Genomic DNA, 57,671 nt, shown 5'->3' with positions numbered 1-57,671 from the left:
GAAAGCACCCATCCCGGCTATGACGAGTACCGCTATTCCGTGGACGAGATCGGCCATAACCCCTATGAGCTGGCGTCCTATCTCTCGGCAAAGTACCATGTGTATTTCCGTGAACAGGTGCAGGACGAGCTGCGGGAGATCTTTGAGGCACAGTATGAGCTGACCTTGACGGAGGAAGTCGAGATACGCTACCGCACCGAAACCAGCACCGACCCGGAGACCGGGGAAACCACCACCGAGGAAGTCCCCTATGAGTATTACATCTTAAATGTGACCCTCACAAACAAAACGCTGCCCGCCGTGATCCTGCCGAGGCTTAACGAACAGCAGCGGGAAATCTACACCGTTATGCAGCAGCTCAAGGGCAACAAACCCTATCTGTGGGAAGGGATTTACAACGGCGGCGAAGATACCGGCCCCAGCTATGAGATACCCGGCGAGGCGCTGGATGACCCGGCTTTTGCGGCGCTCATGGAAGAAGCCACAAAGTACATCGGCTGGCCCTATGTGTGGGGCGGCTCCAGCCCGTCCACCTCCTTTGACTGTTCGGGCTTTGTCTGCTGGGTGTACACGGCCAGCGGCGTCCACAACCTGCCCCGTACCACGGCGCAGGGCATTTACAACCAGTGTGCTATCATTTCTCCCTCCGAGGCAAAGCCGGGCGATATTATCTTTTTCACGGGAACCTATGACAGCCCCGGCCCTGTGTCCCATGTGGGGATTTATGTGGGCGACGGGATGATGCTCCATTGTGGGTCCCCCATCCAATACGCAAATATCAATTCAAGCTACTGGCAGACACATTTCTATGCCTTCGGGCGTCTGTGAGCCAGAGGAAAGGAGTCCTTGCATGAACAAGATCGACAAGCTCGATAAGGAACTGGAAAAAGCCCGGGAGAAGGCTGCCGAGTGGCAGGCCAAAATCCGGGAGCTGGAAAAGCAGAAACAGGAGGAAGAAAACAGCCAGATCGTACAGGCGGTGCGCTCCCTCAAACTGACACCCGCCCAGCTTATGGCTTTTCTGAATGACCCCAAAAACAGCCTTACCGCTTCGGGCCATACTGACCCGAAGCCGGAGGCGCCCGAAAAGGAGGACACAGCCCATGAAGAAAACTAAATACCGCAGGCTGGCGGCGATAACTGCCAGCCTTTTGTGTTGCCTGATCTTTACGGTCCCGGCTTACGCCCAGAGCAATGAGCCGCAGCCCGAGGCCACTCCCGCTCCGGTGGAAACCGAAGCGGAGCCGGAAACCCAGAACCCCTTTACCCCGGACGGGACGGGAACCGTGGTGGACAACGCCACCGACGAGGACGGTAAAGAGTTTTACACCATTACCACAGCAGACGAGAGCGTGTTTTATCTGGTGATCGACAAACAGAAAACCAGCGAGAACGTCTATTTCCTCAATACCGTTACCACAGACGACCTTCTGCCTCTTGCCGAACAGGGTAAGGAACCGCCCAAAGAAGTGACCCCGGAGCCAGAGCCAAAGCCCATCGAACCTGTGGAGGAAGTACCGGAACCCGAGCCGGAGAAAAAGGACAGCCCCCTTCTCTCTATGCTCCTGATCGGCGCGGTGGTGCTGGCCGGCGGTGGAATTGGTTACTATTTCAAGATTTACAAGCCGAAGCATGAAGCCCCGGATTTGGAAGATGATTACTGCGAATATGAGGACGGGGAGCTGGAGGAGATCGCAGAGGAACCCGAGGACGAAGATACCCCGCCGTGGGAGGAAGATACGGAGGAATGAGAATGAATTTTACAAGCAGCCCTTTTGAACGAATGATGAAGGAAGTACCGCACCCCGGCTGGGACAATGACGACCCTTGTAAGGGATGCCGTTATTACAAGGAGTGCAAAGGAAAGAAAAAACAGTGCCGGAAGAAGTTCCGGGCGCTGATCGTGGAGCCCCGCCCTTCGGGCCATCGTGGCCCGAAGTCATAAATGGACGCCCGGGAGCTGACCCGTGACGAGAAGAAGAAAATCCGCACTCTGGTCACGGGGATGTGCGCCAACTATGACCGGGAAAGCGGCCTGTGCCTTCCTCTTGACTGTGCCTGCTATATGCTGCACAAGTGCTGGACAGGGGCGTACTGCCGTTATTTCCGTGAAGCTGTCCTGCCTCTTAACCCGGAGCTTCAAGCGTCGCTGACAACGGAAGGCATCTCCCCGGAGCTGCGGGCCTGTGCGGTCTGCGGAAAGGCGTTTTTGCCCGAGGGGCGTCAAGCCTACTGTTCCGACACCTGCAAGGCCGAAGGGAACCGCCGAAAAAGCCGGGAACGCATGAGGAAAATGCGGGAGAAAAGACCGGGCGGCTGTTACGATTTGCCGCCTCCAAAGGCTTGACATTCCGGGCTTTTTTGAGGGTGTTTCCGGGGTGGGAATATCTTATTACATTCCTCCTCGGTCTGCCCTCTTATTTCGTAACATCCAGCACTTCGGGTCATGTTAGCCTGAGGCACAGAAAGGAGGTATCTCTTGGAGACAGTACAAGGATATGTGATTTTGAAAGCTGCCACCTTTGAAACCGGACACGGCTTTGCGCTGGGGCATAATCCGGGAGCGCCGAGCCCCTTTGTGACCTGGCAGTTTACCGAGGGGGAAAACGACCATCGGGATTACTACTGGGGCCGCTATGGAAACAGTCAGGCGTGGGCGCAGAAGGACTTTGACCGCCGGGTGGACGACTATCAGCAGCTTTACCATGCGGCAGTCAGGCATACCGAACTGGGACCGGAGGGCGTTTACCGCTATTATTCCACCCAGCGGCCCGTGGACATAGGAACTTACCCGAAGTCGCCGGATAACCAGCCTCTTTCCATCGTCAACTACGATGACGACAGGAGGCGTCCTGTGGCAGACGGCAGGCTGATGGCATGGGGCGAACTGACCTACGCAAAGCCGCTGACCGAAAAGCAGATGGAGGATTATGAACTGAAACCAGCACCGGGCAATCCTGACCGGGTGCGCCCATCCATTACCGCCCGGCTCAAAGAAGGAACCAGAGGGCAGGACCCCCCGAAGGAGCCCGGCCAGAAGCGGAGCCATAAAAACCATGAGGAACGATAAAGGAGGATCGCCATGCACGAAAAAGACAACTATCTGAAAACCGCCGAGCTCTCCACAGAGCAGAACTGCAACATGATCGACGGCGTACCCAACAATACGCCCATCCCACCCACGCCCCCGGAGCTGGACGCAAAGCCGCTGGACAAGGTAAAAGAGCCCAAAGAGCGCCGGAAAGGCCGGGAGCTGGAACGCTGATGGAGAACCGCAAGCGGAATGTCCATCTGCACGTCATGGTAACGCCGGACGAGCTGGCAGCCATCCATGAACGGATGGCTGAGGCGGGCATTTCCAACGCCGGGGCTTATGTACGGAAAATGGCTCTGAATGGGTATATCCTGCACATCGACCTTGCGCCCGTAAAAGAGCTGATCTCTCTGCAACGGCGCTGTTCTAACAATCTCAATCAGGTTGCCATACACGCACATACCTATGGCGTATACCCGGAGGAAATCGACGGATTGAAGCGGGACTATGAAAAGCTGTGGGGCGAGGTGTCAAAGGTGCTGCGGGAGCTCTCCGAGCTGGTACAAAAGTAGAATAGGAGGGATAAAAGTCGTACGACTTTTATCCCTCCTATTTTTATAGGTATTTTGTTTTCATCAAATCAATTATATCTTCACTACTGTATCCTTTAAGTGAAAGCTCTCGTATTTCGAGTAAATACTTTTCAAAAGTTAATTTCCCTTCAACCAGTATTCTTTTTGTTGAGGCAAAAACATTAAAAAACTCTGTGTATGACATGGTAAGGGTAGTTACTTTATCGAACATCTTCTCAATCTCGCTGGAGATATTAGGAGTTCTTGGTTGCTTGTTATAGCAGTACGCATAGAAACCGTAGTAAATTTCACAGCAAGAAATAATATCAGTTTGACAAACGCTTTTGATTAACTCGATTACATTGATAGCTTCTTCATATTCGCCGGTAATAACTTGGCGAAAGGCCAAATATCGAATGACTTCACTTTTATCCAATATAGATAGCTGATTGTATTTTGTCGTCGTGTGAGAAATAGCTTTTAGATGTTTGTAGATTCTATCATGGTCTTTGATGTCTAATTTACAAGCAGCTTGGCTTAATATTACTTCTTGCTTTGCCGCTAATCTTATAACAGAAACATAAAACACAATTACAATATATGCTAAATATAAAATGACAAATAAAGTAATATTGGCCTTTTCCCAATCAATTGAGTAAATCGTTAGTACGCCTAATACAAAGCTGAGTGTTGTTTCAGAAAAGCTTTTTGTGCTGACATAAATACCTATCGAAATTAAAAGGATAAGTAATCCTAACAAGTATGTAGTAGAAAATCCTTCTGACAGGTAGCTTCGTATACCTAAATCTACTAAATAAATTAACACCAAAAAAAGGACAGGCATTTTCTTAAATAGCACTTGAACCAAATTTTTTAGTGCCCGAAACGCTTCAAATAAACTTCTGCTTTTTTTCAAGCCTTATCCCCCCTTTTTTGGAAAATTATCCATAAGTATCTTAAACACTTCTGGTCCTGATATACCATATTTGTTTCCAATGTTCCATAACTCTGTTTGAAGCTTTTCAAAGGAAATATCAAATGGTATATCACCTAATTTGTTCATCATAATTTTGCAGTCCATTAAAATCAACTGCTTTTGTGATTCTCGCACATCCATCACCCCTCTCTCGCACACTGATTATACAATATTCTTTCTGATGAAACAATGGCTTTTAACCATGATGGCCCGAGCCTCCGGGACAGGTTTCGCTATTTATTCGCAACATTTATGTCCCTAGGCAGGCATGGTAAAATGAAAATAGAAAAGATAAAGGAGGTTTTGAAGATGAAGATACTGCTGAAAATATTGGTCGCTCCCTTTGCTTTGGCGCTGTCCCTTCTGGCGGCTCTGCTGGTGTTCCTATTTGATATTTGTGCCGTCCTGCTGACGATTGCCTCTGTGATCCTAGCGGTGCTGGGTGTCGCTCTTTTTTTCACGCCGACACCCATAGGCGGGATTGTATTTCTGTTTCTTGCTTTCCTTCTTTCGCCGTATGGATTGCAAGCGGCGGCTGGCTCCCTTCTTTGGGCGCTGGACGGAGGCAAATCCGCTCTGTATCGGTTTCTGGCAAGTTAAACAGCTTCGGGCCATGATGGCCCGAAGTCGGGGCGGTCTGAATGGGTTGCCCTTTTCTCATGGAAAGGAGGGATGATTTCTGGCTACCACAACTTTGTTACAACGCCATGCGGGTGAAGGCGAAACGATTGCCGAGGCCATCCGGGATTGTCTGGACTATGGCAAGGACCCGGAGAAAACAGAAAGCGGAAAGTATATCTCCGCTTATGAATGTGATCCGGCCACCGTGGCGGACGAGTTCCTTTTGGCAAAGGCCAGCTATGCCGCAATGACGGGCCGGGAACAGAAGAAAGAAAATGATGTGCTGTGCTATCAGATACGACAATCCTTCTATCCGGGCGAGATTACCCCGAAGGAGGCAAACCGTATCGGCTATGAGCTGGCTATGCGCTGGACGAAGGGGCGGCACGCTTTTATCGTTACCACACATACCGACAAGCAGCACATCCATTGTCACATTTATTACAACTCCACCACTCTTGACTGCACCCGGAAATTCCGAAATTTTTGGGGCTCCAGCTTTGCCCTCCGTAGGCTCTCTGACAGGCTGTGTCTTGAAAACGGGCTGTCCATTGTGGAGAACCCGAAGCCCCGGAGCAAGGGTAAGTATCGGAATTATGGAGAATGGCAGAAAGAACGAAAAGGGCCGCTTTCCTATCAGGACAGGCTGCGCCTTGCCATTGATACTGCGCTGGCGGAACGCCCCGCTGATCTGGACGAATTTCTCAATCTGATGAAGCGGGCCGGATATGAGGTCAAGACGGTTCGGGGCGGCGGTATCAGTTTCCGGCTGACCGGGCAGGGACAGGAACGCTTTACCCGTCTGCGAGCCTCCACGCTGGGGGACGGCTACGACTTGCAAGATGTTCTGGCCGCCATTGAGGGCAAAGAAAAACGCCCCGGGCGCTCGGAGCGGAAAATCAGTCTGGCGGTGGATATTCAAGCAAAGCTGGCTGCCGGTAAGGGGCCGGGATATGAACGCTGGGCGAAGGTATTTAACATTAAGCAGATGGCCGCCGCTCTTGCCTATATACAAGACAATGGCCTGACCGATTATGAGCAGTTGGCGCAGAAAGCCACCGAGGCGGCAGACCGTTTCCATGCTATTTCCGAACAGGTCAAGCAGACGGAACAGGCCATGAAAACCAATGCCGGGCTAAAGGCCGCAACGGTTCAGTATGCCAAAACCCGCCCAGTCTTTGAGCGGTATAAGGCGACGAAGTACAGCCGGAAATTCCTTGCGGAGCATGAGGCCGACCTTGAACTGTACCGGGCTGCACAAGCGGAAATGCGCTCTCTGCTGGGCGGGGCAAAGCTCCCCAAAATGGATGTGCTGAAGGAAGAAGGCCGTAAGCTCACAGCAAAGAAAAAACAGCTCTATGGAGAATATCAAAAGGCACGACGGGATATGCAGGAGATCGTCACGATCAAGGCGAACATTGATACTCTGCTGGGCTACACCGAGCCGGGCAGAAAGCATGAAAAGGAGCGTTGAGATTATGAAAACAAGGAGCAAAGCGACGCTGACACTTCGGGCCATGTTGGCCCGAAGATACGGGTTTGGGGCGAGCCCCAACAAGCCGCCTTTGTGCCACTTGTGGCCACAGAGGCATTGCTTGCCACTTAGCGGCAGCCCCTAAAATGGCGCAAAAAAACAGAGGCCCTTATTCTGGAACCTCCGTTTCTCTGGCTTTCTTAATGCCCTCGGCTGTGGCTTCTATCACGACAAGCTCTTTTTCATTCATGGAGTTTAGAAGTACATCAATGTGCTTTCTGCAAGAGCTTGACCTTGCCCCTCCATCCGCATGAATAAACTGGTCAACTGAGACGTCAAACATAGTAATGAGTTTAACAAAAAGGTCGAAGCTGGGATACTGCCCCTTGTTCTCAATATTCATAATGGTACGGGAGTCACGGTCTACTAATTCCGCAACATAGGCTTGTGTCCAGCCCTTTTCTTCTCTAGCTCTTTTGAGAGCCGCCCCGAGGCCGTGAAAGTCAAACCTTCTTTCATCTTGGTTCATTCTCATATCACCCTATATCATTCTACATTTCGCGTTAGATTATGAGAATGTAATGAAATTTGATGTTAGGTAGTATTTTGTTTCATGCTCTGAAATTTGAAAGATTTGATGGCTTCAATTATAATTTAGATAGGAACTACACACGAATCACAAAATTTTATGCTACTATACCAATGGAGGTGGTTTTATGCAGCACATTTTAATTGTTGAGGACGATTTAGATATTCAAGATCTTTTAAGAAATTTTTTGCAAGAGGTCGGATATGAAATTACGATTGCAAGTGATGGCATGGAGGCTATTGCACTGTTTTCATCCGCTCATTTTGACTTGATATTATTGGATATAATGTTGCCTAAAATTGATGGATTTACAGTCTGCGAGCTAATCCGTAAGCAATCACAGGTTCCTATCATTATGCTAACTGCTCTAAACGGAGAGGAGGAACAAATCCGAGGCTTAGATTTACAGGTTGACGATTATATTACAAAGCCATTCTCCATGCCGATATTGGTTCGCAAAATCGGCGCTGTTCTCCGCAGAAGTTCTATGATTCCAGAGCAGGAACACCAAACGATTACCTATAAAAATCTCGTTCTGGATATGGACAGTTATACCGCTGTGGTAGACGGTGTTTCTTTTGACCTTACCCAGCGAGAATTTGAGGTGTTAAGGGAGCTTCTGCTAAATCAAGGGCGTGTACTTACGCGGCAAAATCTGCTGGATAAGCTATGGAAATATGACTTTTATGGCGATGAAAGGGTTGTAGATACTCACATTAAAAATCTTCGCAAAAAGTTGGGGATTGACTTCATCCAGACAATCAGAGGGGTGGGATATAAAATTGATAAAGAAAATTAAAGGAAGTCTATTTGCAAAAATATTTGCAATCACTTTTTTGCTGACCAGTATTTGCTGTGTTCTGACATATACCGTCATTTCGTGGCTCGTTCCCAAAACATATAGCACAACACTTGACGCAAGCTTGGAAAATACGGTTTCCTCTTTTATTGCGGAGTTGCAAACCATGTCCCCGTTGGAAAGCGGAACGCTTTTTGATGAGTTTCTTTTGAACAATAACGGGGTATTGCTTCAACTATCCGACGATGACGGTAACGCAATCGAACTGCCCTCACAGGGGGTAAAAGAATTTCCTCGTTTTCTTGATGGAGGAATAGCAACTGAAAATACTGATCCGGCGGCGTATCGGGCAACACATAGCTACCTGTTCTCTTTCGCAGGATCGGACACTGTTTATACATTGACAGTTGCCGGTAGCGCGCATGAGGTTGACCTGCTTAGGAATACTCTGGCAAATGTTTTTATCATTCTATTTTTTGTTATTCTTATTATTGCTACGCTTGCTTCAATGATTTACTCCCGCTATGTTACAAGGCCCGTATTACGACTGAGCGCAGTATCAAAAAATATGTCTGAACTAAACTTTAGCTGGAAGTGTGAAGAAAGTCGGACAGACGAGCTTGGTGTCCTGGCGCATAGCTTGAATGAAATGTCTAAAAAGCTATCTGCCGCTTTGGAAAATCTACAGGCAGCAAATATAAAATTGCAGGCAGACATAGAGCACGAAAAAGAATTAGAACAGGCACAACTTGATTTTTTCTCTGCTGTTTCTCACGAATTAAAAACGCCTATTACAATTATCAAGGGGCAGACAGAGGGGATGATTTTGAATGTGGGCGATTATCAGGATCGCAATAAATATCTATCGCGCTCCCTTGAAATCATCAATACAATGGAGAGCATGGTACAAGAAATACTGACGGTTTCGCGTATGAAATCATCTAAAGTAGGTCTGCGAAAAGAAAAAATGGATTTTTCTGATCTTCTGAAACGGGAATATGCTTTATTTGAGGATCTGATTGTACAAAAGGAAATTGACTGGAACGAGAATATTTCTCCCGCCCTGCAAATCGTCGTAGACAAAATGCTGATACAAAAAGCAATTAACAATATTGTTTCTAATGCCATCTTGTATTCTCCGAGAGGCAGTTCAATCTATATGGACGCATTTTCTAAAAATGGATCGGTAGTTTTCCAGATAGAAAATACTGGTGTGCATATTCCAGAAGCAGAAATTCCAAAATTATTTGATGCTTTCTATAGGATGGAGCAATCACGCAATCGAAAAACAGGGGGTAGCGGCTTAGGACTTTATATCGTCAAAACTATTTTAGAACAGCACAATATAATATATAGCTTGAAAAACACAGACAGAGGGGTATTGTTTTCAATCCGATTTTGAAAAATGCGGGGCGGTCAAATTTGATCGCCCCGTATTTTTAACTACACATAAAAAACATATTCGCCACAATGGTATCCCAAACAGTTCTGCTACTATATATTCAGAAACAGAAAGGAGTGTTTTAGAATATGAAAAAACCAAAAATCACAACTCTTTTACTCACAATGGCACTTTGTGCATCAGCTGTTTTAAGTGGCTGTGCTACAAGCGCGGCAAGCCAGACGGAACCCAACCAGTCAACTACCAGCTCAACACCTTTTGAGGAGGCGAAAGATAGCGGCACTCCCATTTCCTCTGACGAGACTTCCTCGGTGCAAGCCTACGAGAATGATGAAGTCCTTTCCTCTGAGGAACAGGTCAAAGCGGAGCAAGAACGCCGGGCTGAGATTGCTGAAAAGTATTCTATCTATGAACCGTATGGTATGACATACGACACGGAAAATGATCGTTTCTTCTATAACGGGCAAGTCGTGCGTTATTTCAAGGATCAGATCAATTCTAATGAAACGAATGGCTTTTCCTATGATGACGGCGTGATAGACGTTGAACCCATTAGAGATAAAGATGGAACTCTGACAGGTCTAAAGCAATCCTCGGACGCTGACTTTAATGCTCGCACCAAAGAGCAGGAGGCATTGAAAGCCGAATTGGAAAAGGCGGGAATTACGGCCGGAAGTGGTAGCTTTGAACAAGGCGATCTGAATTATCGTGATGACAGTCTGGACGCATACACCGAATTTGGCGTTTCTTATGACAAGACTTTTAATCATTGGATGTACGGCGAAAAGCCTATCTATATCCTTTACGACAAGGAGCATTACACTTTTTGCGACAAAGGGGTGAGTGATGGCGTTAGCTTGAATGTTATTCGTGACAAGGCCGGCAACATTGAAAAGCTGGTTTCTGTGGATAAGGGAGAATTAGAACAGTTTGTGAAATAACTTGTGAATTGCCGGACGACGGCAAAAGAAAAAAAGCCGTCGTACAGCAGACACATTTTCACGCGCCTATGAAGCGGCGGCTTTGATTTTCAGAGCCGCCGTTTCTTTTCGTCTCCCCTAAACCAACGACGACCTAACACCGTGTAAATCCACGGCGGCATATAGGAGGATTGCCGCCGTGTCTATTTTTGCCTCTTTTCATAGTACCCATGACCTACATCAATTAAAAAAAGCATAGCTCCCCCTCCGGGTTATTCCGGCTATGTACGCGAAATTTGTTGGAACCTTAACTATTATGTCATTTCATGCGTCCGTGTGGCTTCGTGCCGCCCGGGCGCTTTTGCGTTCTTGTGGGGTTGCTTCGGGTCATGTTGGCCCGAAGTCATTCCCCGGTGCCGCTCCCCGCCGCCTTCGTTTCGGTCACTCGTCAACCAACAACCGAAATGGAGGTCAATATGACTATTATCAATTTGCGGGACTATTACCCATTCTATACATCAGATTGCTTCATGGAAGTATCGGAAGAAGTTGCAGAAATGTTCAAAGAGTTTGATCGTAAAGAGGCTGCTTATCGGCTGCGTACATACCGCCACAAAGCCTACTATTCCCTTGATCGGGATGACGGGCTGGAGCATGAAGCTGTCTTTGTTGCCTTATCTCCCCATGAACTGTATGAGCGGAAAGTGACCATGCAGGAGCTTCACGCAGCGATTTCCAGTCTGCCGGACAAACAGGCAAAACGGATTTATGCTCATTTCATTCTCGGCATGACCAAACAGGACATTGCCCGGGCAGAGGGCGTCCATGAAAAAGTAGTTCGTGTCGCAATCGAGCGAGGTCTGCGGCGCTTAGAAAAAATTTTGAAAAATTCTCTGTAAGGCGTACCGATTTAGGCCGGAAAATGAAATGGCTTATGAGAGGCAAAACACTTCGGGTCACAATGGCCCGAGGTTCAGACAAGCCTCATGCAGATTGAAAATTGAATAAAAAGACACCCGGATACGAAGGGGAACGCGCTGTGTGACAGACCCGCCATGACCTTGGATTTCAGAGAATACAGTCTTTGTAAAACTGAGCGAGCGAACAGGTTCATGCCATAGGTGGGGAAAGGCTGGCTCCACCGGAACAGGCGCAGAACCCGGATACTTGCGTTTAGTCACAGTCCGAGCGTTGAAGCGGCCTTGCAAGCCGTGAGCCGTCGCAGGCAATGAGAACGCCTTGCCATCAGAATGGGGAGAGTTGAAATACTATGGGGCATGAAGCCTATGTCCGTCCGATGTGTCTGAAATGAAGTGAAAACCTATGGGGAGCCCCCGGCAATGCTGTCTGATGATAGGCCAACCGATCCGGCGTGGCTCCCCATCTTTTCAAAAAAGGAGCACTTTATGGGAAATGCGTTTGGAATGATCCCCGGCTTGGAACCGGACGAATGGAGCAATGACGCCTGCCGTGGTTATGTCATTATGGCAATGGAGGACTGCGGATTTTCAAAGAAGGATATACGGCGTGTTGTGGGGCAGCTTTATGAAGTATTTGACCTCAACAGCGTGGAGGACGCCAAAGAAAAGTACCTTTCCAGTCCTTACTGACCTCGGGCCACATCGACCCGAAGTGGAGAAAGCTCAAAGGGCGGCACCTGCTGGGTGCCGTCTTTTGACATTTCCCCACGGGACAAGTGGGAAAGGCAGGCATATACACGCACTTTCGCAAAGGAGGTTTTCAATGACGCAAGCTGTCACTTATGAACGAGAAACAAAATCTGTCGCATTTCAAGGGAAGATCATTGTGCTGGAAAGCCTCACGCCGGTACTTCCCCCGAAGGAGAAAGCACAGCGTAAAAAAGAAATTGAGCGTTGTCTTTACGAGGTGTTCAGCAAATATGGGGACAGATTTCCCTAATCATTCGCAACATTGTTGTCCGGGGCTGCTGATGGTATAATATAGTTGTAAGGTTGGTAGCTCCATTCCAACAAGGAAAGGAGCCCAATATGGAATTTATCAGAGAAGATTGTATTTACGCAAGACAGTCAGTAGACCGCAAGGACAGTATCAGCATTGAAAGTCAGATCGACTTTTGCAAGTATGAATTGAAAGGTGGAAACTGCCGGGTATTCAAGGACAAAGGCTATTCCGGTAAAAATACGGACAGGCCGGAGTTTCAAAAGCTGCTGGGCGAGATCCGCAAGGGAAAGGTCAGGCGGGTCATCGTATACAAGCTAGACCGTATAAGCCGCTCTATTCTGGATTTTGCAACGATGATGGAGCTGTTTCAAGAGTATGATGTAGAGTTTGTATCCTCCACAGAAAAGTTTGATACTTCGACCCCGATGGGCCGAGCCATGCTGAATATCTGTATTGTATTCGCCCAGCTTGAACGAGAGACAATTCAGAAGCGTGTCACAGACGCCTACTATTCCCGGTGCCTGAAAGGTTTTCACATGAGCGGACAAGCACCATACGGTTATCAGTTAGAGCCTACTGTGGTAGAGGGTATCCGCACAAAGAAAATGGTTGCCGACCCCGTAGCCGCCGACCATGTTCGGCTGATGTTTGAAATGTACGCTGAACCGGAAACCTCCTTCGGAGATATTACCCGATACTTCGAGGAACATGATATAAAAATTTATGGCAAATCCATGTTCCGTACATTTCTTTCCCAGCTTTTAAGAAACCCGGTTTACGCACAGGCCGATTTGGAGCTGTACGAATTTTTCAAGAGCCAGGGCGCAGCGATTGTCAATGACGCTTCTGACTTTGCCGGAACAAACGGCTGCTATCTCTATCAGGGGCGGGATGTGAAGGAGGACAAGGACAGGTGCTTAAAAGACCAGATACTTGTTATCGCTCCCCATGAAGCACTCATTTCCTCTGACACATGGCTGAAATGTCGGAAAAAACTTATGGCAAATACCACCTTCCAGCAGGGACGGAAACCGAAGAACACTTGGCTGGCCGGAAAAATCAAATGCGGGCATTGCGGGTATGCTTTGAAAGCCACCCATGTACCAAACAACACCGGATATTTCCGCTGTACCAAACGGACGGAAAACAAAGGCTGTCCGGGCTGCGGGAAAATCCACAAAGAAGCATTTGAGCAATTCATTTTCTCGGCCATGCAGGAGAAGTTCAAAGACTTTCAGATACTCCACGGCAGGGAGGAAAAAGTCAATCCGAAGCTGACCGCCTATCAAGTGGAGCTGGCGCAGGTGGAGGCAGAAATTGAAAAGCTGCTGGATACGCTGACCGGAGCCAATGCGACCTTGCTTGCCTACGCCAACAAAAAAATTGAAGAACTGGACACCCGACGCCAGACCATTTCAAAGGCAATCGCCGAATTGAGTGTTGAAACCATATCTCCCCAGCAGATAAAGAAGTTATCCTATTATCTCGACAACTGGGACAGCATAGATTTTGACGACAAAAGAAAAGCCGCTGATGGCTTGATCTCTACAATCAAGGCCACTAGCGACCATGTTCAGATAGAGTGGAAAATCTGACATTTCCGCTCTATCGCCCCTCATTTCTATTTTATCTTGTTTGTACCCCTTGTACACCGATGTTTTACTCCTTTTTTTATAAAATTTCAACAAATAATTTATACATATTTTATAAATTTGCATACGTTTTTTTGTGCAGATTTCAATTTCAAAAATAAAAGGCATCTATTTCTCGCAGAATTTTTCTCTTTACTTTTCCTGAAAAAAATCTGCTATAATAATCCTCGCGCAAATTGAATATGGATTTTTCTGACACTAAATATCGCTTTGGCTGATGTCTGATGGCCGGGGCATATTTGGTGTCTTTTTTTGTGCTGAAATCCTATACAAAGATCCCGGTTGATCCCGATTTCCCTTTTACCAAAGCTCTCCGGTATCACTGCCTCATCCAGGTTCAGCCGCACCAGATTTACATTCTTATTCTCCCGCACCATTTTTTCAAATGGAAAACGGATAATGGATGGGATGTTAAAACCAACTCCAAGCTCCTTGCTTTAGGTCAAGGATTTTTTGGCCCGATCACGAAAAAGCAATAAAAATGCGGCATATATGTAAAACAGATCCATACTCCACTTTATGATCCGTTTTCCGTCACATACGCCGCATTACCCATTATTCAGAAAATGTATATCTTACCATGTATCCTTTTCCATCACCGGTCACGATCACAACCCCGCCGTCGGGATTCTCAATCTTATCAATGATTGGAAATCTTCCTTTTTCTTTGACATAAGCTTCCGGGCTCTCAATCTTTGCTTCAACGATCTCTTGCTGAGAATGGCGATCACCACCACAGGGATTAATAGTTTCAATAATGATCTCGTATTCCTTCATACCCTTCACCTCTTTCATAATGCAGTTTTCCGGTTCCTATACTTATATTTTATCGCAAAAATCCCGGCTCTGCAAAATGTATTCTGCACAAAATATCAGAAGATTTATTGGTGTCTTTCACTATATTCAGGCTTCTTCCGCATCCATCTCTTTTTGGATCTCATCTTCGCTTTCTGCCATAGCCTGAAGTGTCATAGTAAGAAGTTTCGCAAGATCCCAGCCCAGCTGATCTGCGCCTCGCTGGATCACTTCTCTGGAACAGCCTGCCGCGAAACCTTTGCTTTTATATTTCTTTTTCAGGGATTTCAGCTCCATATCCTTGGTACTCTTGGACGGACGCATCAGCGCCGCTGCCCAGATCAAACCGGTGAGCTCATCCGCTGCAAAAAGGACTTTTTCCATCTCATGCTCCGGCGCAGTCTCAATGGTAGCTCCACAGCCAACAGTAATTCCATATCCATGAGAAACCACCGCATGAATGATATCTTCTCCCACACCTGCCTCACGGAGAAGTTCCGGTGCTTTCAGGCAGTGTTCTTCCGGGTAAAGTTCAAAATCAATATCATGGAGCAGACCTACAATGCCCCAGTATTCTGCGTCATCGCCATAGCCCAGCTCTTTTGCATACCATTTCATCACTGCCTCCACAGTCAGTGCATGCTGGATGTGAAAAGGATCTTTGTTGTATTTTTTTAATAATGCAAATGCTTCGTCTCTTGCTATATGTTCCATTTTTCTGTCCTCGATTCTGTTCTACTATCTATCACATCTGTCTTGCTGTACCAGAAAACCATATGTTCTGCCATTCTTCATTGTATTCTGACACAGCCCGATGCATACATTATTCTACAAAGTGGATCCTGCTCTCGTCAAAACGATCCTGCTGCTTCCTGCTCTCTGCCGGATATCCCAGGGCAAAGAGGGAAAAAACTTCCACATTCTCCGGAAGTTTCAGAATGTCATGGACCAGATCCATGCGATCCCGCATCGGCGCAATTCCGATCCAAACGCCGCCAAGTCCCAGTGCATCCGTTTCCAGCCAGATATTTTCCTGGGCGATAGACATGTCGATCTGTGCCATATCCTGCACAACCAGTCCCTCTTTCCGATATACCGGAACGATCACAACCGGCGCACCTGCCGCACATCCGGAATAAGGAGTCGCTTTGGAAAGTTCCCTGATCTTCTCCTTATCTGTCACAACATAAAACTCCCACGGCTGCTGATTACATGCACTTGGCGCCTGCATACCGGCTTTCAGGATCTGAAGGATTTTCTCTTTCTCCACGGGTTTATCTTCATATTTACGGATACTTACTCTGTGAAAAATATTCTCCATGATATTTCCTCCTCGTCTTTATGATCTACATTACTTTTCTGGTTTTATTTTGTCAGTGGGACTTCCACATTCTGTCTCTTTAATCATATCCTTCTCTGACAAAATCCTCTTTGCTCATTTTAACACAGTTTTTTGCAGACGGACAGACCACATTCCTGAAAACGTTTACACGGTATCCTACACCCGTTTTTTCTTTCTCAGATACAACATACATCCAAGACACAGCACCAGCTGCAACACGGATGAAAACGGTGTTGCCAGCCCGATATCAAACAGCGTCGCACCGGCTCTGCGGCTCATAAACCATGACACCGGAACTCGCACACAGAAAGCACCGATGATTCCCTGGATCATTACAAACTTCGTCATGCCGATTCCATTATAAAATCCGATATAGCAGAAAAAGATTGCCGTAAACAGACAGTCAATGGCATAAGCTTTCAGGTAATCTGCCGCTGCCTCGATGACCATTGCATCGGAGGAAAAAATTCCCGCCAGCACATTTCCATGGAAAAATGACAGGAAAAACATTCCAACACCAATGGCAAAAGAAACCGCCACACCATAATGCAGAGCTTTTTTTGCCCGGTCCATGCGTCCCGCTCCGTAATTCTGCGCCACAAAAGCAGAAATGGACTGCATAAACGCAGATGAGATCAGCATGATAAACGCACAGACTTTTTCTGCAACGCCGACGCCTGCAGATGCCGTTACTCCCATGGAATTCACAATGGCCAGAATGATCAGAAAAGAAATACTTACCAGAAGATCCTGTAATGCGATAGGCGCACCAAGCCCCACCATTTTCCGGAGAGTCCGGCCATGGACCCCAATATCCGTTTTATGCATTTCAAAAGGCAGCTCTTTTTTGCGGATAACGCCAAAGGAAACGATCACACTGATGATCTGTGCAAATACAGTTGCAAAAGCAGCTCCTGACGTTCCCATCTTAAATCCCGCACAGAGGATCAGATCCCCTGCAATATTGAATACACATGCAACGGCAACCGTAAACAGCGGCGTTCTGGAATCTCCGATCCCCCTGAAAATACAGCCGATCAGATTGTACGCCACGATCACCAGCATACCGCCGCCACAGATCCGCACATAAACAACTGTTTTGTCAAAAGCTTCCTCCGGCGCATTCATAATGCTGCTTACCTGTGGTGCAAAAATCACAAGCACCGCAGTCATGACCAGCGCGATCACCGTAAACATCACAATAGCAGTTCCAACTGTCCGACCTCCCTGTTTCCGCTCCCCACAGCCGATCTGCTGTCCCAGGAGCACAGTGGTTCCCATGGCAAAACTGCTCACAAGATTAGTAAGCGTCATCATGATCTGCGATCCCGTGGAAACCGCCGAAACATCCGCAGAAGAAGCAAATTTTCCCACGATCAGAAGATCCACCGCGCCATACATCGCCTGCAGAAAAAGCGCCAGCAGGACAGGAAGCGCAAATAAGATCAGCGGTTTCAGGATCCTACCCTGTGTAAAGGTGTTGTTTTTTTCCATTCTTATCCTCCTTTTTATAAACGTTAAAAAAGCCGGATAAGCAACAGGCATCTCAGCCTGTCATCTTATCCAGCCATTGTTTCCGTCGAACAATCAACCCTCCGATGAACATTCACAGTATACTATATGCAATTTTTTACGTCAACCTTGATCTTACGCAATTCAGTTTCAAAAATGTAATCTCTTCTGTCTGCAGCTGCACATTACGTATCTCATTTATTTTTATATACACCCAGCACATTTTCGATATAATCCGCCATCTCCCGCGCCATCTCAAACTGCTCCGGAATACGGGGATGCCCCGGTGTAGCCACACCATTTCTGCTGAACAGAAAATGTGAGATCTTCTCATCTTTCATGGAATCTACAACCCGGTCAATAGCATCATCCCAGCTCTTATCATGCTGTAAAACCGTCGTACAGCAGACGATCCACGCCTCCGGATAAACACCACGGAGCTTTTTCAGGAAATCTTTATAGTGATTGCGCCATTTATCAGCCATCTCACAACAATATGAATAACCATTCTCCACCTGCGTCACCTGATCTGATTCTTGTTCGTAAACACAGACACCTTGCGCTTTCTTCTCAGCCTCCACTTTCATATAATCCACCGGATAATTATCATTCTGCCCAAGAGCCACGATCACCACCTGAGGAACAAATTTCGAAAAATCCCACTCCGTCATCTCCCCAAACACAGAATTATAATGTACCTTATCCCACGCAGTCTCCATCCCCGTCTGCACCGGCCTGTGAAACCACCCCTGACCATCCATCAGCGCGATCCCACCCTGAGCAATATCATGAAGCTCCGCTCCCAACATCCGGGCCGTCAGCCAAGGAAAAGAAAACCAGCAATTAGAAAAACCCCCTTCATGCTCCATATCCGTTTTACCAGTAAAATCAATCGCCTCCACCGACTCCCCGGCAGAAACCGAATCCCCATAAACCTCAATCCTCCGCCCCGAAACCGGAGGCAGATAAATCAACCTCTCCCCATCCCCGATCTCAAACCCCAGGATCTTCAACTCATGACACCCATCCTGCCGCTTAAAAAACAAAACATGATGCACCCCTGACTCATTCTCCGGCACCTTAACCTCAATAACCGTCTCACCGAACTTTTTCAAATAAAACGCCGACTGCACCTGATCCAGAATACACCCCAGATAATTCTGCCAGTACTCATTAAAATTCTCCACATGAATCCTCAGCACCTCCCCCGAAAACCAAAACTCCGCCGAAGACCCCGGAAACACCCAAACCGGCTCCCCTTCCACACTCCAGTCAATCCTCCCCGTATATCGAATCCTCTCATCATTGGCAGAAATCCACATAAAATATCCCCTTAATTTTGGTTTATAGCTAACACATCACTTCTTACAGATTATACTCACCATACAGCTTCTGACGCCATTTTACATCCGTCACCACACGCTGTACTTCATCTGACCGTCCTTCCAGAAACAGTCGATTGATCAGTGCACTCAATCTCGCTTCACCCTCTGCTTTTCCTTCCGCTTTTCCAATCGCCATTCCTTCCTCGCGAAGCCTCTCAGATTCCAACTGCAAAACTTTTCCACCCATAACCTCGCCAACTCCTTTCCGAACTTTTTCTTTATTCCTGAAAACATAATCCGATATTCTGATAATCAGCCTATTCAGATCTGTATATAATTCTGCCCTCCCAGAAATCGAAATTTCTTTCCCCAGTTTATTACGTATATCTTCATATTCACTTAATAATCTCTGAAGTTTTTCCGAATCTTTCTCTATTATATCCGCAACCTTCTCATACCTCATAATATAAAATGGAAGCAGCATCAGAAGCTTTTTCTCAAAAATACTATCTTTTGTATAATTCTCCACTTTCACCGTCGGAACCCGATATACACACATCTGAGAATCTGGAAGGATTAACTCTACCTCCAGAAAATCCGGTGTTCTTTTTCCATTTCTCAAATATAGTACGCAAGATCTGGGAAATTCTACACAATATCTCCCATCAACTTTTTTTCTGTGTTCCAATGCAATCGCAAAGTCATACTCAACCATTCTGACCGCCATTGTTTCATCATCCAAGCTCTGGCATTCAATATGGTACAACATATCGCCAATCCTTAGACAGGAATCGGTAATAATCTCCCCATCTTCCAACTGATGTTCATTACGAAGTTGAACAATCTTAACATCCTCCGGATATGCGGTATGGAACACCTCATTAATAAGCGGAACCACCAGATAAGTCATCTTCTCCACCATTGTCCGGAAAACATCATCGAATATAGTATTGTTGGTCATTAACACTCCTACTGGTATATAAAATTATACCACATCACCCAAAACTATTCCAAAAATTATCCCATAATCCGACATCCTCCCCCCACACACAAAAAAAACACAAGGAAACTCAGCCTTTTCCCCCAGCCGTCCAGCGCAGCGCTGACGGCTCATCCAACTCCCGAGCAGCCACCCTATCCCTCCCGCCCTGAATAGCCAGCCGTGGAGTGTGCATCGGTTCTGGCTGACTCTGCAGGAGGGGAGCTGATTCTTGGCTGGCGGAAATCTGCGTTGTTTTACAAAAGTTCGCTGTTTGAGCGAAGCGAGTTCGGACTTTTGTAAAACGCTTTTAGCAGAATTCCGGCAGCCTAGAAGCCAGCCCCCGACGAAGCCCCAGCCAGAACCGATGCACACTCCACGGCGTCCTATACTTGCATCCCACCCCCATTTATCATAAAATAAAAACAAAAACCCAAAGGAGGACCCCCAATGTACACCATCGGCCAAGTATCCGAAATGTTCCATCTCCCCGTCTCCACCCTGCGCTACTACGACAAAGAAGGCCTCTTCCCCAACCTCAAACGCGAATCCGGCATCCGCAAATTCAACGACCACGAACTGGAAGCCCTCCGCATGATCGAATGCCTCAAAGCCTCCGGCCTGGAAATCAAAGACATCAAACAATTCTTTGAATGGTGCAATCAGGGAAGCAGCACCTACCAGAACCGCAAAGAACTCTTCGAGACAAGAAAAAAAGCCGTAGAACAGGAAATCCTACGACTCAATAAAACCCTCGATATGCTCAAATACAAATGCTGGTACTACGACCAGGCCATGAAAGAAGGAAACGAAGACAAGATCCGCCAGATGCTCCCGGACAACCTCCCGAAAGACATCCAGCAGCTATACGACAACGGCCATAAATAACAGGCATGGCCGCCTCACCACGTCCGCCGCATATAAACAATCCCCGTAACATCCGCCATCACCCAGCCGATGGGAATCGCCACCCAGATTCCCACCTCACCAATCACAGCAGAAAGAACATAAGCCAGCAGAACACGGAGCCCCAGCGAGATCACCGTCAGCACAACCGACATCTCCGCTCGCTTGATCGCCCGGTAATAACCATACAGCAGAAACAGACAGCCAATACCAAGATAAAACGCACCTTCGATCCGGAGATACTTCACCCCCGCAGCGATCACAGCCACCTCTTTTCCACTGACAAAAATCTTCATCAGAGGCCCTGCAAACAGACACACCAGCACTGAGATCATCACACTGAACCCGATACTCATGGCAAAAGCCACCCGGGTACCCTTGCGGATACGCTCCTGATTCCCGGCGCCGTAATTCTGCGCCACAAAGGTAGAAAAGGCATTTCCAAAATCCTGCACCGGAAGATAGGCAAAGGTATCAATCTTCACAGCAGCCGCAAAAGCAGCCATTACTGTAGCCCCGAAGCTGTTCACCAGCCCCTGGACCATCAGAATTCCAAAATTCATCACCGACTGCTGCAGACAGGTCAGAGAAGAAAGATTCACGATCTCACCAAGAATCCCCCGGTCAAAACAAAGCTCCTCTTTTCCAGGCAGAAGATCTTTACAGGAATGCAGCACATAAATGGTGATCCCGACGCCTGACACATACTGAGCGATCACCGTAGCAAAAGCCGCACCTGCGATTCCCCAGGGAAGAACCGCCACAAACAAAAGATCCAGTCCAATATTCAGGACAGCGGAAACCGCCAGAAAAACAAGAGGCACCGTGGAATTACCAAGAGCCCTTAAAAGACAGGAAAAAAAGTTATAAAGGGATGTTGCCACAAGCCCTGCAAAGATCACAAGCAGATATGTTTTCATCCCATCGTACACTTCTTCCGGCACCCGCAGGAACCAGAGGATCGGGTCCGTAAAAAGGTACACCAGCACATTTAACAGCACCGTTACACCCATGATCAGTCCAAAAGCATGGACAACAGAAAGCCGCAGCTCCCGGTCACTGCCCTTTCCCTTATAAATCGAAAAAAGAGCACCAGAACCCATACTCAGTCCCAGAAAAACAGATGTCAAAAACGTCATCAAAGTATAGGCAGAACCAACGGCTGCCAGCGCATTTTTTCCAAGCACACGTCCTACGATCAGGGTATCCGCAATATTATAAAACTGCTGCAAAAGATTACCTGCGATCATAGGCAGCGCAAACCGGATCAGACATTTGCCGATCCTGCCTTTTGTCAGATCATAATACATTTCATTTCACTCCATCATCCTCATACGCCAAAAAGGCGTAATCCTCACATGGAATCTATGATAAATCTTTCCGAATGATTATGCAACCTTCTTTCTCTCATACGGCTCTGAGATTTTTTCCCGGAAATCCTCTTTCCGCCTTCTGTTACTGCCAGCAAGATCACCACAAAATATAACACCATCTGAAGCCCGCTCACATGTCCGGAAAAATCCATATACGGATTATACCAGTCCAGGATTTTTGCTGTTATGGAAACCAGACTGCATACAACACAGACATGCAGGAGAATTTTTCTTATTGTACTTAATATCTTCATAAAGATCCCTCCGTAATAAAAATCCCATCTTCGATCTCGTGCTCCGGTTTATACGGATCATTGACCACTTTTCCGTTCATTTCCATAAAAGAACAATGGCCGCCGTCAAGATTATAAGCCACCTTGCAGCCAAGATCCTCAAACACCTTCGCCATCTCATCCAGGAACATTCCCCTGGAGCTCTGCTGTCTCCCGTCCACAAGAAGCAGGCAGTAATGTCCCGGTTCAAAATACCCGATGGCAGTCCGCGGATGAGACCGGCGGATGTAAGTCCAGGTCCAGAATTTATCATTCGCCTTTCCATTTGCGTCCAGCAGACTTGGCCCAAAGATCCAGCTCTGATAAGCACCTCTGCCGATGAGTTTCTGCTCATCCAGCTGCCCCGGCTGATAAATATCCATGGTTCCGTCCCAGTTGAGAACACAGGTTTCCTCCCCGGACTGCTGGCTGCGGTAGATCACACCGTTTCGTATGATCGTACCATTCTCTCTGTGACGATTGTTGCTATAGGAATCTCCGTTGACCGACAGTATGGATTTCATTCTTGCAGACATATCTGTAAGCTTTTCCGTATAGCCAATTCCATAGGTATCCTGTGCAAACGCAGTCTGGAAGCAGGTGATATCGCCAATGTAAATATCCGCCAGCACATAGGAAATTTTGCTTCCGTATTTTGCATAACTGCCACCATGTGTGTTATCCACAGTTCCGGAATCATACTGGTGATGAGAAATCTGAATGGACAGGTTGGGACTTGTGTATGATGTATCTGTAGAAACCACTGTATCGGTAAATTTGTCCGCAAATTTCTCATGCCAGTCCTGGGTACTCAGAACTTTTCGGGTTTGTTTAAGTTCTGTACCGTTCATCCCGTTTCCTGTATCTGAACTGCTTCCAGTCCCACCGGAATTCTGCAAACCGGAACTTCCGGAATCATTTCCGGCCGTGTCCTCCTCCGCCATATTCACCGCCCTGACCCCCTTCTGGGGAATCTTAAAATTAATGACCCACACCCCCAGAAGGATCAGCGCAGCCACTGCCACATCCAGCAGGATCCATAATATTCGTTTTACCATGTTCTACTCCGGCCTCCTGACATCAGACGGTTCCCGGGATCACGGGCAAAGATCAGAAAATTCTGTACCAGCCAGCTTATCAGAAACAGGGTACACTCTGTCAGGATCTTTGCCGGATACACAGGCATATGAATGATCTGCGTCAGCGCCTCCAGAATGATATTGTTCATGACCAGGATAAAAGCAGCCAGTTCAAAATACTGCATCGCCGTCTGGATCTTTTTTTCCTTATGAAAAACGAAATAACAGTTCATACAGTAGTTATAAAAAGCACTGACCAATCTTGCCAGGATATTGGCTCCCAGCACAAACATGGCTGTGTGTGGCAGACAAAACATAAAAAACGCAAACAACAGATAATCCAGAACAAAGCTGGAAAATGAAGACAGTGTAAACTTCAGCAGATCTTTGTAGATCCGTATGGAATCCCACACCGCCCGGAAATGAGAGGTAGAATTTTCTCTGTCCTGATAAATGGTGTTGATCGGAACCTCATCAATATCGATTCCTTCCTTTGCCAGAAACAGCAGCACATTCATCTCATATTCATACCTCTCGCCCTCCACAGTCAGGAGCTTTTTTACCAGATCTGAGGTAAACACCCGCATTCCTGTCTGTGTGTCCGAGATGCTGACTCCGCTTAAAAGCTTAAACACTTTTCTCGTGATGGTATTCCCAAGTCTCGATTTCAGCGGCATGTCTTTTCCCACATTCCGCACACCCAGGATCATAAGCCTCTCACTGTTTTCCCCATGGACAAATAATTTCAGCAGATCCTCCGGAAGATGCTGCCCGTCACAGTCCATCACACCGATCAGTGTGCTTCCCCAGATCTCACGGTTTACATAATCAAGCGCAGTCTTAATGGCAGCACCTTTTCCTCTGTTTTCCTCATGGCGGAGAAGAATGCAGACATCGTTGATTCTGTTAAAAATATCCAGATAATCTTCCCCGCTTCCATCATCCACAACAACAATCCGGAATCCATATGTCCACAGCTGATCTACGATCCCGACCAGCCTTTCATCCGGTTTATACGCCGGTATGATCACAACTGACATGTTTTCACCTCATCTCCTGTAAAAAATCTCTGCCTGTTTTCTCTTATCTTCTTTCTTTCATCAACTGCATTCCCAGCACAAGTGCCAGTCCCACAAGTGCTGCCAGAATCTGGAAATTACCAAATCTCATCACCGGCTGTGGAACTTTCAGTGTGGCAGGTCCCTGCATGATCGCATAAAACGATCCGATCATCATTCCAAGAATGGCATATACCGACTGGGTACGGAATTTTTCCAGACAAAACTGAATTCCTTTTACTACCGTAACCGCTCCTGTCAGAACACCAAGTCCAAAGAAGATCAGAAGTGGCAGATAGGAAAAATCCATTCCCAGAAGCCCGCGTACTGCTGTGATCACCGGAATATATGCACCAAAGATCAGAAGCAGTGTGGAACCGGAAATTCCCGGAAGAAACATGGCGGAAATGGCGATCATGCCGATAAAAAACAGCCGGATCCCGGTTCCGATGTGAAACTGTCCAAGGTCCATGGAAGCCACACCGGTTTTTCCATTAAGCCATGCAATTCCTGCTACCACCAGGATTCCCGCAATGCAGAACCCGATTCCCTTCAGGATGTTCCGGGAACCGCCAAAGCTTTCTTTTTCCTCCCGGATGATCAGCGGAATGGAACCTGCGATAAATCCCATAAACAGGGAACTGACGGTATAAATATAACTTTCAAACAGCGATGACAGAAGAAGAACTGCCAGCACCATGCCCGTCATCCAGCCAATTCCAAGCTTCACCAGATAAGAAAAAGAAGTTTTCTTTTTTTCCATATTTCCAAATACAAAATCATTGATAGAACCGATAAACCGGTCATAAAATCCAAGGATAAACGCTACCGTTCCTCCTGAAACTCCAGGCACGCTGTCCGCAAGTGCCATACAGAATCCGTTCATTCCTTCCCTTAACATATAAAAACCTCCTGTCTGTTTTCTGTGATCATCATAAACAACGATCTTAAACAGACAGAAGGTATCTTTCTAAATAATATCTAAACTCTTGTTATCCCGGACATACCGTTCCACGCCCGGAGGTCAGGCGGATAAAAGCATTCCGCATTCCTTACAGAACCGCCATCATAATGGTTCCCGCAAGAATACACAGTAATCCAAATGCCGCTTTCTTCGTAAGTTTCTCCTTAAATACCACCCAGGAAAATGCAATGGTAACCAGAATGCTCAGCTTGTCGATAGGCACCACCACACTTGCCGGGCCGTCCTGCAGGGCACGGTAATAGCACAGCCAGGATGCTCCTGTGGCAAGTCCTGACAGAGCAATAAATCTCAGTTCTTTTTTCTCAATCCTATGAAGTTCTTTCTGTTTTCCCTTGAGAAAAACCATCAGCCAGGCCATCACGATCACAACTGTAGTACGGATGGCAGTTCCCAGGTTGGAATCGATCCCTGCAATTCCGATCTTTCCAAGAATGGCAGTAAGACTGGCAAATACTGCGGAAAGCACGGCATAGATCAGCCATTCCTTACCGTTTTTTTCCTCTGCGTCTCCGGTTCCTTCTTTTCTTGTGATCATCAGCATGGTACCTGCACCGATCAGCACTACGGAAACGATCTTGACCGGCGTCAGACCTTCATGCAGAAAGATCAGCGCAAGAAGGATCGTCAGGATCGTACTGGACTTGTCAATGGGAACAACCTTGTTGACATCCCCTTTCTGCAAGGCATGAAAATAACATAGCCAGGATGCTCCTGTGGCAAGTCCTGACAGAACCAGGAACAACAATGTTTTTCCATCCACATTTCTGATCCCGGACCAGGTTCCTGTGACCAGAACCATCAGCCAGGAAAACAGAAGCACCACCACCGTACGGATAGCTGTCGCCACATCTGAATCCGTCTTTCTGATCCCGCATTTTGCAAGGATCGCCGTGATTCCCGCAAAAAACGAAGAACCAACTGCAAAAAGTACCCACATTTTCCCCCATCTCCCTCGTATGTTTTATTTATTGAGGCGGTACCCCGCCCCCCATACCGTTTCCAGGATCTTGGGATTTTTGGGATCATCCTCGATTTTTTCCCGGATACGGTTGATGTGCACCATAACCGTGGCGCTGTCGCCCACGTAATCATATCCCCATATTTTTTCGAACAGTTTTTCCCTGGAAAAAACAATGTTGGGATTCATTGCCAGAAATTTCAGAAGCTCAAATTCTCGGTTTGGAAAACGTATCTCAGTATCTCCCTTAAAAACTTTCCAGCTGTTGACCAGGATCCGAAGATCCTGCACCTGGATCTCCTCGGAAGCATCCGGCCCTTTGTCGGAAAATTTCTCCACCATCCGCTGATACTGGCGCAGGTTTGCGTTCACTCTCGCCACCAGTTCCGCCGGATCAAAAGGCTTGGAAATATAATCATCCGCTCCCAGTCCAAGGCCACGCACCTTATCCACGGATTCTGTACGGGCAGTTACCATAAGAATGGGAATATCCACTTTATCACGGATCTCCCGGCAGACCTGGTAGCCACTTTTTCCGGGAAGCATCAGATCCAGAAGCACAAGGTCAAACTGCTCCTCCTCTGCGATCTGCGCCGCGTCCATTCCATCTGAGAGTATCTTCGTCTCAAAACCGGAAGCCTGAAGATAGGCTTCTTCGATCATACTGATATCCGGATCATCTTCTATGATAAGGATTTTTTTATTGTCCGCCATTTTTTTCTCCCTTCTGCACATCCACCAGAGTTTCTGCTGCCGGAAGCTCCATGCGTACCACGAAACCGTCCGCATTTTCACCGCGGACATTTCCTCCCATTGCTTCCACGAGATATTTCACAATATACAGTCCAAGACCATTTCCTTCTTTTTTGTTTCTGGACTCATCGCCTCTGTAAAACTCATCAAATACATAGGGCAGTTTTTCCTCCGGAACACCAACACCATTGTCACGGAAAGAAATCTCCACGCCGCCTCCCGTTCTTTTCAGGGAAAGTTCTGTTTTCAGCACATCACGTTCTGCATACTTACGGCTGTTTTCCAGAAGATTATCAAAAATACGCTGCAGCTGTTCCGGATCTGCATTAATATCCAGATGAATATTTCCCGTTTCTGCCTGCATCTGCTCTTTTTCCTTATCCAGAAGTTCCTGCTTTCCTTTTACATAATTCCGGATAAAATCCCCAATCTCTATTTTCTGAACAGAAAGAGGCATATTTCCGGTTTCAATCTTGGAAACATAGAACAGCTGGTTCAGAAGGCCGTCCATATCTCCGGTCCGGCGGTAAGCAGCCTGCAAAAATTTCTCCTGCATTTCCGGAGTTGCCGCAATGCCGTCCATAAGTCCTTTGATCGTTCCCCGGATGGCAGTCAGCGGCGTACGCAGGTCATGGGAGATTCCGGCGATCATATCCGTTCTGGCTTTCTCATATTTCCGGTTCTTCTCCTGCTCGCGCAAAATGTGCTCCTGCATATGGTTAAATGTGATACACACATCCTCAAATTCCGCATCTCCCACATACCGGATCTCTGTAGTCAGATCGTTGTGCCGGATGCGGTCTGCCCCCTGTGCCAGAAGATCCAGAGGCTCCATGATATGTTTCTCCAGATTCCTTGTAAAAATCTGACTCATCAGCAAAAGTACAAGGATACAGATAATTCCATCTGCCCCAAATAAAAGAATAAACTCATTTCTGTGGATTGTCCAGCTTTCCAGAAAATCATCCAGATCTCCGAGAAGTTCCTGGCCATCCTCATGTTGATATTTTACATTATCAGAATCCGAAAAATTCGATGTGCCGCTTCCCCCAATAAGGTCTTCTATAGATGTCTTCAGTTCTTTTTCCACGGATTCCGCGTAAATTTTCACAACCACCAGATTAATGGCCAGAAAGATCAGAAGTGTCACCAGCACCATCAGTGCATTTGAAAGAAAAATCCTTCTTTTTACTGTTCCCTTTTCCATGTTTTCACCCTCCTGCAGATATATTTAAGCAAAGCGCTTTTGTTCATCTTTCTTATACAGCGTTTTTCTAAACAACAACAGCGGAAAAAACTAAACAGTTTCTAAACTTATTTTTTATCTGCACTCGACGTTCTTTATGCTTTTTTCCATCATAACACAAACTCTTTTTTCTGTCGTCCTGTGGAGCAAAATGTTTTTGATTTTAAAACTCTGCTCATTACATAACAAAAAACTCCCGACGTAGTCAATAACTGACAACATCCGGGAGTTCTTATTATTTTTGATTACAAACCGTTATTTCTCCTGCACATTGATGATAACCTTCATGGTTGTCTCACGGTTCTCATCAATATACTGATAAGCCTTCAGATAATCTGCGAACTTAAATGTCTTTGAGATCAGCGGCTTTAAATGAACCTTTCCCGCATTTACAAGATCAATGGCATCTACATAATCATCATGACGGTACATCATAGTACTCTTGATATCCAGCTCGTGGTCATTGGCAACAGCAAGGTCAACGGTTGCCATATCCGCAAATACCGCTACCAGTACGATCACGCTACCTTTTCTCGCATACTGGATGGCCTGTCCCATGGTGATGTTATTTCCGGCACAGTCATAGATCACATCTGCCTTATCCGGACCAAACGCCTCTACCAGTGCCTCTCCGAAATTTTTCTCCTTTGTGTTTACACAGATATCAATGCCGCACTCTTTTGCTTTTGCAAGACGAAGGTCACTGACATCCGTGATCATAACCCTGGCTGCCCCCATTCCTTTGGCTGTCTGCGCGACAAGGTTTCCGATGGGACCTGCACCGATCACTGTGATGTTCATCCCTTTTACATCGCCCATCTGCTTCACGGCATGGACTGCAACTGCCAGCGGCTCGATCATTGCACCTTCCTCGTAAGACATCTCCTCCGGGATCGGTGTTACCTTAGATGCATCTACTGCAAAGAATTCAGAAGCTGTTCCTGTTGTCTGGAAGCCCATAACCTTCAGTTCCTCGCAGAGATTATATTTTCCATGGCGGCATGGATAACAGTGTCCGCAGTATACCTGAGGCTCGATGGTTACTTTCTGGCCAACCTTAAAGCCTGTCACATTCTTTCCAAGTCCCGTGATCTCACCGGATACTTCGTGTCCCTGCGTTACCGGATATTTTGTAAAAGGATGCTTGCCGTGATATACGTGGATATCTGATCCGCAGATACCAATGTTCATGATCTTAACCAGAACCTGGTCATCTCCCACTTCCGGAACTGGAACCTCTCTGAAAATAATCTCTCCTGGATTTGTCATTACCTGCTGAAGCATCTTATTCTCCTCCTTTAATTTCTTTCTATTGCATATCATCTTTTATTAATTATTTTATTAAAGTAATTACATTATTATTCTTTTCTCCTGATCTGTCAAGATAGTTTTCTATGATTCTGCTTATTGAACAAGTTTGCAGCTTTGTTTTTATGCACATTCCATAATTATCGGTAAACGGAATAGTCAAGCGAATATTCGCAATACGCTTCGCTACTTGCTCATGACCGAATAACTCCTTCGCGGTTTATCGGTTAAAAAACAAAGCCTGCGGATTCAGCATTTCTGTAATCATATGCTGAATCCACAGGCTCCTTATACGCTTTAATAAATAATTTTATAGAAGTATGATATTCCTTTCCGGCAGGTTTGTAAAGGCTTTTATCAATACCAGCGTGTCATCGGCAGATCATTATTCACACCCTTGGTCATAAGAATCTGGTGAAGATCGATAATTCCGTTGTGGAAGGTTGCCGCACATGCTGACAGGTACAGATCCCACATACGCAGGAACTCTTCGTCAAACATAGTCTTTTCTTTTTCAATATTGTCCCGGAAATTCTTTTCCCAGTGAAGCAATGTCTTATTGTAATGCAGACGGAGATTTTCGATATCCAGGGTATGGAAATTGTCCTCTGCCATATGGTTCAGGATCTCACGTAAGCTCGGAACAGTTCCGCCCGGGAAAATATATTTCTTGACCCACGGATCACCCGGATGCTCCTTCAGAGCACTGATAAAGTGAAGCAGGAACAGTCCGCCCGGCTTCAGAACCTTTTCCACACAATCAAGAAACAGCTGATAATTATCACGTCCAACATGCTCCAGCATACCGACACTGACAACACGATCAAACTGATACTCCTTCTTCGGCAGATCACGGTAATCCATCAGCTCTACCGTAAGATAATCTTCCAGACCCTGATCCTTGATCCGTCTCTGAAATTCTGCATACTGTTCATGACTTAAGGTGATACCGGTACCATGAACCTTATATTTCTTAGCTGCCTCGATCAGCAGAAAGCCCCAGCCACAGCCGATATCCAGAAGACTCATACCCTCTTCCAGATGTAATTTCTTAAGGATATAATCAACTTTATTTACCTGTGCCTGATACAACGTATCATCCTCATGGATAAAATACCCACAGGAATAACTCATAGTCTCATCCAGCCAAAGTTTATAAAAATCATTTCCAATATCATAATGGCTGGTTACTTCCTTTTCCTGATTCTTCTTTGATGTTGAACTGAACATGATCTTTTTCAGAGCAGATTCATTGGTAGAAAATTTCCCCATCTGTCCCAGAAAATGGTCCAGCGCTTCATAAAGATTTCCCTCGATATCCAGATCCCCACGCATATACGCCTCACCCAGTGCAAGGGATGTGCTCTTCATCAGATCCGCCAGAGGAATCGCTTTCTTAAAATTCACCGTAAATGTAGGTTCACCCTCTCCGATGTGATACTCGGAATTCTTGAACTTTACCAGAAATGGATAATCTGTAAAGCGTTCAAGGAACTGTACCATTGCTTTCTCTTCCGTCTTCTCCTGTAATGTCTCAAACATAATAGTCTACCTCCTTTAACACAGCACTATGATACACCCGGAGGAAGGCTTTATGTCAAGGGAGATATACAACAAAATTTTATCAATAAAATGGCGATATTTGGTAAAACTCTTACTTATACTTATTCAAATTAACTAGATGTTTACAATCCATTTTTAAACAAGCTGCCGAAAACACTGATATTATCAAAACGCACTCGTTAATTATATATCATTTTTCAATAATTATCTTTGTATTTTACGCATTTTTTATTGCTTTATATACAATTCAGACTTATAATAAAAGATACAAAAAAAGAGCGAAAACCATATAAAAATCCAACACTGGAGGGAACCTTATGAACGAAGAACTTTTTAATGAAGCATCAAAATCCAACATCCTGTCAAAACAGCTGGTCGATCAACTTCAGGAAAGCATGACCTACAGCAGCATCTCCTTCATCAATTGGACCATCGAAGTCCTCAAGCTCCTGAAAGCCCGCATCGAACGCGGCGACAAGATCAAAGATGAGACCACCGGCGTGATCTACGATCTCTACACCTTCCGCCAATTTGTAGAAACCAACTTCTCCACCTACATCACCGGCCAGGTCTTCAACACCTCCATCCGGTCCCAGAAAATCTACTTCACCCTGGAAGCCTGCCCAGGCGGCTACAACCTCCTCATGGCAGACTCCGGCAACGAAAAAACCTACCGCTGGATCTCCAGCTTAAGCAAACGCTTCTCCCTGGTAGAAATGATCGCCACCGGAATCGTCTACGTCAAAGACAACCGTACCGACACCTACCAGCCATTTATCTCCGAAAACGGCAAATACTGCAAATACAACAAAGACCTAGGAAAACTCACAGAGCTCTGACCAAAACGGGGAATCCACAACCGCAGATTCCCCGTTTTTCTCATCCATCCAGCGCAGCGCCAATGACCCATTCCCCTCTTCAAGCCACAGGGAATCTCAGCCTTTCCTCCCAGCCATCCAGCGCAGCGCCGATGGCTCATCCAACTCCCGTCATACCACCCCACTAGCAACACTCCCCACGAGATTTAACACGTCTCACGGCCAACGCACAGCCAGTGAGGGGCTTCTTTCCAGACTGACTCTGCAGGAGGGGAGCTGCTTCTTAGGTGGCGGAAATCTGCGTTGCTTCAAAAAATCTCGCTGTTTGAGCGGCTTCAGACGCGAGTTCGAGATTTTTTGAAGCGCTTTTAGCAGAATTCCGGCACCTTAGAAGCCAGCCCCCGACGAAGCCCCAGCCTGGAAAGAAGCCCCTCACTGGCGTCCCCTTCCGCCATATAACTACCTCCGTTTAAATCTCCCCAAGAAATCCAAACACCTCCTCATCCTCAAGAAAATGCATCAGCATATAAGCACACATGATCGCAACCCTCTCCTCCTTCAGGATCCTCCTGACCTCATCCCGGTCCGCGATCACAACCTCGATCTCCTCACTATCCTCCTGCGCAGCCTTACTAACCTCACCACTGGCATACCCATAAACCGTAGCACAGGATTCATCCGTCATCCCGATCGTCGTAAAATAAGGCTTCTCAAAAGCCTCCGCAACCTTGATCGGCTCCAGCTTCAACCCGGTCTCCTCAAACATCTCCCGCACAGCACCCTCATGGAAATCCTCCCCAGGCTCCACAAGCCCCGCCGGAAACTCATAAATATACCCGCCGATCGTATACCGATACTGACGGATCAGCACAACCTTATCCCGCTTCTCTCCATAAACACTGTAAATGATCACCCCATCCGGATGATTCTCCCCTGTAGAAAGCTTCATATCCTCCACACTCTTCGCCCTGGAGGCCACAAAATAAGAAACCGGCGTATCATGTACACTGGTCGCATCCACTCCATAAAGATTCACGAACTTATTATCTGTAAGTTTTTTCACACTATTGATCTTACCCATCTGAAAAACTCCTTCCCGAAAATTTTTTCTAAAAACATTTTATCCCATCCAAAACCAAAGGTCAATTTTTTATACTTGCACTCCCTTCACAATAGTGCTATAATAAATACCCTGCTATAAAATTTAAATTTACTTATTACATTACCAAACAGCTACTGTAGACAAGAAAGAAGGAAAAAACATTGAAAAACCAGACCAATGCTGCCCAGGCCGAAAACCCTCTGGGAACCGCCCCTGTAGGCAGCCTGATCGCCAAATTCGCCATTCCCGCCATCATCAGCATGCTGGTCAGCGCTCTGTACAATATCGTTGACCAGATCTTTATCGGCCAGGGCGTAGGAATGCTTGGAAACGCCGCCACAAACATCGCATTTCCCGTAACCATTATCTCTACTGCTGCTGCATTGCTCCTGGGAATCGGCAGCGCCTCCAATTACAACCTGGAAATGGGCGCAGGAAACGAAAAAAAAGCCAGCTCCATTGCAGGAACCGGACTCTCCGCGCTGATAATCTCCGGTACGATACTCTCTGTCATCGTCCTTCTGTTCCTGAAGCCACTGCTTCATTTTTTCGGCGGAACACCGGACGTCATGCCCTATGCCATTGATTACATGGGGATCACCGCCATTGGACTTCCCTTTTATGTTTTAAGCACAGGCGGCAACCACCTGATCCGAGCAGACAGGAGTCCTACCTATTCCATGACCTGCATCCTGGCCGGTGCCGCCATCAACACCATCCTGGACCCGCTTTTCATCTTTGGATTCGGCTGGGGCATCAAAGGTGCAGCCTGGGCAACCGTGATCGGCCAGATCGTATCCGGACTTCTGATCATCTTTTATTTTTCCAGACTCCGAAAAATGTACCTGGACCACTCCATGCTGATTCCTAAGGCACGCAATCTGTCTGCCATTTTTTCTCTGGGAATGGCATCCTGTATCAATCAGGTTGCCATTGCTGCAGTGCAGATCGTCATGAACAATACACTTCGCCATTACGGAGCACTCTCCGCTTACGGAAGTGATATTCCAATCGCCTGTGCAGGGATCATTTCCAAAGTCAATCAGGTATTTATGGCCATCTGCATCGGAATCTCCCAGGGCTCCCAGCCCATCTGGGGATTTAACTACGGCGCCAAAAAATACAGCCGTGTACGCCAGACATACCGCTATTCCGTAACCTTATGTACTGTGATCGCAACCATATTTTTTATCTGCTTCCAGTTCTTCCCGCATCAGATCGTAGGCATCTTCGGAAACGGCAGCGACCTGTACTTTCATTTTGCAGAAAAATATCTCCGCATCTTCATGCTGATGACCTTTGCCAACGGGATCCAGCCTATGTCCGCCGGCTTTTTTACCTCCATTGGAAAAGCCAGGCTTGGTGTGATCATGTCCCTCACAAGGCAGGTGCTCTTCCTGCTGCCGCTGATCGTCATCTTCCCGGTCTTCTTCGGAATCGATGGCGTCATGTACGCAGGACCAATTGCAGATACCTCTGCATTTGTGCTGGCCGTTGTTTTTGCCAGACGTGAGCTTGGAGTCATGAAAGCTGCAGAACAAAACGCCTGACATAAAAAATGCCATGTAATTTACTGCCCATCGGCAATATATTACATGGCATTTCTCACATTCTCAGATATTTATCTGAAACCACCAATTTCTGATCTTTTCTTCATCCTCCGGCAGCTGCTTATGATCAGTCACCCTTCAGTACAACACGGATCTTCTTATAAATTACAAATACGATCAGAGATGTCAGTGCATATTTAAAGATATTAAACGGAGCAATGATCAGCAGTGCAAAGGTAAGCAGTCCGTTTACGGAGCCGTGTACTGCGCTTCCCATCTGGATAAAGGTCTCGATTGGCATTCCAAACGCCTTACCGTAAGCTGGAAGCAGCACAAAGGCATTGACAAAGCATGCAAGGATCGCTGTCAGAACTGTTCCCACTGCCATACCTGCAACTGCATGTACTCTGCTCTTTTTGTGACGGAAACGATAGATCAGACCGGCCGGTACCACATAGGCACATCCAAACAGGAAGTTGGCAACATCACCAACACCGGCAGTCATGGTTCCCTTCGTCACAAGATGTACGAGAATCTTCACAAGTTCGATCAGGATACCTGCCACAGGTCCCATAGCGAAGGTTCCTACCATAACCGGTACCTCGGAAAAATCAAGCTGATAAAAAGACGGTGCAAGAAACGGGATCGGAAACTCAAGATTCATTAATACTCCTGCCACAGCACCAAGCATGGCTACCTGCGCGATGGTCCTTGTTCTGCTTCTTTCCACGGCATTTCCTCTCTGTAATATCTGTTCACTCATAACTCTCTCTCCTTCTTCAGAAATATTCAAAGAAAATTTCCACAAGAAATCTTTATGCGTAAAAAAATTCTTCACATAAAAAGCCCCGGGAGCTTCTTCCCGGGGCACTGAGCACGTTCTTTAAATACTGCGCGTTCTTCTCTCATCCAGACTTTACTGTCGGTTCCGGAATTTCACCAGATCAGCCGCCAAAGCGGGTCGCGGACTATACCGCCGGTAGGGAATCACACCCTGCCCCGAAGAAATTTTCTTTTTTATGAGTTCATTATAACGCGCTCTTTTTATAATTACAAGGCTTAATTCTGTCACAGAAGCATTCTGCTCCATTTATATAAATCTAAGATCCACTCCTTTATGATCAAACCCAGATTTTCTTTACCGTACTCCAGCTACTGTAAAGAACCTTTTTTCCGACTCTTTTATATGACCGGATGCGGACATAATAGGTCTTTTTGTTTTTCAGTCCTGATATCTTATATCTGGTCGCAGACTGTTTTCCAACTGTGACCGTTTTTCTTTCTTTTGTAAATCTGCTGTCTGCTGCAAACTGGATCTGATAGCCGATTGCCTGTATATTTTTTTTCCAGCTTGCGGTAAAGGATCTGTTTGCTTTTTTCAGTCCTGTCAGCAGAGTTTTTGGAGGCAGGATCTTAAAGGTAAGCGTTTTGTTGATACGACTGTATTTTCCGATTCCTCTGACCTGCACAGTTCCAATTCCGGAATTTTTATTATTTTTGTAATACAGCTTATAAGCATTCGCACCGATCTTCTTTCCATTTACAGTTACGGTTACTGATGGCCGGATGGATTTTCCCGTATAAGTGTAAGAGGTTCTGTTTAGCTTAACATTGCTGACAAACTTTTCTGTCTTTTTTATGATCTTGAAATGAATGGTTGCGGTACCTTTATAATAACCGGTACCATAAATGGTTACCGTTGCAACACCCGGATACTGATTATCCTCGTAGTACATATAATAATCTTCGCCGGCTTTCAATCCCGGAATCACGATGGCAGGTGTGAGTTCTTTTCCTGTATATGTCTGATCAGCTATTGGATCCACAGCCGGTAGTTTTCCGTAAATAGTAAAATATAATGTTTCCGATCCTTTATAATTGCCGATTCCCGTGAGCTCTGCACGAGCTTCACCAGGCTTTTCATTATTAACATAGGTTACCGTATAATCTTTTCCCTGTACCAGTCCGTCAATTACCACTTCCGGTTCCACTTTTTTTCCTTTAAAGGTGGTTTCCAGGTATGTTTCATTATTTTCCGCAAAATAGCACACATACATTCCATTTTCATCTGGCGTAATCTTGAAACTCCGCTCTACTGTACCGCAGAAAATATCTTTTCCCGTGATCTTTACAGTCGCAGTTCCTGCATTGATGTTATTTTCATAAGTTACTTCATAATCGGAGCCCTGCTCAAGTTCCGGTGCGGATTCACTGGATTCTATTTCGGGTTCATGGATTTTTCCATTATATTCATAGTCTGAAGTGATCTGTTCAAACCATTCATTCTGAAGCGGTATCCGGTTGTCTGCTGACAGCTCCACAAACGTGTAGCCACGGTCCTCTGCGTATTTCTGAAGTGTGGAATCCTTTTTTCCCGCGATCAGTGCTGAATCCCTGAACGCATCATCCGCCCAGACAGTATCTGTGCTCAGTACTCTTATCCTGCACCCGGAAGACAGACGAAGTCCATTTTTCCCAACTGATTTTACAGATGCGGGAATTATAATATCACAGATCCCTGAACTGCTCTGGAATGCATATTCACCGATTTCTTCCAAGCCTTCGTTTAGGACAGCTTTCGTAAGCGACGAACAGTTTCCGAATGCACCTTCTCCAAGGCTTCTGACACTTCCCGGGACTGTTATGGAAGAAACATTTACACAGTAATAAAAAGCATAGTCTCCCACGCTTACAGTTCCATCCGGAATCTGGTAATCTCCGGAACGTCCGGACGGAAACACGATCAGTTTTGTGCCATCCTTGCTGAATACCACTCCGTCTTTTTCAGAAAAATACGGATTTTCCGGATCTACTTTAATTTCTGTCAGACTGGACTCAGACAAGCCCTCCACAAAAGCAGCCAGCCCTATAGATGACACGTTTTGGGGAATCGTAACAGATTTCAATTTCTCACAGTTGTAAAAAGCATTCTTTTCGATGGTTGTAAGCGAATCCGGCAAAGTAACAGACTCTATATCAGAAGCCTGGGTGCAATACTGGAAGGTACTGTTTCCAAGAACCGTTACTTTTCTTCCGTCAATGGTATCCGGAACTACGATATTTGTATCCGTTCCTTCATACTGATACAGCCTGAGTGTTCCATCATTCAGAATCTTATAAGAATAGTCATAGTCCATTTTGGACAATTCATAATGTCTGGGGGCATTTCCCGTATATCCGCAGTCAACCAGATATCTTTCTCCGTCAATGATGACTACGGAGTTCCTGTGACCGCTTCCCGCCCCCGGATCATTTGCCGCATACCTTGCATACACGGTCAGTCCCAGTTTTTCGCACATATAGTTCACTGCGCTGGTATTGGCCCAGCAGTCTCCGCCGCCATCCAGCATCAGGCCTGTATAGCCGGAATGATACTGACTGTAATTGAAGTTGTTGGCAAGCCATCTGGCGATCGTCTCAACCTTTTTATAATCGGACATTTCCGCAGTAATATTTTCTTTGAGGAATGTATCCATTTTTTGTTCTGCGTAATACTCCGCATAATCTTTAAGTATGAATTTATAATAAACGGTACTGTTTCCATCCTGTACAGAGATCAGGGTCTCTCCAAACATGTATTCCCACTGGCTCTTTACGTCATTTCCGTTTTTGTCTACATAGGTTACATACTGCATTTTAGGAGTAACAAGACCAGTTTTGCTGACTTTCGCAGTATAACCAGAAACAACCGTATATACCGGATTTTTGCCGGATGTCTGGATCTGATAAGATGTCTGCATGGTATCCGGCATGGAGATCACACTGCTGTAAGTATCATTCATCGCATACAGATATATTTCTGTGCTCTCCACATCTGTTTCTTTTTCGGAAGTGCCTGCTGCCGGAATATCATCTGTGAATATATCTTCCTGCTGCTCCTGGTTTTCTCCGTCACCAAAAATTTCTTCCGGTGCCGCAGCCTCCTCTGTTCCTTCTGCTTTTCTGATGACCGCCGAAGGTTCTTCCAGAGTTGATTCTCCTTCAGAATCCTGTTGTATTTCCTCACTCTCTGAGCTTTCAGCTTCATCCGTTTCCGTTCCGATATCTGATCCCGGAAACTCTTCTTCTGTAATCTGATCTGTGCTCACGGCAGTATCTTCTTCCGTGATCTGATCTGTGTTTACGGTATTTTCTGATTCCTCAGAATTCCCGTCATCTGTAAAAGTATCAATGGTGTCTGTCATATCCGTCTGTGCATCTGTAAAATCTTCGGCCGCCACCGGTCCACATGGAACAATAGACAGACATAATGACAGACCAAATGCTATCAATTTTTTCGGAAATTTCATTTCGTACCTTCCCTTCCGTTTTTATGTAAACCGTTTATATGTAAGTTCTGTTTTTATTATAACGCAGCCCCGTTTTTTCGCAAACTGCAATAATGTCCCCAACTCTGCAAAAAACCGCTGTGATCTTCATTTTAGATCACAGCGGTTTATGTTTGATTATCGGAACATCAGACTTTCCACAATTTCAGCATTACTGTTCTTTCCATATCCGCATTCGATCAACCAGTTTTCTGGCTGGATACTGCCAACACCACGTTCTACTGTGATGCTGCATGCTCATATGCATTCTGTATTCTTACAGAATATCGATATGCTCTCCTGCAAGTGCCTTGTTCATGCTTCGTACTGCGCAGAATTTACCACACATGGAGCAGGTATCATCATGCTCCGGTTTGCGCTCGTTCCAGATACGTTTTGCTGTTTCCGGATCCATGGCGCATTCCCACTGTGCCTCCCAGTCAAGCTTTCTTCTGGCATCTGCCATCTTGTCATCGATCTCACGGGCACCGCGGACACCTTTGGCAATGTCTGCTGCATGAGCTGCGATCTTGGATGCCATGATTCCCTGTTTTACGTCCTCAAGATTCGGAAGTGCAAGGTGCTCGGCCGGTGTTACATAGCAGAGGAATGCTGCTCCGGACATAGCAGCTACTGCTCCGCCGATCGCGGATGTGATGTGGTCATATCCCGGTGCAACGTCAGTTACGATAGGTCCTAATACATAGAACGGTGCACCCTGACAGATGGACTGCTGTACTTTCATATTTGCCTCAACCTGATCAAGCGGCACATGTCCCGGTCCCTCAACCATAACCTGAACGTCCTTTTCCCATGCACGTTTGGTCAGCTCGCCAAGACGTACAAGCTCCTCGATCTGGCATACGTCTGTTGCGTCAGCCAGACATCCCGGACGGCAGGCATCTCCAAGGGAGATGGTCACATCATACTCGCGGCAGATATCCAGGATTTCGTCGTAGTATTCATAGAACGGATTCTCCTCACCGGTCATGCACATCCATGCAAATACAAGAGATCCTCCTCTGGAAACGATATTCATTTTTCTCTTGTGATTACGGATCTGATCGATGGTCTTTCTTGTGATTCCACAGTGAAGAGTTACAAAGTCAACACCATCCTGTGCATGGAGTCTGACTACATCGATAAAATCTTTAGCTGTCAGCGTATCAAGATCTCTCTGATAGTGGATAACGGAATCATAAACCGGAACGGTTCCGATCATGGCCGGACACTCGGATGTCAGCTTGCGTCGGAACGGAATGGTATTTCCGTGGGAAGAAAGATCCATGATAGCATGGGCGCCCATGTTTACAGCTTCCATTACTTTCTGCATCTCTACATCGTAGTCCTTGCAGTCTCTGGATACACCAAGGTTTACATTGATCTTGGTGCGGAGCATGGAACCTACGCCCTCCGGATCGATACATTTGTGATTTTTATTTGCACAGATCGCCACCTTACCGGAGGCTACCAGCGGAAGCAGTTCCTCTGTTGTCATGCGTTCCTTCTTAGCTACGATCTCAAGCTCAGGTGTGATGATGCCTTTACGGGCTGCCTCCATCTGTGTACTGTAATTTCTCATGTAAAAAAAATCTCCTTCCATAAATTCTTTGTGTTTATACAACAAAAAACCGGCTGCTGCAACGCATACGCATCACGGCAACCGGCTCTTAATCTTACGTACTTAATGAAAATCTTCTGTACTTCTGATCTCTTCTGTACTCTCTGATCTTCTGTGTCTTTAAGAATCCTTCGTGCATATGTCCCTACGTTGGCATTATCCAAATCAGGTTATGGGTCAAGACATTTACAGTCTACTCTCAGCTCGCTTCAGCGGGCCCCCCGGTTTTCATATGTTGGGGACGTTTGTTCGTCCATGTGGCTATTATAGTATACCGGCTAAAATTTGTAAACCACAATTCTGCATTTTATGACTTTTTCTTTCGACATAATCTGCCATTTTATCTCTCAAACTCCCCGGGATCTTTCTTTACAGACATTCTTCCACAGCTTTGCTGTTCCCCGTCAGGAGGATATCCGCAATCCGCATTCACTGCTTATTGCTTTTCGCAATTACAGCAGTCGATTTCCCTGATCCGGTCAATCTCTGCAAGGTTTTCTGCACCTGCACGGCGGATCCCCGCAAAAATGGAACCCGCAATATTGTGCCATACACTGAAGATCGCGCCCGGAAGTGTTGCAAGCGGATTGGCTGCAAAATTAGCTGCTGCCAGTGAGACAGCAAGGCCACTGTTCTGCATGCCTACCTCTATAGCTATAGCTGTTGTTCTGGAATACTCCACATGGAAGATTTTTGCAGCCAGAAATCCCAGCATCATACCACAGAAATTGTGGATCGCCACTACTCCAAGCACCAGAACTCCACAGCTTACGATCTTCTCTGCATTTACAGCCACAATTCCTCCGATGATCATAACAATAGCTACAACCGACACCAGCGGCATAACATCGGATACCTTATCCACATGCTCTCCCGCAAGGCTCCGAAGAAAAACTCCCAGGAGAACCGGGATCAGAATTACCTTTACCACAGAAAGCACCATGGCCCAGAAGGATACTTCCACCCAGGCTCCTGCCAGAACATATACAAGAAACGGTGTCATCAACGGTGCTGCCAATGTGGAAACTATGGTCATTCCCACAGAAAGCGCCACATCGCCACCTGCGATATAGGTGATCACATTGCTGGCTGTTCCGCCCGGACAGCATCCCACCAGGATCACTCCCAGCGCCAGATCTGCCGGAAGGTTCATCACTTTACACAGAAGCCAAGCGATCACCGGCATAATGGTATACTGAGCCACTGCACCGATCACCACTTCTTTGGGTCTGGAAAAAATTGCCCGGAAGTCATCCAGCTTTATGGTCAGGCCCATACCAAACATGATCACTCCCAGAAATACTGACGTATAGTTCGTCATCCAGGAAAATCCGTCACGCCAGAAAAAAGCCAGGCAGGAAAAAGCGATGATAATGATCCCGATATATCTGGATGCAAGGCTGCTGATAATTCCGATTTTCTTTAAAACTTTCCCCATACATTATACCTCGTAGCTGAAGTTGTCGATCAATCTTGTTTTTCCGATGTAAACAGCCATTGCTACAAGAACGCTGCGGTCAGCTTTTTCCACCGGCTGCATGGTAAGTGCATCTACCATGGATACATAATCAATCTTTGCCAGAGGCTCTGCTTCGATCACTGCTCGCATTTTTCCGAGAAGCTCTTCTGCCGGGATTCCTGCGTGAATGGCTTCCTGTCCGGCTTTTACTGCCTTTGACAGGCAAAGAGCTGCTTTTCTCTCTTCAGGGCTTAAGTATGTATTTCTGGAGGATTTTGCAAGTCCGTCCTCCTCACGGATGATCGGACAGCCTACGATCTCAATATCGAAGTTCAGATCACGCACCATCTTGCGGATGATGGCCAGCTGCTGTGCGTCTTTCTGTCCGAAATATGCTCTGTCCGGTGCCACAATGTGGAACAGCTTGGTCACAACGGTACACACACCTTTGAAATGGATCGGACGTGTTTTTCCGCAAAGTGTCTCTGACAGAGTATCTATACTTACAAATGCGTGGGGATCATGATACATCTCGGAAGGCTCCGGGCAGAAGATCAGGTCTGCTCCCAGGCTTTCGCAGAGTTTGCTGTCACGCTCAAAGTCTCTCGGGTAGGCTTCCAGATCCTCGGTAGGACCGAACTGTGTAGGATTGACGAAATCGGATACCACTACGATATCATTCTGCTCTCTGCATTTTTTGATCAGGCTTGCGTGTCCCTCATGGAGAAATCCCATGGTTGGCACAAGGCCTACTGTTTTTCCTTCTTTTTTCCACGCTTTAATCTGTTTTCTTGTTTCTTCTACTGTTTTTGTTACCTGCATTGTGCTCTCCTCTTTTCCGGTTCCGAAACCGGTTTTCTTAATAGATTCGAGATAGCCTCTTTTCTGAATTCACCTTCGTCTTATTATCTTCCTGATCTGCGTCAGGCCATATCCTTCAGCAGTCCGTGTTTCTCATAATTGGTCACTCTGCTGATCCTGTTCTCTTCATCTACAAATACAACTGCAGGCTTGTGAGTACGGGCTTCTTCCTGCTCGTACTGTGCGTAAGCCATGATGATGATCTTGTCACCGGTGCTTACACATCTTGCTGCTGCTCCGTTCAGGCAGATCATACCGCTTCCGCGTTCTCCACAAATGGTGTATGTCTCGAAACGGCTGCCGTTGTTCACATCTACGATCTGGACCTTCTCATATTCCAGTATCCCGGCAGCTTCCAGCAGTTCCTCATCCACAGTGATACTTCCTACATAATCCAGTTCCGCCTGGACAACGGTTGCTCTGTGGATCTTTCCTTTTAACATCTCTATTGTCATCTTATATAAGTCCTTTCCTGCAGGGAATAACTTTCAAGTGGATAAAAACATCCGCTTCCGTATTTAATAAAAAAACGTCTCGGGGTACACTTCGACCCTGAAACGCTTCTGATTGATTCCCTGTATATTGAGTCCTGTTTTTTATACACGAAAAGCATGCTCTTCAACAGTTGCTCAAAATTCCCATAACTGTTGTAACGCCTTCGTTATCATCGATACAGGCTCGTATCTTTTATAATTTTCATATATCCGTCCGTTCCCGATCCCGGGTTCCGGCTGGCTATTTTTATATAAGATTCCAGTGATTTCAGCCAGAGTATAGTTTTGAGTCCAAATACTATCTCTGTGGGGTATTATTGCACCCCGACACTGGTTTGTCAATAATTTTCATATTCTCTATTATCGTGAATGGCAGTAATAATCTCAAAACCAGTTACTTTCACCAAAAAAGCCCTCCCACACAGCAATTTCTCTGCCATGTGAAAGGGCTTTAGCTTTCTTCCTTTATGCACATTATTTATGGATATGCACATCCAGCTGATTATAAGGAATCTCAATTCCATAATAATCAAAATCTTCCTTGATCCTCTGGTTCAATCTCCATCTGGCTGCCCAGTAGCGGTCGGTATCTACCCAGACACGAAAGCCCATGATCACAGAGCTTTCTGCCAGCTCGTCTACGAATACCACCATCTCTTCGTCTTCTCTTGTATCCGGATCCTCGGTGAGGATATCTTCCAGGATATCCTTGGCCTTCTGGATATCTGCATTGTAAGAGATCCCCACTTTGATCTCCAGCCTTCGCTGATCCCTTGCTGTTACGTTGGTGATGGTCACATTGGAAAGAGTACCGTTCGGGATCACGATGTGCTTGTTATCAATGGATAACAGCGTTGTATAACAGATCTCGACCTTGGCTACCGTTCCCTCGCTTCCGTCCTGTCCGTTAACGATGATGTAATCCCCTACCTGGAAAGGCTTGAACAGAAGAAGCATCATACCTCCTGCCAGGTTGGCAAGTCCGCCCTGGAGGGCAAGACCCATAGTAACACCTGCAGTTCCGAGAAGTGCTGCCAGAGATGATTCCTTTACTCCAAAACTTGTGGATATGTTAAAGATCAGGAGTATGTAAAGTATGATCTTGACCAGTGAGGACATGAACTGTGCCACTCCTGTATCCAGCCTGGATTTTGTCAGTGATTTCCTCACAAACTTTACGATCCATTTAATTACCGTGCTTCCTACCCAGAAAGCAACAATAGCCAGAACAACCTTGATTCCGAATTTCGTGATGTCCGGCAGATAATTTTCAAACATCTGCCTGTACTGGCTTACCTGATTTCCGACCTCCTGCACGGTCTGTACAGTACTATCCAAATATAATCCCTGCTACTAAAAACATATACATATGTGTATATGCTAGATGATTTACTACAATCTCACGATTTGTAGTTACTGCTTCAACGTATATGCTTTTGATGATATAAATATCAATCTACTCACAAGTTCTTGTACACTCCACAGTCGTAAATTCCCGACTAAGCCATCGGTACATATCTGTATAGTCTTGTATATGACATTATACAGACTTCATCTAAATAGCTTTTCCTTTCTTAATATTTGTTTTTCTTTGCTACTTGGTTTTCGTAGACTTATACCATTACTCAATTACAACCATCAAGGTTCTACCCTATAGTTAGCAAGGCTGTTTCAACTTGCACTGGTTCATTTCCTGTAATTCCAGTAGTTTTAAGTTACCAACTAGTGTTTTGGATTTTAAACACCTTTGAGTGTATTTACTCACATTTGTTGACATTTCTGATTACATATGTATCCCTCTTGTCTGATCGATCATTCGATATACATATGCGGATCGATCTATGTATTCCTGATGTAAACATTCCCTATAATCCGCATCTGGTAATATAATAATACAGCAGTGGTTTTTCCCTGTAAACCTGATTTCTCCGGTTCTATAAAGTATAGGGTATAAACCACTGCTGTATTTCTGTTATAGCTTTATTGTATATCTGTCCGGTAATCCGCCGCAGAATGCTGCTGAATATACATTACTGTTCACTCTGTTCTCAGTAACACGCCTGGCGATGCACAGAATTTATGCTGATCGCATAAATTCGCGCGGTATGTCTCGGATTTTCTCTTTATTTACTGATTCCCTTCATGGAAAGGCTGATACGTTTTTTCTTCATATCAACCCCAAGAACACGGACATCCACGATATCTCCCACACTGACTGCTTCCAGCGGATGTTTGATGAATTTCTCGCTCATCTCGGAAATATGGACCAGGCCATCCTGATGCACACCGATATCCACAAAAGCACCGAAGTCAATAACATTGCGGACAGTTCCCTTGAGGACCATGCCTTCTTTCAGGTCCTTCATATCCAGGACATCGGTACGGAGGATCGGTTTCGGCATCTCGTCACGTGGATCTCTGGCAGGTTTTTCCAGTTCCTTTACGATATCACGTAAGGTTGGCTCTCCGATCTCCAGCTCCTTTGCCAGTTTTCCGTAATCGCGGATCTGTCTGGAAATACCGGTAAGCTTACGCTCTGCCACATCTTCCGGTGTGTAGCCCAGCTTTTCCAGGAGTTTTTTTGCTGCGTCATAGCTTTCCGGATGGACACTGGTTGCGTCCAGAGGATTTTTGCCTCCTGTGATCCGTGTGAAACCTGCACACTGCTCAAAGGCTTTCGGACCAAGCTTGGCAACCTTAAGAAGCTCTCTTCTTGTCTGGAAACGGCCGTTTTCCTCACGGTAGGCTACGATATTCTTTGCGATGGCCTTGCTGATTCCGGAAATATACTCCAGAAGGGATGCAGATGCAGTATTCAGATCCACTCCGACCTTGTTTACACAATCTTCCACAACGCCGTTAAGGGCTTCTCCCAGCTTTTTCTGGTTCATATCATGCTGATACTGACCGACACCGATGGATTTCGGATCGATCTTTACAAGCTCTGCAAGCGGATCCTGTACACGTCTTGCGATGGATGCGGCGCTTCTCTGTCCAACATCGAAATTCGGGAATTCTTCCGTAGCAAGCTTGCTTGCGGAATATACAGAAGCACCTGCCTCGTTGGTGATAACATACTGGACCTTTTCAGGGATTTCCTTAAGAAGCTCCACGATGATCTGCTCGGATTCTCTGGATGCCGTTCCGTTTCCTACAGAGATCAGTGTCACATGATATTTGCTGATAAGATTTTTCAGGGTTTCCTTTGCGGCACGGATCTTGGTCTCATTGGTTGGTGCTGTGGGATAAATAACTGTGGTATCCAGAACCTTTCCGGTAGGATCTACCACTGCCAGCTTGCATCCGGTACGGAAGGCAGGGTCCCAGCCAAGAACTACCTGTCCTGCAATTGGAGGCTGCATGAGAAGCTGCTCCAGATTTTTGCCAAAGACATGGATGGCACCGTCCTCTGCTGCCTCTGTAAGGGCGCTTCGGATCTCACGCTCAATAGCCGGTCCGATGAGACGTTTATAGCTGTCCTCAATGGCTTCTTTCAGAACCGGTGTAGTGTATGGATTATCGCGGACGATCACCTGTTTTTCAAGATAACGGATGATCTCTTCCTCAGGTGCAAGGATCTTCACAGTAAGAAATTTCTCTTTCTCACCACGGTTCAGAGCAAGGACACGATGACCTGCAAGCTTTTTCACCGGCTCCTCAAAGTCATAATACATCTCGTATACAGACTGCTCCTTCTCATCTCTTGCGGTGGAACATATAGTTCCCTTATCCATTGTTCTCTTACGGATACTGATACGATAATCTGCTTCATCAGAAATATGTTCTGCAATGATATCTCTGGCACCGCTGATGGCCTCTTCCACAGTTTTGACTTCTTTTTCCTCAGAAAGAAATGCTTTTGCCTCTTCTTCAAGAGGTTTCTTCGTCATCTGGAGAAGGATGATGTCGGCCAGAGGTCCCAGACCTTTTTCCCTGGCGATGATGGCACGTGTACGGCGCTTCGGGCGGTACGGACGGTAAAGATCCTCTACCACAACGAGTGTCTGCGCTGCCTCGATCTGTTTCTTCAGCTCCGGAGTCAGCTTGCCCTGCTCCTCGATGCTGCCCAGAACCTGAGCCTTTTTATCCTCAAGATTTCTTAAATAAGTAAGTCTCTCATTAAGATTACGAAGCTGTTCATCGTTCAGTGTACCGGTTGCTTCCTTACGGTATCTGGAAATAAAAGGAATGGTGCAGCCTTCATCGATCAGCTTAACCGCTGCCTCGACCTGCCATTTCTCAACGTTCAATTCTCTGGTAATTACCTGAATAATATCCATTTTTATCTTTCTCCCGTTGTTTCAAATTTGCCTGAGGCTGCTTTTTCCTCTTTACACAGCTTCTGACATTTATCAAAGATCAATCTGTGCGATCACGTCCTTCAGAGCATTGGCGCTTGCATGAAGCTTCTCTGTCTCCTCCTCGGTCAGCGGAACACGAACGATACGTTTTACACCTTCCGGTCCGATAGAAGCCATGGTACTAAGACATACGTCTTCAACACCGTACTCTCCGTGAAGCATGGTTGATACACTGACTATTGTATCAGATGCTGCAAGAAGAAGCGAGCAAAGTCTGCAAACAGATACGGCTACCGCATAAAATGTAGCACCCTTCTTGGCGATCACAGTTGATCCTGAAGTATGAACATACTCCAGAACCTCTTCTCTGTCAAGTGGTTGCAGATCTTTCTGATCCTCATGAACGATCTTGTCAAACTCATCAAGGGTCGCACCTGCAACAAAGGCTCTGGACCACGGTACAAAGGAAGTATCTCCATGCTCTCCGAATACATAGGCGTGGATGTTTTTCTCAGATACACCGTAGTGCTGAGAAAGTCTGCAGCGGAGACGGGCCGTATCCAGGGCGGTTCCGGAACCAAGGATCTGATTTTCCGGCAGTCCGGAAAGCTTTGCAAATGCATAAGTCATAATATCACATGGATTACTTACGATAATATAAAGCGCTTTGGGAGCCACCTTTACGATCTCCGGAGTAATACTCTTCATAATGTTGACGTTGGTCTGTGTCAGCTCGATGCGAGTCTGTCCCGGTTTTCTGGCAATACCGGAAGTGATGATCACAATGTCAGAATCTACAGCATCCGGGTAATCTCCTGCCACGATGGAGATCGGCTCACGGAAACTGGTTCCCTGCTCAATATCCATAACCTCACCTTCAGCCTTATCTTTGTTAATATCGATCAGAACAATCTCTGATGCAATACTCCTCTGTGATAAGGTATAAGCGATAGTTGCTCCTACACTTCCTGCTCCGATGATCGTAATTTTACTGCTCATATTTGTTCTCCTTTCAGCGTTGTTTGTCATTTTAATAACAACTTTAATTACACACATTCAAACATAACATAAAACATTGCCCTGTGCAATAAAAATTTTATTGTATTTCTCAGGTTAATTCCCGCTAATTTGTATTTCAAATTATTTAAACCGATTATATTTTCTGATATTTTCCCTATTATTCTGTATACATTCCTGTTATTTTTTTATCGATTTATAGAAGCAATTTCAGAAACCTAGCAAAAAACCTCTGAACTTCAAAAAAAATCAAGAAGTCCAGAGGTTTCTTTCACCTCTTATTATTGGCTTAGATTCAGATGTTTATAGCTGCTCCAACGTTCACCCGGTTAATTCTTTGCCTGGGTAAGGGCTTTTTGTGCAGCGTCCAGGATCCCTTCGGAAGAATATGTGGCTCCGCTGACAGTATCGATTCCATCCGCCGACTGGTTTGCCATGATCTGAGAATAGATCGTGCTCCATGCAGGATCAAAAAATTCCGGTGTATCCTGATTTGTCTGCTCAATGGATACGATCTGGCCTCCTGAGATCGTAATTATCAGATATGTTTTTCCTCCATATCCAAAAGCCGAGCCTGTATACGTTCCATCTCTGTACATTCCCACCGGTTCCGGTGCTTCCGTTGGCTCCGGTGTTGCATCCGGCTCATCTGTCCCTGGTGTTGGAGTTACATTGGGTTTTTCAGGAACCGGCGTCACATCCGGGTCGTCCGGCTCCGGCGTCGGGGTTGCTGCCGGCGTCTCTGTTGGCTTCGGTGTGGCTGTTGGTTTCGGCGTTGCCGTAGGTTTCGGTGTGGCTGTTGGCTTTGGTGTCGGTTTCTTTGTCGGAGTTGGTGTCGGTTTCTTTCCATACTCCGGATTGATCGCTTCTTTAAGAGCTTTTTTTACAGCGTTGAGAATTCCGTTGGAGGAATAGGTTGCTCCGCTGACTGCATCAATATCATCTACAGAATCCGTACCAATGATCTGTTCCTCCAGCACGCTCCATGCTTTTTCAAAAAACTGCTCCGTGTCCGTATTTTCCTGTTTCAGAGCTTGGATCACTCCATCCTTGATGGTCACAATTACTTTCACGTCTCCATTGAAGCCCTTTGCCGAAGCTGTATATTTACCATCCAGATATTTTTGGGGACTGTCCGGATCTTCCGGTTTCTTTGTAGGAGATGGTTTTTTTGTAGGTGACGGAGCTGATGTCGGAGTTGGTAAAGCAGTTGCTGCAGGTGTAGGGGTGACCTGCTGGCTGTTTCCATCTGCCGCTGCCTGGGAGAGGGCATTCTGAACTGCCTGGATGATTCCGTTGGAGGAATAGGTTGCTCCACTTACTGCATCTACATTCGGTGTATTTCCGGCGATCATCCTGCTGATCACACCCTGAGCTGACGCAAAATACGACGCGGTTTCTCCAGATGCCTCCAGAATATCTATAGCCGCAATCTTTCCACCGCTGATTGTTACTCTCACGCGAATCGTCCCGCCAAATCCGGTTCCGCTTCCTTCATACGTACCGTCCTTATATCCATCTGCCGGAACGCTTGCTACCGGTGTCTGCGTGGTTCCCTGTCCTGCGGCGCCGGAATTGCTTTTTGCAGATTCGGAAACCGTTCTTGTACCTGAGCTTTTTTTCGCTGCTGTTTTTTTTGCACTTTTTTTCGATGAGCTTTTCTTTTTTGTTGTACTGTTTTTCTCAGCTGTGGCAGTTGTGCTGTCAAAAACAGTATTTTCTTTTTCATACCCGAGATATTTTTCCAGCTCTGAAGCAGACATTACGGTCGTCTCTGCTTGCCCGACTGCTTCTGTCTCTCCATCAGAGCCCTTCGCCTTTATGCCTGAAAACACAAGCGCCGCAATCACAGCAGCTGCAGGGACCAGCTTGGTCCAGGGTATCTTCGGAGTATTTTTTTCCTCCTGCTTTTTATCTTTCAGATCTTTTTCCATGCTTCCTTACTCTCTCCTCTTTTCTTGCGGCCTCTGTCAGACATTGTTCTTCAGAAATCAGCAGACCTCTGCCGCAGACATTGCTCTATGTCTACGGCAGAGGCTCCCGGATATCTGTGCTCACATTCGGTTCAACAGTGAAATTATTTAACTGTTACCACAAATTTCTTTGTAATTCCGTTGCATTTCACTATGATCGTTGCTTTACCTTTTTTGATTCCCTTTACAACACCCTTGCTGTTTACAGCTGCAACTTTTTTATTGCTGCTTGTATATGTAACCTTGCCTGCAGGTGTTGCTTTGGATCTGATGGTTGTTGTTTTACCTTTTTTGATCGTTGCAGAAGATTTTACAAGACTGAATGCAGGATTCTTGACAACTACTTTGCAGGTTGTCTTCAGGGCTCCTGCCTTTGCTGTAATCGTAACGGTTCCTGCTTTGATTCCTTTTACAACACCTGTTTTACTGTTTACGGTTGCAACCTTTGTGTTGCTGCTTGTGTATTTTACAGTTGCAGATGGTGTTGCAGTTGCTTTTACAGTTGCTGTTTTTCCTTTGTAGATCGTTACGGAAGCCTTTGCAAATTTAATTGTAGAAGCTTTTATTGTTACCTTGCAGGTTGCTGTGGCATTTCCGACCTTTGCTGTGATAACTGCTGTTCCGGCTTTTACGCCTTTAACAACACCCTTGCTGCTTACTGTTGCAACCTTTGTGTTGCCGGACTTAAATGTCACTGTTGCATCGCTGTCATTTGTTGTTGCCTTAAGAGTCGTTGTTTTTCCTGTATATACAGCTGCTGCTGTCTTATCAAGTGTAACTGTTACCTTCTGAAGCTCTTTCTCTGCTCCCTGAAGATGTTCAAGTGCTTCATTTACCTCAGCCTGACTTGCATCTGTTTTTGCAAGAATGTCTTCTGCTTCCTGAAGCTCACCGGCAAAGGACTTCCAGGTTGCAATTGTGTAATCTGCCTCTGCCAGAGCCTTTGCAGCTTCCACTTCTGTTTTAAGACTTGTAAAATCAGTCGGCTCCATTGTAGGATTTACGATATTCTCTGCAGTTGCCTGGAAGCTGTAGGTATAGTCATTATATCCAAGAGCATACACTGTCAGTTTCCAGTATCCTGTTCCGTCTGTTCCTCCCGGAAGCTTGCAGCGTGCAGATTTTGTAAGTCCAAGCTGGATTCCCATTGCTTTATGCATCCAGTTATCTGCGGCAAACTTGGTTCCATAAGAAGCGAGGCATTTCGTATATGTGGAATCATCTCCATAATAATCCCAGCGTACAGCCTGCATATTTGCACCAAGATCGCCATAATTTCCATTGAGATCCACACGGAGAAATTCGCCGTAGCTTCCGCTTGCTGCTTTTACACTCGGCTTGATCTCTGTTGCTGTTTTTAACGCCTGATCCTTGATACCGGAAGCTGTTCCGTCTGATTTTCTTGCTGTAAATGTAAAGCCGTCACCATTTTTCTCCGCATATTTCAGACCATTTGTCTGTGCATTTACGTCTGCCACAAGGCCTTTATAATACTGGAGATTGTTTTCACTGTATCCTCCGGAGAGCACAGCTCCATCCTGTACAACATTATACTTTTTGCAGAAATCTGCAAAATCTGCGGTCTTAACTGCTACCGGGACATATTTCAGACCATATATCTCATAATGATCCATCGTATAGGTTTTTCCATCTTCTGTTGTTATACTGCCTCTGTTCCATTTTACCTTGGAACCGTCTGTAAGATAAAGTGTGCTTCCTTTATCCTCCCAGTAGGATACGTCGAATCTGGTTCCGTCTTCAGCAATGATCGTAGCTTCTGTCTGATAGCTTCCTCTGTGGAGTCCATGATTTGCAGTCGCTCTTGTTACTGTATCAAAAGCTCCTGTATCAAACTCACTATGTGAATCCTTCTCTTCTGAAGAGCTTGTATCTCCAGCTGCATATACGCCTTCTGCTGCCCAGTACTCACCCCAGGTAAGTCCTGCATATACGTACTGATACTCGCCTGTCAGCTGGTCAGAATCGGAAAATGCTTCCGCCACTTCATCGCCTTCTGTGAAATCCTCTTCCCCTGTAGAGAACGGGTCTGCTTCCTCTGCTGTCTCATCCAGAGTCTCGACAGCTTCTGTATCTTCCTGCTGGATATCCTCTGTCTCGTCTGCAGCAGCTTCTGGTACTGCTACATCCTCTGCTGCTTCTTCTGTTATGTCTGCAGCATCCTCTATAGCTTCTTCTGCTACAGCTTCAGTATCCTCTGCCGTTTCCTCTGTGCTAAAATTCTCCGTATCTCCTGCCTCTGCCTCGGAAACCACGGCTGCATCAAGATCAGATGCCATTACAGCGGTCGGAAAGGTTGTTGCTGCCACTGCAAGACTTAAAATGCATGGAGCTGTTTTTTTCAATAGATTCCACTTCTGCATTGCTTATTCCTCCTAAAAATATGATATATTTATAGAACCCTTTCCAGGTTTACTATCGCAAGTACTGCGGATATGAGCATTCCCCTCTGCCAAACAGTCATAAACCGGATCGCCGGGAGATCAGCTTCACTCTGCAATATCCTCCACACTATAGGAATCCGCAAGCAGGCTGAACCGCTCCTTCATCCCCTCAGTGAGATACACATGATGGTCTTCATCCACAAAAAGTCCGTCTGCACCGTAAGCTTTCAACAGCTGTGTCCCTTTTTCCACCCCCAGCACAAAACATGCTGTGGAAAGCGCATCTGCCTCCAGACCTGAGTCACAGACTACCGTTACCCCGGTCACTCCGCTTTCTGCCGGATAGCCGGTAGACGGGTCCATAATGTGGTGATACCTTACAGCATTTTCGATAAAATATTTCTCATAATCTCCGGATGTGGAAAGAAATTCTGTACCATTTAAGGCAACCACACCAAGATAGTCATCCTCATTTTCAGCTCTGGGATCTGTCACCGCCACATTCCAGGAAGAACCATCCGGCTTGCTTCCGTAGGTCATGACACTGCTTCCTCCCAGATTCATAAGTGCTGCTGTTACATCCTTCTTTGTTTCCAGTTCTTTAAGGATCAGGTCACAGCCAATACCCTTTCCCGCTGCTCCAAGATCCAGAGAACAGCCCTCCTCCATGTGGACCGTATTTCCGTCAAGAAAAATCTTCTGATATCCGGAATCCTTCAGAACATTCTTAATTTCTGCTTCTTCCGGAATTTTCTGGTTTTCCCCTCCAATATCCCACAGGCGGATCAGCTTCCCGATGGTTGGGTCAAAGGCTCCGTCAGAATCCTCTGCGATCTTCAGAAGACGTTTCAGGTATCCGGAAAGCTCGTCGGAAATCTCCGTATCTTTTCCGCTGTCTGCATTCACCTTATAGATCTGGGACTTCTCATTGGTCCAGGAAAGAAGGTTCGTCTCCACATCTGTCAGCACAGCTGTCAGCTTACTGTTTATATCGTCACCTGTGGTATAGAGTGTTTCTGATACCACAGTATCCATTGCAAAATCTGTATCGGTATATGTCTGTACATCATTTTCCGAAGCGGCCATGCACAGCACAGGAAACAACACCGCAATTCCTGTAAATGTAACTGCTGCCAGAAAAGTTTTCTTTTTCAGAGCCTGATATCTCATAGATCATTTTTCCTCAATTGTTCCAATATGAATATTTTTTCTCGGGCAGGCTGCGGCACATGCGTGACAGCAAAGACATTCGCCGGATCTGCCTGTGTCGCCGTCGATATCCAGATGAGCCGGACATCTTTTTTTACAGAGACCACATTTCGGCGGACATTTCTCACGGTTTCTCCGAAACAGTGCGCCCGGAAGGATTGGCATTAATGCAAAAACCGCTCCCATGGGACAGAGAAACTGGCAGAAAAACCTTTCCTGTGTACACATTCCCACAATGATCAGCACCAGGAGCACAATTCCCACCAGATATTTGCTGTTCGGGAGCCGTCCTGCCGTGAGCATGGAAAAAACATCCCACGGGCTGGTTCCCGTAAGCTTTCCGTATACACCTGTAAGGCAGGAAAGCAGGATCAGTGCCAGTACGATATATTTAACTTTCTGAAACCCGTGAACCATTTTTTCGGAAAGAGCCGGTTTCTTTTTTTTGTGAAAGCATTTCATCCGGATCCAGGAAAAGCCTTCATATACGGCATCTCCGAAAGATCCGAATGCACACGCATATCCGCAGAAATGTCTTCCGAAAAAGCAGGTAAAGATCAGAAGCACTGCCGTTACAGTCAGAAAGGAATTCCACTCCACCGGCTGACCGGCCGCAATGGCAAGAAAGATCGATTTGATTCCTGCAAAGGCTGTAGAAAACAGAGACGGGGCGGCAATAAAAAATGCCAGCTGTATTCCCGCACGCATCAGCCTTACCTCCCGCTGTCTTTTTTTCATGAGTTTTCCGCCTTTCCAAGTGCCGCATCCACTGCGTTCAGGATTCCTGTGGAGCTGAACGTTGCTCCGGATACGGTATCCACATCTGTACTCTGAGCACTCAGGATGGAATCGATCACGCTCTCTGCCTGTGAAAGATATGCACTGTCCTCACCTGGGGCGCTGACTACGTTGATGGATGTGATCTCATCACCGGCAAGTGTCACTTCCACCTGAATGGTCCCGCCGTATCCCTCAGCTTCTCCTGTGTAGGTTCCATCTTTATATACATTATCGGAATCTGCGGTTGCTGTGTCCTCTGCGTCTGCATCGGATACATTGCCGTCTGAAGTGTCTGTTGTTTTGTCATCACTGCTGCCTGATTCTGCAGATGCTGCCTGATTCTGCATACGATTTACATAACTCGTCTCCAGCGCACTGAGAAGTTCATTCTGCTGCTCCTGAAGTGTATCTACCTTATCTGTCAGAGCCGCGATCTCTTTTTCATTTGCCTGGGCTTTCATGCTGCTGTTATAAAAAAGTACAGCCAGGATCACCAGCAGTAAGGAGATCACTCTCATATAAAAATTCAGATTTTTCATCTCTTTTCTCCCTTGTATTTTTAACAATTCTGTAAATTGCTGCATCAGACTCACGCTATGCGAACATATATTGCTACGTCAGATGCTCTCGATCCAGTCCTGTAATCTGCGTATAACTGTCTTTTGGATAAATTATATAGTTTTTATCCATATACATAAATTAGTTTTGATTAATCTTTTTTATAAAATTAGACGATGCTAACTTACAGTTAGGTATTATATCACCTGTTTTTTTTCTTGTCTACACTTTTGTTAGTAGTTTATAACTTTTTCCAATATGAATTTTTCTGTTTTATGTCTTTTATAAAAGAAAAATCATCGCCACTCCTCCCTTTCCGTTGGGAACAGCTGTATGAATTATGGTTAGATATCATTAACTTATGTTTGCCTTTTAATTTCGATTATGATATGATTTTTCTGAATCTGTAACAGAAATGGAGATTTGTTTTGAAGAAAAAAGAATTGATTTTTATTGCCGGGATCCTGATTCTGGCGGGGGTTCTCTGGCTTGGTTTTCAGATTGCGGGGAAACGTTCCCATAATACGATCCGTATTACCGTTGACGGAAAAGAATTCGGAACCTATTCGCTTTCCCAGGACCAGATCATCCACATCGGAGACACCAATGTCTGCGAGATCAAAGATGGAAAAGTTACAATGATCGAAGCAACCTGCCCGGATCATTACTGTATGAAACAGAAGGCTGTGGACGAGCACGGCGGTTCCATCATCTGCCTTCCTAATAAGGTTGTGATAGAAGGGGAAAATACTGCAGAGGATTCGGATTCGGATAGTTCGCCTAAAATTGATGCGGTGACATAAAATTTCCGGAGAATATGCGCAATGCGTGTTCTCCGTAGAGTTTTTTCTGACAGACGGTATTCTGTCTGTGCTATTTCTGCAACGATATTCCTGCAACAAATGAAAGGATTTATTTATGAAACGAAAAACAGCTTATCTCGGATTATTTGCCGCAGTAGCGATCATTTTTGGATATGTGGAGTCTCTGGTCCCTGTATTTACAGGGATTCCGGGTATCAAGCTCGGGCTTGCAAACCTGGCGGTACTTTTTATACTGGACCGATATTCTGTAAAAGAAGCGGCTCTCGTGTCCGTTGTCAGAATCCTGGTGATCGGATTTATGTTTGGAAATCTGTTCAGTATTTTGTATAGTCTGGCTGGCGCTGCGCTTAGCCTGACTGTGATGGATCTTTTGAAAAAACATTCCGGCTTCAGTCTGATCGGAATCAGTGTGGCCGGTGGTGTCACACATAATATCGGGCAGCTGATCGTTGCCATGATCGTGGTGAGCAATACGAGTTTGATGGTTTATGCACCGGCACTGCTGGTGGCAGGAGTCCTGGCGGGGATTCTCATAGGTGGGTTGACAAAGGAGGTTGTGGGACGACTTCCTTTGAATCTATAATGAATGTGGGGGCCTTTTTTTATTATGATTTTTTTACTTTTTGAAAGTGAGGGAAATTTTGGGTGATTTGATTTTTTTGGATTATGATTTTCACTTTTTTAAGTGAGGGAAATTTGGGGTGGTTTGCTTTTTTGGGATTATAGTTTTCACTTTTTGAAAGTGGGAAATTTTGGGTGATTTGATTTTTTTGGATTATGATTTTCACTTTTTAAGTGAGGGAAATTTGGGGTGGTTTGCTTTTTTTGGATTATAGTTTTCACTTTTTGAAAGTGGGTAATTTGCGAGAAGGGGAAGCACTCATAGTTGCGAAGGCCGTCTCCAATGCCATTTAGATAGAACATTTTGTAGATGATTCTTTATGTTACATTCTGTAATGTTTTGATATTTGGAGTGCTT

General features: G+C 46.0%; 56 protein-coding genes and 2 riboswitches (1 of these 58 running past the window's edge). Of the genes, 22 read left to right on the top strand and 34 right to left on the bottom strand.

Annotation, left to right across the window (positions count from 1 at the left end):
• The 8 genes from ABCM67_RS11185 to mobC all read left to right on the top strand — a co-directional run.
• Positions 1-828: the 3' portion of a C40 family peptidase gene (locus tag ABCM67_RS11185; RefSeq protein ID WP_009901643.1), read on the top strand. 840 nt of this gene lie to the left of the window's left edge; 828 of the gene's 1,668 nt are visible here — the last part of the coding sequence; its start codon lies beyond the left edge, outside the window; the stop codon is at positions 826-828.
• A gap of 22 nt (positions 829-850) precedes the next feature.
• Entirely contained in the window at positions 851-1,117 is a 267-nt protein-coding gene (locus ABCM67_RS11180; protein ID WP_005927622.1) for a DUF4315 family protein, read from the top strand.
• Positions 1,104-1,751: a DUF4366 domain-containing protein gene (locus ABCM67_RS11175; RefSeq protein ID WP_342992869.1), complete on the top strand. Its 648-nt coding sequence runs from the start codon at positions 1,104-1,106 to the stop codon at positions 1,749-1,751. Before ABCM67_RS11180 ends, ABCM67_RS11175 begins: the two co-directional genes overlap by 14 nt.
• On the top strand, positions 1,748-1,945 hold the full coding sequence (locus ABCM67_RS11170; protein ID WP_005927616.1) for a hypothetical protein: 198 nt from the start codon (positions 1,748-1,750) through the stop codon (positions 1,943-1,945). The genes ABCM67_RS11175 and ABCM67_RS11170 overlap by 4 nt, the downstream gene beginning before the upstream one ends.
• Positions 1,946-2,347 (top strand): cysteine-rich VLP protein, encoded by a 402-nt coding sequence (locus tag ABCM67_RS11165; protein WP_074048887.1) that lies wholly within the window; start codon positions 1,946-1,948, stop codon positions 2,345-2,347.
• Between the two features lie 132 nt (positions 2,348-2,479).
• Positions 2,480-3,070 (top strand): hypothetical protein, encoded by a 591-nt coding sequence (locus tag ABCM67_RS11160; RefSeq protein ID WP_009901650.1) that lies wholly within the window; start codon positions 2,480-2,482, stop codon positions 3,068-3,070.
• A gap of 12 nt (positions 3,071-3,082) precedes the next feature.
• Complete coding sequence (locus ABCM67_RS11155) at positions 3,083-3,265, top strand: DUF4316 domain-containing protein (RefSeq protein WP_003500078.1); 183 nt, start codon at positions 3,083-3,085, stop codon at positions 3,263-3,265.
• Complete coding sequence (mobC, locus tag ABCM67_RS11150; RefSeq protein WP_009901652.1) at positions 3,265-3,606, top strand: plasmid mobilization relaxosome protein MobC; 342 nt, start codon at positions 3,265-3,267, stop codon at positions 3,604-3,606. Before ABCM67_RS11155 ends, mobC begins: the two co-directional genes overlap by 1 nt.
• A 43-nt stretch (positions 3,607-3,649) precedes the next feature.
• On the opposite strand, the gene ABCM67_RS11145 is transcribed toward mobC, so the two are convergent.
• Both ABCM67_RS11145 and ABCM67_RS11140 read right to left on the bottom strand, forming a co-directional pair.
• Positions 3,650-4,522: a hypothetical protein gene (locus tag ABCM67_RS11145; RefSeq protein WP_009901654.1), complete on the bottom strand. Its 873-nt coding sequence runs from the start codon at positions 4,520-4,522 to the stop codon at positions 3,650-3,652.
• A 3-nt stretch (positions 4,523-4,525) separates the two neighbouring features.
• Entirely contained in the window at positions 4,526-4,672 is a 147-nt protein-coding gene (locus ABCM67_RS11140) for a hypothetical protein (protein WP_155245099.1), read from the bottom strand.
• A 219-nt stretch (positions 4,673-4,891) separates the two neighbouring features.
• On the opposite strand from ABCM67_RS11140, the gene ABCM67_RS11135 reads away from it, so the two are divergent.
• The gene (locus ABCM67_RS11135; protein WP_009901657.1) at positions 4,892-5,182 is read left to right on the top strand and encodes a CD1845 family protein; all 291 of its coding nucleotides are present in this window, start codon (positions 4,892-4,894) and stop codon (positions 5,180-5,182) included.
• A 79-nt stretch (positions 5,183-5,261) separates the two neighbouring features.
• Positions 5,262-6,677, top strand: coding sequence for a relaxase/mobilization nuclease domain-containing protein (locus ABCM67_RS11130; RefSeq protein ID WP_027643550.1), 1,416 nt, complete (start codon positions 5,262-5,264; stop codon positions 6,675-6,677).
• A gap of 169 nt (positions 6,678-6,846) precedes the next feature.
• Here ABCM67_RS11130 and ABCM67_RS11125 read toward each other — a convergent pair whose 3' ends face one another.
• Positions 6,847-7,212 carry a helix-turn-helix transcriptional regulator gene (locus ABCM67_RS11125; RefSeq protein WP_004064252.1) on the bottom strand — a complete coding sequence of 122 codons (366 nt, stop codon included), beginning with the start codon at positions 7,210-7,212 and terminating at the stop codon, positions 6,847-6,849.
• Positions 7,213-7,393: 181 nt separating this feature from the next.
• Here ABCM67_RS11125 and ABCM67_RS11120 point away from each other — a divergent pair, with 181 nt between their 5' ends.
• The 7 genes from ABCM67_RS11120 to ABCM67_RS11090 all read left to right on the top strand — a co-directional run bounded on the left by ABCM67_RS11120 (position 7,394) and on the right by ABCM67_RS11090 (position 13,905).
• Positions 7,394-8,065 carry a response regulator transcription factor gene (locus ABCM67_RS11120; RefSeq protein WP_004612692.1) on the top strand — a complete coding sequence of 224 codons (672 nt, stop codon included), beginning with the start codon at positions 7,394-7,396 and terminating at the stop codon, positions 8,063-8,065.
• Entirely contained in the window at positions 8,049-9,467 is a 1,419-nt protein-coding gene (locus ABCM67_RS11115; RefSeq protein ID WP_270485669.1) for a HAMP domain-containing sensor histidine kinase, read from the top strand. Before ABCM67_RS11120 ends, ABCM67_RS11115 begins: the two co-directional genes overlap by 17 nt.
• A gap of 128 nt (positions 9,468-9,595) precedes the next feature.
• Positions 9,596-10,408, top strand: a complete 813-nt coding sequence (locus ABCM67_RS11110; RefSeq protein WP_342992868.1) for a hypothetical protein — start codon at positions 9,596-9,598, stop codon at positions 10,406-10,408.
• Positions 10,409-10,863: 455 nt separating this feature from the next.
• Positions 10,864-11,286 carry a sigma factor-like helix-turn-helix DNA-binding protein gene (locus ABCM67_RS11105; RefSeq protein ID WP_342992867.1) on the top strand — a complete coding sequence of 141 codons (423 nt, stop codon included), beginning with the start codon at positions 10,864-10,866 and terminating at the stop codon, positions 11,284-11,286.
• A gap of 507 nt (positions 11,287-11,793) precedes the next feature.
• Positions 11,794-11,997: a hypothetical protein gene (locus ABCM67_RS11100; protein ID WP_117851693.1), complete on the top strand. Its 204-nt coding sequence runs from the start codon at positions 11,794-11,796 to the stop codon at positions 11,995-11,997.
• Positions 11,998-12,130: 133 nt separating this feature from the next.
• Positions 12,131-12,307, top strand: coding sequence for a hypothetical protein (locus ABCM67_RS11095; RefSeq protein WP_005927581.1), 177 nt, complete (start codon positions 12,131-12,133; stop codon positions 12,305-12,307).
• An 89-nt stretch (positions 12,308-12,396) separates the two neighbouring features.
• Positions 12,397-13,905, top strand: a complete 1,509-nt coding sequence (locus tag ABCM67_RS11090) for a recombinase family protein (RefSeq protein WP_342992866.1) — start codon at positions 12,397-12,399, stop codon at positions 13,903-13,905.
• A 612-nt stretch (positions 13,906-14,517) separates the two neighbouring features.
• Here the strand turns inward: ABCM67_RS11090 and ABCM67_RS11085 are convergent.
• From ABCM67_RS11085 to ABCM67_RS11060, 6 genes are all read right to left on the bottom strand, one after another.
• The gene (locus ABCM67_RS11085; protein ID WP_021977530.1) at positions 14,518-14,757 is read right to left on the bottom strand and encodes a hypothetical protein; all 240 of its coding nucleotides are present in this window, start codon (positions 14,755-14,757) and stop codon (positions 14,518-14,520) included.
• A 108-nt stretch (positions 14,758-14,865) separates the two neighbouring features.
• The gene (locus ABCM67_RS11080) at positions 14,866-15,471 is read right to left on the bottom strand and encodes a hypothetical protein (protein WP_021977529.1); all 606 of its coding nucleotides are present in this window, start codon (positions 15,469-15,471) and stop codon (positions 14,866-14,868) included.
• A gap of 109 nt (positions 15,472-15,580) precedes the next feature.
• Positions 15,581-16,078, bottom strand: coding sequence for a nitroreductase family protein (locus ABCM67_RS11075; RefSeq protein WP_021977528.1), 498 nt, complete (start codon positions 16,076-16,078; stop codon positions 15,581-15,583).
• A 177-nt stretch (positions 16,079-16,255) separates the two neighbouring features.
• The gene (locus ABCM67_RS11070) at positions 16,256-17,593 is read right to left on the bottom strand and encodes an MATE family efflux transporter (protein ID WP_092069846.1); all 1,338 of its coding nucleotides are present in this window, start codon (positions 17,591-17,593) and stop codon (positions 16,256-16,258) included.
• A 212-nt stretch (positions 17,594-17,805) separates the two neighbouring features.
• Entirely contained in the window at positions 17,806-18,933 is a 1,128-nt protein-coding gene (locus ABCM67_RS11065; RefSeq protein WP_092069843.1) for an electron transporter RnfD, read from the bottom strand.
• Positions 18,934-18,976: 43 nt separating this feature from the next.
• The gene (locus ABCM67_RS11060; RefSeq protein WP_092069841.1) at positions 18,977-19,897 is read right to left on the bottom strand and encodes a hypothetical protein; all 921 of its coding nucleotides are present in this window, start codon (positions 19,895-19,897) and stop codon (positions 18,977-18,979) included.
• A 468-nt stretch (positions 19,898-20,365) separates the two neighbouring features.
• Between ABCM67_RS11060 and ABCM67_RS11055 the strand changes: the two genes are divergently transcribed.
• Complete coding sequence (locus ABCM67_RS11055) at positions 20,366-20,803, top strand: MerR family transcriptional regulator (protein ID WP_092069838.1); 438 nt, start codon at positions 20,366-20,368, stop codon at positions 20,801-20,803.
• 14 nt (positions 20,804-20,817) lie between these two features.
• Here the strand turns inward: ABCM67_RS11055 and ABCM67_RS11050 are convergent, their stop codons facing one another.
• From ABCM67_RS11050 to ABCM67_RS11005, 10 genes are all read right to left on the bottom strand, one after another.
• Positions 20,818-22,131, bottom strand: a complete 1,314-nt coding sequence (locus tag ABCM67_RS11050) for an MATE family efflux transporter (RefSeq protein ID WP_147602656.1) — start codon at positions 22,129-22,131, stop codon at positions 20,818-20,820.
• A 44-nt stretch (positions 22,132-22,175) separates the two neighbouring features.
• A complete protein-coding gene (locus ABCM67_RS11045; protein WP_092069831.1) occupies positions 22,176-22,448 on the bottom strand; it encodes a hypothetical protein in 273 nt (90 codons plus the stop codon).
• Positions 22,445-23,524: a phosphodiester glycosidase family protein gene (locus ABCM67_RS11040; RefSeq protein ID WP_092069828.1), complete on the bottom strand. Its 1,080-nt coding sequence runs from the start codon at positions 23,522-23,524 to the stop codon at positions 22,445-22,447. The genes ABCM67_RS11045 and ABCM67_RS11040 overlap by 4 nt, the downstream gene beginning before the upstream one ends.
• Positions 23,518-24,585: a bifunctional glycosyltransferase family 2/GtrA family protein gene (locus tag ABCM67_RS11035; RefSeq protein WP_092069825.1), complete on the bottom strand. Its 1,068-nt coding sequence runs from the start codon at positions 24,583-24,585 to the stop codon at positions 23,518-23,520. The genes ABCM67_RS11040 and ABCM67_RS11035 overlap by 7 nt, the downstream gene beginning before the upstream one ends.
• 43 nt (positions 24,586-24,628) lie before the next feature.
• A complete protein-coding gene (locus ABCM67_RS11030; protein ID WP_147602657.1) occupies positions 24,629-25,504 on the bottom strand; it encodes a DUF368 domain-containing protein in 876 nt (291 codons plus the stop codon).
• Between the two features lie 151 nt (positions 25,505-25,655).
• Entirely contained in the window at positions 25,656-26,525 is an 870-nt protein-coding gene (locus tag ABCM67_RS11025; RefSeq protein ID WP_092069821.1) for an EamA family transporter, read from the bottom strand.
• A gap of 24 nt (positions 26,526-26,549) precedes the next feature.
• The gene (locus ABCM67_RS11020; protein ID WP_092069818.1) at positions 26,550-27,260 is read right to left on the bottom strand and encodes a response regulator transcription factor; all 711 of its coding nucleotides are present in this window, start codon (positions 27,258-27,260) and stop codon (positions 26,550-26,552) included.
• Positions 27,247-28,506, bottom strand: coding sequence for a HAMP domain-containing sensor histidine kinase (locus tag ABCM67_RS11015; RefSeq protein ID WP_092069816.1), 1,260 nt, complete (start codon positions 28,504-28,506; stop codon positions 27,247-27,249). The genes ABCM67_RS11020 and ABCM67_RS11015 overlap by 14 nt, the downstream gene beginning before the upstream one ends.
• A 294-nt stretch (positions 28,507-28,800) precedes the next feature.
• Entirely contained in the window at positions 28,801-29,829 is a 1,029-nt protein-coding gene (locus ABCM67_RS11010; protein WP_015526214.1) for an alcohol dehydrogenase catalytic domain-containing protein, read from the bottom strand.
• A gap of 381 nt (positions 29,830-30,210) precedes the next feature.
• Entirely contained in the window at positions 30,211-31,395 is a 1,185-nt protein-coding gene (locus ABCM67_RS11005) for a cyclopropane-fatty-acyl-phospholipid synthase family protein (protein WP_015526215.1), read from the bottom strand.
• Between the two features lie 338 nt (positions 31,396-31,733).
• Here ABCM67_RS11005 and ABCM67_RS11000 point away from each other — a divergent pair, with 338 nt between their 5' ends.
• Positions 31,734-32,255: a hypothetical protein gene (locus tag ABCM67_RS11000; RefSeq protein WP_021652735.1), complete on the top strand. Its 522-nt coding sequence runs from the start codon at positions 31,734-31,736 to the stop codon at positions 32,253-32,255.
• A gap of 448 nt (positions 32,256-32,703) precedes the next feature.
• Here the strand turns inward: ABCM67_RS11000 and ABCM67_RS10995 are convergent, their stop codons facing one another.
• Positions 32,704-33,315, bottom strand: a complete 612-nt coding sequence (locus ABCM67_RS10995; protein ID WP_015526218.1) for an NUDIX hydrolase — start codon at positions 33,313-33,315, stop codon at positions 32,704-32,706.
• 182 nt (positions 33,316-33,497) lie between these two features.
• Here ABCM67_RS10995 and ABCM67_RS10990 point away from each other — a divergent pair, with 182 nt between their 5' ends.
• Complete coding sequence (locus ABCM67_RS10990; RefSeq protein ID WP_243269281.1) at positions 33,498-34,886, top strand: MATE family efflux transporter; 1,389 nt, start codon at positions 33,498-33,500, stop codon at positions 34,884-34,886.
• 127 nt (positions 34,887-35,013) lie between these two features.
• On the opposite strand, the gene ABCM67_RS10985 is transcribed toward ABCM67_RS10990, so the two are convergent.
• From ABCM67_RS10985 to ABCM67_RS10920, 14 genes are all read right to left on the bottom strand, one after another.
• The gene (locus ABCM67_RS10985) at positions 35,014-35,649 is read right to left on the bottom strand and encodes an ECF transporter S component (RefSeq protein ID WP_147602659.1); all 636 of its coding nucleotides are present in this window, start codon (positions 35,647-35,649) and stop codon (positions 35,014-35,016) included.
• A gap of 130 nt (positions 35,650-35,779) precedes the next feature.
• A riboswitch (FMN riboswitch) is annotated at positions 35,780-35,897 on the bottom strand.
• Positions 35,898-36,007: 110 nt separating this feature from the next.
• On the bottom strand, positions 36,008-39,175 hold the full coding sequence (locus tag ABCM67_RS10980) for a fibronectin type III domain-containing protein (RefSeq protein ID WP_147602660.1): 3,168 nt from the start codon (positions 39,173-39,175) through the stop codon (positions 36,008-36,010).
• Between the two features lie 295 nt (positions 39,176-39,470).
• Positions 39,471-40,775 carry a phosphomethylpyrimidine synthase ThiC gene (thiC, locus tag ABCM67_RS10975; protein ID WP_022426187.1) on the bottom strand — a complete coding sequence of 435 codons (1,305 nt, stop codon included), beginning with the start codon at positions 40,773-40,775 and terminating at the stop codon, positions 39,471-39,473.
• Positions 40,776-40,939: 164 nt separating this feature from the next.
• Positions 40,940-41,048, bottom strand: a riboswitch (TPP riboswitch).
• A gap of 202 nt (positions 41,049-41,250) precedes the next feature.
• Entirely contained in the window at positions 41,251-42,252 is a 1,002-nt protein-coding gene (locus ABCM67_RS10970; protein WP_114001791.1) for a bile acid:sodium symporter family protein, read from the bottom strand.
• 3 nt (positions 42,253-42,255) lie between these two features.
• Positions 42,256-43,095 (bottom strand): pantoate--beta-alanine ligase, encoded by an 840-nt coding sequence (panC, locus tag ABCM67_RS10965; RefSeq protein ID WP_022426185.1) that lies wholly within the window; start codon positions 43,093-43,095, stop codon positions 42,256-42,258.
• Between the two features lie 101 nt (positions 43,096-43,196).
• Positions 43,197-43,589 (bottom strand): aspartate 1-decarboxylase, encoded by a 393-nt coding sequence (panD, locus tag ABCM67_RS10960; RefSeq protein WP_015526224.1) that lies wholly within the window; start codon positions 43,587-43,589, stop codon positions 43,197-43,199.
• A 513-nt stretch (positions 43,590-44,102) separates the two neighbouring features.
• Entirely contained in the window at positions 44,103-44,966 is an 864-nt protein-coding gene (locus ABCM67_RS10955) for a mechanosensitive ion channel family protein (RefSeq protein WP_022426184.1), read from the bottom strand.
• 785 nt (positions 44,967-45,751) lie between these two features.
• The gene (locus ABCM67_RS10950; protein WP_342992865.1) at positions 45,752-47,908 is read right to left on the bottom strand and encodes a Tex family protein; all 2,157 of its coding nucleotides are present in this window, start codon (positions 47,906-47,908) and stop codon (positions 45,752-45,754) included.
• Between the two features lie 72 nt (positions 47,909-47,980).
• Positions 47,981-48,928 (bottom strand): L-lactate dehydrogenase, encoded by a 948-nt coding sequence (locus tag ABCM67_RS10945; RefSeq protein WP_015526226.1) that lies wholly within the window; start codon positions 48,926-48,928, stop codon positions 47,981-47,983.
• A 347-nt stretch (positions 48,929-49,275) separates the two neighbouring features.
• Entirely contained in the window at positions 49,276-50,880 is a 1,605-nt protein-coding gene (locus tag ABCM67_RS10940) for an FMN-binding protein (RefSeq protein WP_342992864.1), read from the bottom strand.
• 143 nt (positions 50,881-51,023) lie between these two features.
• Entirely contained in the window at positions 51,024-53,300 is a 2,277-nt protein-coding gene (locus tag ABCM67_RS10935) for a penicillin-binding Tp47 domain C-containing protein (RefSeq protein ID WP_147602663.1), read from the bottom strand.
• Between the two features lie 126 nt (positions 53,301-53,426).
• On the bottom strand, positions 53,427-54,491 hold the full coding sequence (locus ABCM67_RS10930; RefSeq protein WP_147602664.1) for an FAD:protein FMN transferase: 1,065 nt from the start codon (positions 54,489-54,491) through the stop codon (positions 53,427-53,429).
• A 3-nt stretch (positions 54,492-54,494) separates the two neighbouring features.
• The gene (locus ABCM67_RS10925; protein WP_147602665.1) at positions 54,495-55,268 is read right to left on the bottom strand and encodes a 4Fe-4S binding protein; all 774 of its coding nucleotides are present in this window, start codon (positions 55,266-55,268) and stop codon (positions 54,495-54,497) included.
• Positions 55,265-55,849, bottom strand: a complete 585-nt coding sequence (locus tag ABCM67_RS10920; protein WP_147602666.1) for an FMN-binding protein — start codon at positions 55,847-55,849, stop codon at positions 55,265-55,267. The genes ABCM67_RS10925 and ABCM67_RS10920 overlap by 4 nt, the downstream gene beginning before the upstream one ends.
• A gap of 447 nt (positions 55,850-56,296) precedes the next feature.
• On the opposite strand from ABCM67_RS10920, the gene ABCM67_RS10915 reads away from it, so the two are divergent.
• Positions 56,297-56,671, top strand: coding sequence for a NusG domain II-containing protein (locus ABCM67_RS10915; protein ID WP_147602667.1), 375 nt, complete (start codon positions 56,297-56,299; stop codon positions 56,669-56,671).
• Positions 56,672-56,786: 115 nt separating this feature from the next.
• Positions 56,787-57,275, top strand: coding sequence for a Gx transporter family protein (locus ABCM67_RS10910; RefSeq protein WP_147602668.1), 489 nt, complete (start codon positions 56,787-56,789; stop codon positions 57,273-57,275).
• The last annotated feature ends 396 nt before the right edge of the window (positions 57,276-57,671 follow it).

Origin of the sequence: Blautia sp. 2227st1_G12_2227SCRN_220401 (genome assembly GCF_039062885.1) — a bacterium.
Lineage (GTDB): Bacteria > Bacillota > Clostridia > Lachnospirales > Lachnospiraceae > Blautia_A > Blautia_A fusiformis.
Note: the sequence above shows the minus strand (reverse complement) of the source record. Positions and strands in the feature narration are given on the sequence as shown.

Coding starts and splice junctions, on each gene's coding strand:
- ABCM67_RS11180 (WP_005927622.1), top strand. CDS start 851: ATGAACAAGATCGACAAGCTCGATAAGGAACTGGAAAAAGCCCGGGAG.
- ABCM67_RS11175 (WP_342992869.1), top strand. CDS start 1,104: ATGAAGAAAACTAAATACCGCAGGCTGGCGGCGATAACTGCCAGCCTT.
- ABCM67_RS11170 (WP_005927616.1), top strand. CDS start 1,748: ATGAGAATGAATTTTACAAGCAGCCCTTTTGAACGAATGATGAAGGAA.
- ABCM67_RS11165 (WP_074048887.1), top strand. CDS start 1,946: ATGGACGCCCGGGAGCTGACCCGTGACGAGAAGAAGAAAATCCGCACT.
- ABCM67_RS11155 (WP_003500078.1), top strand. CDS start 3,083: ATGCACGAAAAAGACAACTATCTGAAAACCGCCGAGCTCTCCACAGAG.
- mobC (WP_009901652.1), top strand. CDS start 3,265: ATGGAGAACCGCAAGCGGAATGTCCATCTGCACGTCATGGTAACGCCG.
- ABCM67_RS11140 (WP_155245099.1), bottom strand. CDS start 4,672: ATGATGAACAAATTAGGTGATATACCATTTGATATTTCCTTTGAAAAG.
- ABCM67_RS11135 (WP_009901657.1), top strand. CDS start 4,892: ATGAAGATACTGCTGAAAATATTGGTCGCTCCCTTTGCTTTGGCGCTG.
- ABCM67_RS11125 (WP_004064252.1), bottom strand. CDS start 7,212: ATGAGAATGAACCAAGATGAAAGAAGGTTTGACTTTCACGGCCTCGGG.
- ABCM67_RS11120 (WP_004612692.1), top strand. CDS start 7,394: ATGCAGCACATTTTAATTGTTGAGGACGATTTAGATATTCAAGATCTT.
- ABCM67_RS11110 (WP_342992868.1), top strand. CDS start 9,596: ATGAAAAAACCAAAAATCACAACTCTTTTACTCACAATGGCACTTTGT.
- ABCM67_RS11105 (WP_342992867.1), top strand. CDS start 10,864: ATGACTATTATCAATTTGCGGGACTATTACCCATTCTATACATCAGAT.
- ABCM67_RS11100 (WP_117851693.1), top strand. CDS start 11,794: ATGGGAAATGCGTTTGGAATGATCCCCGGCTTGGAACCGGACGAATGG.
- ABCM67_RS11095 (WP_005927581.1), top strand. CDS start 12,131: ATGACGCAAGCTGTCACTTATGAACGAGAAACAAAATCTGTCGCATTT.
- ABCM67_RS11090 (WP_342992866.1), top strand. CDS start 12,397: ATGGAATTTATCAGAGAAGATTGTATTTACGCAAGACAGTCAGTAGAC.
- ABCM67_RS11085 (WP_021977530.1), bottom strand. CDS start 14,757: ATGAAAGAGGTGAAGGGTATGAAGGAATACGAGATCATTATTGAAACT.
- ABCM67_RS11080 (WP_021977529.1), bottom strand. CDS start 15,471: ATGGAACATATAGCAAGAGACGAAGCATTTGCATTATTAAAAAAATAC.
- ABCM67_RS11075 (WP_021977528.1), bottom strand. CDS start 16,078: ATGGAGAATATTTTTCACAGAGTAAGTATCCGTAAATATGAAGATAAA.
- ABCM67_RS11070 (WP_092069846.1), bottom strand. CDS start 17,593: ATGGAAAAAAACAACACCTTTACACAGGGTAGGATCCTGAAACCGCTG.
- ABCM67_RS11065 (WP_092069843.1), bottom strand. CDS start 18,933: ATGTGGATTTCTGCCAATGATGAGAGGATTCGATATACGGGGAGGATT.
- ABCM67_RS11060 (WP_092069841.1), bottom strand. CDS start 19,897: ATGACCAACAATACTATATTCGATGATGTTTTCCGGACAATGGTGGAG.
- ABCM67_RS11055 (WP_092069838.1), top strand. CDS start 20,366: ATGTACACCATCGGCCAAGTATCCGAAATGTTCCATCTCCCCGTCTCC.
- ABCM67_RS11050 (WP_147602656.1), bottom strand. CDS start 22,131: ATGTATTATGATCTGACAAAAGGCAGGATCGGCAAATGTCTGATCCGG.
- ABCM67_RS11045 (WP_092069831.1), bottom strand. CDS start 22,448: ATGAAGATATTAAGTACAATAAGAAAAATTCTCCTGCATGTCTGTGTT.
- ABCM67_RS11040 (WP_092069828.1), bottom strand. CDS start 23,524: ATGGTAAAACGAATATTATGGATCCTGCTGGATGTGGCAGTGGCTGCG.
- ABCM67_RS11035 (WP_092069825.1), bottom strand. CDS start 24,585: ATGTCAGTTGTGATCATACCGGCGTATAAACCGGATGAAAGGCTGGTC.
- ABCM67_RS11030 (WP_147602657.1), bottom strand. CDS start 25,504: ATGTTAAGGGAAGGAATGAACGGATTCTGTATGGCACTTGCGGACAGC.
- ABCM67_RS11025 (WP_092069821.1), bottom strand. CDS start 26,525: ATGTGGGTACTTTTTGCAGTTGGTTCTTCGTTTTTTGCGGGAATCACG.
- ABCM67_RS11020 (WP_092069818.1), bottom strand. CDS start 27,260: ATGGCGGACAATAAAAAAATCCTTATCATAGAAGATGATCCGGATATC.
- ABCM67_RS11015 (WP_092069816.1), bottom strand. CDS start 28,506: ATGGAAAAGGGAACAGTAAAAAGAAGGATTTTTCTTTCAAATGCACTG.
- ABCM67_RS11010 (WP_015526214.1), bottom strand. CDS start 29,829: ATGCTTCAGCAGGTAATGACAAATCCAGGAGAGATTATTTTCAGAGAG.
- ABCM67_RS11005 (WP_015526215.1), bottom strand. CDS start 31,395: ATGTTTGAGACATTACAGGAGAAGACGGAAGAGAAAGCAATGGTACAG.
- ABCM67_RS11000 (WP_021652735.1), top strand. CDS start 31,734: ATGAACGAAGAACTTTTTAATGAAGCATCAAAATCCAACATCCTGTCA.
- ABCM67_RS10995 (WP_015526218.1), bottom strand. CDS start 33,315: ATGGGTAAGATCAATAGTGTGAAAAAACTTACAGATAATAAGTTCGTG.
- ABCM67_RS10985 (WP_147602659.1), bottom strand. CDS start 35,649: ATGAGTGAACAGATATTACAGAGAGGAAATGCCGTGGAAAGAAGCAGA.
- ABCM67_RS10980 (WP_147602660.1), bottom strand. CDS start 39,175: ATGAAATTTCCGAAAAAATTGATAGCATTTGGTCTGTCATTATGTCTG.
- thiC (WP_022426187.1), bottom strand. CDS start 40,775: ATGAGAAATTACAGTACACAGATGGAGGCAGCCCGTAAAGGCATCATC.
- ABCM67_RS10970 (WP_114001791.1), bottom strand. CDS start 42,252: ATGGGGAAAGTTTTAAAGAAAATCGGAATTATCAGCAGCCTTGCATCC.
- panC (WP_022426185.1), bottom strand. CDS start 43,095: ATGCAGGTAACAAAAACAGTAGAAGAAACAAGAAAACAGATTAAAGCG.
- panD (WP_015526224.1), bottom strand. CDS start 43,589: ATGACAATAGAGATGTTAAAAGGAAAGATCCACAGAGCAACCGTTGTC.
- ABCM67_RS10950 (WP_342992865.1), bottom strand. CDS start 47,908: ATGGATATTATTCAGGTAATTACCAGAGAATTGAACGTTGAGAAATGG.
- ABCM67_RS10945 (WP_015526226.1), bottom strand. CDS start 48,928: ATGAGCAGTAAAATTACGATCATCGGAGCAGGAAGTGTAGGAGCAACT.
- ABCM67_RS10940 (WP_342992864.1), bottom strand. CDS start 50,880: ATGGAAAAAGATCTGAAAGATAAAAAGCAGGAGGAAAAAAATACTCCG.
- ABCM67_RS10935 (WP_147602663.1), bottom strand. CDS start 53,300: ATGCAGAAGTGGAATCTATTGAAAAAAACAGCTCCATGCATTTTAAGT.
- ABCM67_RS10930 (WP_147602664.1), bottom strand. CDS start 54,491: ATGAGATATCAGGCTCTGAAAAAGAAAACTTTTCTGGCAGCAGTTACA.
- ABCM67_RS10925 (WP_147602665.1), bottom strand. CDS start 55,268: ATGAAAAAAAGACAGCGGGAGGTAAGGCTGATGCGTGCGGGAATACAG.
- ABCM67_RS10920 (WP_147602666.1), bottom strand. CDS start 55,849: ATGAAAAATCTGAATTTTTATATGAGAGTGATCTCCTTACTGCTGGTG.
- ABCM67_RS10910 (WP_147602668.1), top strand. CDS start 56,787: ATGAAACGAAAAACAGCTTATCTCGGATTATTTGCCGCAGTAGCGATC.